Origin of the sequence: Thermomonas aquatica, from assembly GCF_006337105.1 — a bacterium.
GTDB classification, from domain to species: Bacteria; Pseudomonadota; Gammaproteobacteria; order Xanthomonadales; family Xanthomonadaceae; genus Thermomonas; species Thermomonas aquatica.
This window is the reverse complement of the sequence record NZ_CP040871.1, coordinates 1,790,189-1,846,049: the sequence shown is the minus strand read 5'-3', so window position 1 is coordinate 1,846,049 and position 55,861 is coordinate 1,790,189. Positions and strand designations below refer to the sequence as shown.

Below are 55,861 nucleotides of genomic sequence, written 5' to 3'. Positions count from 1 at the left end.
AAGCACAGCGCCTGCAGTTCATCGCTCATCGTCTCGCGACCGGCGGACAAGCGCACCATCGACGCCGGCATCAGGATGCGGGCGACGGCGATACTGCGCACGAACTCGAACGGATCCAGTTCGACCGTGCCGTGCAGCGGCGTGCCTTCGACCTGCACCAGCCGGTTGATCGGCACCGAGTCCGGATGCGCAGGCAAATTCGCCAGCGTCTGCAGCAGGCCGGCGCGCTGGCGGCGCGATTCGCCCATGCCGACGATGCCGCCGCAGCAGGTCTTCATGCCGGCATCGCGCACGTGCGAGAGCGTGTCGAAACGATCCTGCATTTCGCGGGTATGGATGATGTCGCCGTAGAACTCGGGATCGGTATCGAGGTTGTGGTTGTAGTAATCGAGGCCGGCCGCCTTCAGCGCCTGCGCCTGCTCGCCCGACAGCATGCCGAGGGTGGCGCAGGTCTCAAGGCCGAGCGCCTTCACCTCGCGGATCATCGCCGCCACCTTGGGCACGTCGCGGTCCTTCGGCGAACGCCAGGCCGCGCCCATGCAGAAGCGCGAGGCGCCGGCGGCCTTGGCCTGCCTGGCCTTCTCGACCACTGCTTCGGTTTCCATCAGCTTGGTCGCATCGACGCCGGTGTGGTAGCGCGCGGCCTGCGGGCAATACCCGCAATCCTCCGGGCAGCCGCCGGTCTTCACCGACAGCAGGGTGCTGACCTGCACCTCGGCCGGATCGAAATGCAGGCGGTGCGCGCTGCCGGCGCGATGCAGCAGCTCCGGCAGGGGCAGGTCGAACAGGGCTTCGACCTCGGCGCGCGACCAGTCGTGGCGGATAGGGAATTCAGTGATGGCAGGCATAGGGATTCCCCGACAGACGTGCGGCGACGAAGCCGGCAGTCTGGAATGCATGGCCGGCACCGTCAACCGATCTCTCCCCGGAAAAGTTGACGGCTGCCTGGCCGCTCCTTTGCCCTGGCTGTTCGCCCTGCGCTGCCTGGTCTGCGGCGAGCGCGGGTCGCGGGGCCTCGACCTGTGCGCGGCCTGCCACGCCGCCCTGCCCTGGCAAGGACCGGCCTGCCGGCGTTGCGCCCTGCCGTTGCCGCAGCCGGGCATCTGCGGGGACTGCCTGCAACGGCCTCCTCCGCTGGATCGGGCGCATGCCGCATTCGACTACGCCTTCCCGCTGGATCGCTTGCTGCCGCGGCTGAAATTCCACGGCGACTTCGCCGCCGGCCGGGTACTGGCGCAGGCCATGGCCGAACGTTGCGCATTGCTGCCGCGCCCCGAAGCCATCATCCCGCTGCCGCTGCACCGCGCGCGCCTGCGCCGGCGCGGCTACGACCAGGCGCTGGAGTTGGCGGTGCCGCTGGCGCGCGCATTGCGGCTGCCGCTGCTTGGCGGCGCGCTGCGCCGATCCAAGACCACCACCGCGCAATCGCGGCTGGATGCCGCAGCCCGGCAGCGCAACCTGCGCGACGCCTTCGTCGTCGCCGATCGCGCCACGCTGCCCGCGCATGTCGTGCTGGTGGACGACGTGATGACCACCGGCGCGACCCTGCATGCGGCCGCGCGGGCCTTGCGCGCGGCGGGCGTGCAGCGGGTGGATGCCTGGGTCTGCGCGCGGGTGGCGTGACGCTCAGCGGAAGGCGAAATCCGCGGCGATCCCGGCGAAGATCGCCATCCCCGTCCAGTTGTTGTGCAGGAAGGCGCGGAAGCAGGCATCGCGCCGGCGGGTGCGGGCGATGGCGAATTCGTAGCCCACCAATACCGCGGCAAGCGCCAGCCCCACCCAGTACCAGTACTGCATCTGCAGCTCGCGCCCGACCAGCGCCAGTGCGAAGAACATGCAGCCGTACAGCACGCCCTGCGCGACCAGGTCCATCTCGCCGAACAGGATCGCGGTGGATTTCGCGCCCATGCGGATGTCGTCGTCGCGGTCGACCATCGCGTACCAGGTGTCGTAGGCGGTGGCCCAGAAGATGTTGGCCAGGTACAGCACCCAGGCCACCGGCGGCACCGAGCCGGTGAGCGCGGCGAAGCCCATCGGGATGCCCCATCCGAACGCCATACCGAGGTAGACCTGCGGCAGGTAGGTATAGCGCTTGAGGTAGGGATAGCTGGCGGCGAGCAGCACGCCGACCACGCTCATCCAGATCGTCAGGCGGTTCAGCGTGAGCACCAGCGCGAACGCGAGCAGCATCAGCGCCGCGAACACGGCCAGCGCCTCGCGCCCCGATACGGCGCCGGTCGCCAGCGGCCGCGATTTGGTGCGCTCGACGTTCGGATCCAGCCAGCGGTCGGCGTAGTCGTTGATCACGCACCCGGCGGAACGGGTGAGCCACACGCCCAGCGAGAACACCAGCAGCGGCCAGATCGGCGGGACGCCCTTCGCCGCGGCCCACAGGCCCCACCAGGTCGGCCACAGCAGCAGCAGCCAGCCGATCGGCCGATCGGCGCGCACCAGTTTCCAGTACTGGCGCAAGCGTTCGCGCCAGCGCGGTTCGGGTGCGGGAATCGGCTGGGAATCGCGTTCGTAGGCCATGCGCCTAGCCTAGCAGCGGCGCGGCGGCAGGCAATCGTGCGAGAATGCGCGTCCGCGATGCAGGTCATCGCACGGCACGCGCCCGTAGCTCAGCCGGATAGAGTAGTGGCTTCCGAAGCCATTGGTCGGGGGTTCGAATCCCTCCGGGCGCGCCATCTTCGATGTCGCTTCGTCGTGATTGAACAGACATTCGTCTGTTGGAAGCGGGCCGGCCTTCGCGCACAGCGCTCAGGCGCTCACCGATGCGCGAACCTGCGGTTCGCATGCGCATCGACTCGCCCCTCCGGGCGCGTCGCCTTCGATGTCGCTTCGATCCAAACGAAACGGCCCGCTTGCGCGGGCCGTTCGCGTTCCTGCCGCGGGTCGGGTCAGTTGACGTTGACCGCGCTCCACGCCGCCTTGACCGCATTGGTCTGCGCCGAAGCGCCGCCGTACAGGTCGGTCGAGGCGCTGATGGTGGCCGCGCGGGCACCGGCGTAGTTGGTGCTGGAGGTCATGTACACGGTCAGCGCGCGGTACCAGATCTTCTGCGCCGCGGCGCGGCCGATGCCGGTGATCGCGGTGTTGCCGTTGCAGACCAGCGCCGCCGGGCTCAGGTTGGCCCAGCTGCCGGCGCCGAAGCCGGCCGGCACCACCGCGCCTTCGGCGAGCAGGTAGAAGAAGTGGTTGCCGATGCCGGAGCCGCCGTGCACTTCGAAGGTCGGCGTGGTCGCCGGGTCGTAGCAATCCTGCGAGTAGTTGTCCAGGGTCGGCTTGAACATGTAGCGGATCGCCTTGCTCATGTTCGCGTTGTTCGCGTACAGCTCTTCGCCGATCACGTAGTCGCCCGGATCGTTCGCGTTGTTGGCGTAGTACTCGACCATGGTGCCGAAGATGTCCGAGGTGGACTCGTTCAGCGAACCGGACTCGCCGCTGTAGATCAGGTCGGCGGAACGGCTGGTCACGCCGTGCGACATCTCGTGGCCGGCGATGTCCAGCGCGACCAGCGGCAGGATGGTGGCGCCGTTGTCGCCGTCGCCGAAGGTCATGCAGAAGCAGCTGTCGCTCCACGAGGCATTGGCGTAGTTGCGGCCGTAGTGGACGCGGCTGACCGCACCCTGGCCGTCGTTGGCGATGCCGGAGCGGCCGTGCACGTTCTTGTAGTAGTCCCAGGTGGTGGCCACGCCGTAGTGGGCGTCGGCGGCGGCGGTCTGCGCATTGCTGACCAGGTTGTTGCCCCAGATGTTGGTGGTGCCGGAGAACACGCTGCCCATGCCGGCGGTCTTCATCGCCATGTTGTTGGTGGCGCCGCCGCCGCGGGTCATGTCGACCATCTGGTAGGTGCTGCCGCACTTGGTGGTGTTCAGGACCACGTCGCCTTCGGTCAGCGACTTGCCGGTGCCGACCGCGGCCACGGCGCCAGAGCAAGCGTTGCCGCCCGGGCCCGGCTTCGCGGTCTGCACTTCGTCCCACTGGTCGAGCACGCTGCCGTTGCGCGCATCGACGAAATAATGCATTTCGGTTTCGGTCTGGTCGGCCTTGATGCCCTTGAACACGACTTCATGGGCGAGCACCGGGCTGGCGCCGCGGGCGTAGACCACCAGGCGCGAGCTCGGGGCGCCCTGGAAATGGCTGCCGAAGCGGCTGCCGGCTTCGACGATGGCCTGGTCGGAGGTCACCACCGGCTTCAGCGACGGGCGCGCTGCGCTGCGCAGGGTCTGGCTGATCTTGCCGACCTTGCCGTTGCGCGACTGCACCACGAAATCGCCGCCGATCACCGGCAGGCCGTTGTAGTTGCGCTGGTAGCGCACGTGCTCGGTGCCGTCGGCGTCGACCACCGCGTCGCGGGCGACGAAGCTGTCGGCATTGGCGCGATGCAGCGCCGCCGCGGCGGGTCCCGCGACCAGCGCATTGGCGCGGGCGATGGCGGCGGAGCGCTGGTTGCCGGCCGCATCCGCGGAACCCGACATGGCAAGCCCGGAAACGATGGCGAGGCTCAACAGGGACATCTGGACGTTCATGGCGCGATTCTCCGTGGGTGTTCCGTGGTGATCAGGACCGGACGTTGCCGCGCCGGCTTGCGGGTTGGATGCGGGATGGATCGTGTTGTTGCGCGCCGCGCACGGCCACTGCCGGGCCGCGCACCGGTGCCGGCGGCAGCAATTCGGCGCCGTCGAAATAGGACACGCGCAATTGCAGGCCGCGCGGCGAATAGCCGATGAAGGTGGCGTCGAACGACGGTTCGTGCGCGCGCCGGTAGGCGGCGGCGATCTTGCCGTTCTCGACTTCGAGCAGGATGCCGAGGCTCTCCGGCCGTTCGCGCGCGGCGTTGTAGTCCTGCAGGACCTGCTTGGCGCGCAGGTAGAACGGCAGTTCCTGGTGGTGGCCGCGCAGGCTCTTGGCGAAATACTGGCGGTAGTAGTGCATCGGCTGGCGCAGCCGCGGCAGCACCTTGACCACCGCGGTGCCGACGCCGCACAGCGTGCCGGCTTCGTCGCGGGCGATGCAGACCGCCTGCAAGGCGCGCGCGGCCGCGGCGGCATCGTCGCCGATGGCCTTGTTGTCGCGCCAGAACGCCATCAGTTCCTGCGCCAGTTCGGGCGTGACCTGCTTCCAGACCGGGACGATCTCGATCTTCACTTCGCGGCGCCCTTGGCTTCCTGCGGCGCCAGCGTCTGCACCAGCTTCACGTATTCGGGGAAGGCCAGCTTGCCGTCCTTGTTGGCATCGAACACCGACATCTGCGGCGCGCTCTTGCCGGCGTTCTTGACCAGCAACAGGCCGCCGTACTCGCCGGGGTCGATCGCGCCGTTCTTGTTGGCATCCACCGTGGCGAACTGGTGGCGCAGGCGCGCCTGCATCTCGGCGGTGCGCTGCACCTGCTGCCAGCCGGCGCGGAACTCCGGCAGGGACAGGCTGCCGTTGCGATCCTTGTCCCAGGCGCCGAACGCCTCGGCCGCCGGATCCGCCGCTGGCCTGGCCTGTGGCGCTGCCGCCGGCTTCGCCGCCTGCGCCCACGCCTGCGAGGCAGGCAAGGCAAGCAGCAGGCAGAACAGGATGCGGGCGTGGTTCATGCGGCGGGCGCCTCCGGCGGCAGGTCGGATTCGAAGGTGATCAGGTCGCGGATCTCGGGGGTGCGCAGGCCGATCATCATCGGGTTCTTCACGTTCGGCAGGAAGGCGATGTCGAAGATCTCGGTGATGTCGCCCTCGAAGCGGATCCAGTTGGTCACGTCGCCATTGGCCAGCGACACGATCTGCACCCCGCACCACGGCTCGGCATCCCGCTTCTTCAGTTCCTCGTCCAGCTGCAGGCCCTCGAAGCGCTGGTTGCGCGGCTTCGACAGGCCGACCGCGGCGACGTTGCCGATGATCGACAGGCCGCGGGCGAAGCCCGGCACGAAGGTATGCGGCACGAATTTCTTGGTGGCGAAGTCCACCCAACCCAAATGGCCGGTGCCGGCATTGAGCAGCCACAGCTTGCCGTTGTGCCAGCGCGGCGAGTGCGGCATCGACAGCCCTTCGCAGACGACCTCGTCGGTCTCGACGTCGATCACCACGCCGCCGTCCTGGCGGCGGTCGCGCCAGCCGTCGACGCTGTCGCTCCTGCAGACCGCGGTCACGTACTTGGCCTTGCCGTCGACCATCGCCAGCCCGTTGAGGTGGCAACGGTCTTCCGGCGCGAGCTTGCTGATGAACTTCGGCTTCCACACCGCCTTGAAGCTGTGGGTCTGGCTCAGCTCGGCCAGGCAGGAATACTTGGTGTTGACGAAGATGACCTTGCCGTTGGCCTGGATGCCGAGCTCGTGGATGTCCAGGTCGCCGATGGTCTGCGCGTTGCGCGGCACGTAGCACTTGTCGAACTGGCCGTGGATGACCTCGTTCGGGCGCAGCACGTTCTCGAACCGCCACAGCTGGTACAGGCCGCCCAGGTAGATCCGCTGCGCGTTGCCGACCACGCCCATCGCGCGCTCGAAGATGCGCTCGAAGAACGACACCCGGCCCTGCTTGTCGCTGCCGACCAGGTAGATGCGGCCCGACTGGTAGGAGGTGATCGCCAGCGACAGCTTGTGCTGGCCCAGCCATCCGGCCAGGCCGCGCGAGCAGCCCTTCTCGACCTTCAGCTTGGTCAGGTCGCGCGGCGGCTTGCCGGCATTGGCCGGCGCGGGCGCGGCGGCGGCGGCTTCAACACCGACCGCGTCCAGTCCCGTGTCCAGTTCGGGCTTGTCGTTGCCGTCCTGGGTCGGACCTGGGTCCGGGGTTTTCTCTGTCGACACTTAACCGGGTACTCCGACTACTTTGAACGGCGGACCCGGCGTTTTGGCCGGGCCCGCGCCCTGCTTTACCAGGCGAAGCGAATGACCGCCTGCCCGCCCACCGTGCTCTTGAATGCGCCGCCATCGACCCAGTTGGCGCCGAGGGTGAAGCCCCAGCCGCCGGTCTGCACGCCCAGGCCCAGTTCGGCCATGGTGCTGGTGCCTTCGGTGCTGGTGCTGCCGAAGAAGTTGTCGGCGACGGTGTAACCCATCTCGCCATCGAACTCGCGGATCGCGTTGATCGAGCCGTACGGGGTCCAGCGGACGTTGCCGGACTGGAAGGTCTTGCTGACCTCCACGCCCAGGCGGGCGCGCTCGGACGTGCCGCCATGGCCTTCGAAGACGGCGCGGTCGGCATGGATGGCGCGGACGTCCTGGACCTCGGTGCGGGTGTACTGCAACTGCGGCACCACCGACAGCCCGCCCAGCGTCCACTGGTAACCGGCTTCGAGGTTCCATGCGCCGGTGTGGGCGCGGGTTTCCTGCTGGCCGGCCGCCGAGGCCGAGCGCACGTCCACCGCCATCCAGCGGCCGGACACGTCGACGTAGAAGCCCTGCGGCGCGAACCAGGTGGCGTACAGGCCCCAGGTCATGCCGTCCATGCGATTGCTGCCGATGCCGGCACCGGTCAGGCGCTGGCGGCCATCGGCGGTGCCGACGGTGAGGCCGGCGTGGAAGTTGCCGAACAGGTTGGCATTGACCCCGACTTCACGGCCCCAGGTGCTGAGGTCGTAGTCGAAGTTGCCGCCCTGGCCGAAGTTGGCCGCCACGTGGTCCGGATTGACGTCGCCTTCGCTGGTGTAGGTGCGGAAGAACGCGCTCATCACCTTGCCGGCGTCGCCGTACGGGTTCACGCCCATGCGCTGCTTGAAGGTGCCGACCTGCGCGTTGAGCATGCCGGCCGCGCCGGACGCGACGTTCGCGGCGATGGTGCCGGTGTCGTTCAGCCCGACCACGTCCAGGTTGATCGAGAACACGTCGGCGGCGGTGTTGGCGGTATTGATCTGGCTGCTGACGGTGAGCGCGAGGTCGAGGAAATTGGCCTGCTCGTTGTAGCCGATCATCTGCCCGCCGACGAAATTGCCGGCCACCGAGGTCCCGCTCACCCGCGCGAACACCGCCGAGTGATGGGCGCTGGTCGGCATGCCGGCGAACACGACGTTGACCGACTGCACGGCGTTGGCGGCCACGTTGCCGTTCACCTGCAGCTGGTCGGCGCTGTTGTTCGCCAGGTTCAGGTCGAGGTTGAGGCCGCCGGTGCCGGCCAGGGTGCCGGCCAGGGTCAGCTTGTCGTCGGTCGCGCCGTCGAGGAAATCGACCAGGCCGGCATTGGTGAAGGTGCCGCCGCCCATGTCGATCGAGCTGTTGCCGAGCGCCTTGACCGTGTTGACGTTGTTGAACGTGTTGGTGCCGGCGCCCATGGTCACCGCGCCGCCGTTCAGGCGGAAGCTGCCGGCGTTGACGATGCCGTCGTTGCCGTCGCCGAACGCGATCACGCCGCCGGTGCCGATCGTGACCACGCCGCCGGCGAGGTTGGTGAGGGTGTCGTTGCCGTCGCCGAAGTCGCTGCTCAGGGTGCCGGCCACGTCCCACACGCCGCCGCTGCGGTTGTTGAAGACGTCGTTGCCGCCCAGCAGGGAGATCGCGCCGTAGAGATGGCCGCTGTTGTTGATGGTGTCGACCGCGTCGCTGCCGATCACGGCGAACGCATCGCCATCGCTGCCGTCGACGCTGATCGAGCCGGTCGCGGCGTTGTTCAGCGTGCTGTGCCCGTACAGCGATTCCATCAGCACCGCGGCCGCAATCCCGCCGTCGTCGGCGCTTGCCGAGACATGGCCCGCGTTGTTGACGGTCACGTCGCCGTAGGCGTGCGCGAAGATGCCGTAGGCGTGGCTGGGCGCCGCGGCATGGATGTCGCCGGTGCTGGTGTTGACGACCGTGACGTCTCCCAGGTACGACTGCGCCGCGATGCCATAGGCACCGTAGGCGCCGGTCGACTCGATCGAGCCGCCGTTGGAGACCGTGGTGTTGCCAGCGACCGAGTAGCCGGTCACGCCGATCGCGGTGCCGTAGGTCGAGCTGGCGACGATGTCGCCCGTGTTCGCGGCCACCACGTCGCCGAGGCCGCTGTAGGCCTGGATGCCGACGCCGCCGCCGTAGACGCCCTCCACGCTGATGCTGCCGGCATTGCTCACCGACACGTCGCCGTATTCCGAGCGTCCCTCGATGCCGATCGCGACCAGCAGCGCGGAGGCTTCGATGTCGCTGGTGGCCGAAGTGCTGACCGTGGTGCCGTAGAGCGAACGGGCGATGATGCCGGTCGCGTAGTAGTAGCCGTCCGCGAGGACGCTGCCGGAGTTGCCGACCTGGGCATACGCGCCGCGGGCGAGGATGCCGTAAGCCGCATCGCCCACGTAGGGGGTATCCGGGAAATCAGACGCCGTGATGTCGCCGGCGTTGACTACCGTGGCCGTGCCGTAGTCCGCGCGGGCGAAGATGCCCACTGCCGTGCCCGCAGACACCACGTCGATGCTGCCGCTGCTGCTATTGCTGATGCCGACGTCGCCGCCGTTCGAGCGCGCGAAGATGCCGACGCCCTGCGAATAGCCGTAGCCTTCGATGGCACCGGCGTTGCCGATGCCGACATCGCCGGTTTCGGACACGGCGAGGATGCCGGTGCCATAGCCGAGGTAGGAGTAGAAGCCGATCTCGCCGGTCGCGGTGTTGTTGACGTGCACGTCGCCGCCGGTCGAGACCGCGAACACGCCGTAGGCGTACTTGCCGTCGGCGTACAGCGAGCCGCTGTTGACCACGCCCACGCCCTGCTGGCCCTGCGCGTCCACCGCGCGCGCCGGCGCGGCCAGGATGCCTTCGTTGCTGACCGAGACCGAGCCGCTGTTGTTCACCGCCGCGTAGCCGTTGCCGGCGAACGCCAGCAGGCCGTAGCTGCCGTAGTACTTGCTGCCGGCGGTGCTGGCTTCGACGTTCACGTCGCCGGAGTTGATCACCATCGCGTCGCCCGCGAACGACAGGGCCGCCGCGCCGTAGCCGGTCCCGCCCGAGGTCACCGCGATCGTGCCGCTGGTGTTGATGCCCGCATCGCCGTCCGCCGACACCACGATGCCGAACGCGCCGTAGCCGTTGCCGACGTACTGGGAGGCGGTGATGTCGCCGGCATTGGTCACGCTGGCGGTGCCGTACAGGCCGCTCGCGGTCGCGGCGATGCCGCTGGCCCCGAAGATGCCGTCGGCGACGATGTCGCCGCTGTTGCTCACCCCGACGTGCGCGCCTTCGCCGTTGCTGGTCGCGTTGATGCCGGTCGCCACCTGGGTGCCGGTATAGACGTAGTAGGCGGTGTAGGTGTCGGGGTTGTAATAGGCCGCGCTGTGCAGGCCCGAGCCGGCGACGATGTCGCCGCTGTTGCTGATGCCGATGTCGCCGCCGGACTGCACCTCGATGCCGGTGACGTAGCCGCCCTGCACCTCGATGTCGCCGCTGTTGGCGACGGTCGCGCCGCCTTCGCCGCCGGTCGCGTAGATGCCGAAGGCATGCTCGCCCGGCGCGTAGGCGACGACGCCGCCCGCGTTGTCGGCGAACGAATAGGCGTAGACCTGGTAGAAGCCCGAGCTGCTGGCGCTGATGTCGCCGCTGTTGCTGACCGCCACCGAATCCGAGCCCTGCGCCTCGATGCCGGCCGACCACGCGTAGCCGTAGGTCTCGATCGCGCCCGAGTTCGCCACCTCGACGTCCGCGCCCGAGGCGAAGATGCCGTCGGCAAGGCCGTAGTAGGACACCGCGCTGATGGCGCCGCTGTTCTGGACGCCGGCGTCGCCCGCCACCGAATAGGCGTAGATGCCGATCGCATCGCCGTAGATGGAACCGGCGTAGACGTCGCCGCTGTTGTGGACCACGGCGTCGCCATAGGCGACGACCGCGCTGATGCCGGTGGCGCCGGCGTACAGGCCCACCGCCTCGATCCCGCTGGCGTTGTCGACCACCGCATAGCCGAACAGCGCCTGCGCGTCGATGCCGGTGGCTTCGCCCAGCGCCCAGGCGCTGATGCTGCCGCCGGTGTTGTGCACCACGGTGCCGTAGTACGAGCTCGCCGCGATGCCGGTGGCGTAGTACAAGCCGAGCGCGTCGATGCTGCCGGAATTGCTGACGCCGACATAGGCGCCGCGCGCGAGGATGCCGTAGGCGACGTCGCCGACGAAGCCGTTCACGCCCTCCACGCCCGCGTAGATGTCGCCGCTGTTGTCGACCAGGGCGGTGCCGTAGTCGGCGCGCGCGAACACGCCCACCGCGGCGTCGCCGCCGGTGATCGCCGAGATCGAGCCGCTGTTGGAGACGCTCACGTCGCCCGCATACGACAGCCCGAACACGCCTACCGACTGGCCGTAGGCATAGCCCGCGATCGTGCCGCCGGCATTGTCGATATCGGCATCGCCCTGGGCGATGCCCAGCACGCCGAAGCCGTTGCCAAGATAGGAATAGAACCCGATCTCGCCGCCGGCGTGGTTGGTCACCTCCACGTCGCCGCCGGAGGACTGCGCGAACACGCCGTAGGCGTACTTGCCGTTCGCGTACAGCGAACCGCTGTTGTCGACCGTCACACCCTGCTGGCCCTGCGCGTCCACCGCGCGGGTCGAGACGGCGAGGATGCCCGCCGAGTACGCGGACACGTTGCCGCTGTTGTCCACGTGCGCCTCGCCGTTGCCGGCGAAGGCCAGGATGCCGGTCGCGCCGTAGTAGCCGGTCGCGGTGGCGACCACGCCGACGTCGCCCGAATTCGTCACGCTGGCGTCGCCCGCGAACGACAGCGCCGCCAGGCCGTTGGCCACGCCGCCCGAGTAGACCTCGATGTCGCCGCTGTTGTCGATCGAGCCGTCGCCGTCCGCCGACACCACGATGCCGTACGCGCCGTAGCCGTACTTCTGGTTCTGCGAGACCGCGATGTCGCCGCTGTTCTCCACGCTCGCGGTGCCGCCCAGCCCGCTCGCGGTCGCGGCGATGCCGCTGGCCCCGAAGATGCCGTCGGCGCTGATGTCGCCGCTGTTGCTCACCCCGACGTGCGCGCCTTCGCCGTTGCTGGTCGCGTTGATGCCGGTCGCGACCTGGGTGCCGTAGTAGTAGGTGTAGTAGTTGGTGCCGTTGTAGTACGTGTTCAGGCCCGAGCCGGCGACGATGTCGCCGCTGTTGTCGATGCTGATGTCGCCGCCGGACTGCACCTCGATGCCGACGACGTAGCCGCCCTGCACCTCGATGTCGCCGCTGTTGGCGACGGTCGCGCCGCCTTCGCCGGCGGTCGCGTAGATGCCGAACGCCTGGCCGCCGGCCGAGTAGCCGACCACGTCGCCGTAGCCATCCACCGCCTGCACGAACGCGCCGGTGGTGGCATTGATGTCGCCGCTGTTGTCGACCGAGACCGAATCGCTGCCCTGCGCCTCGATGCCCGCCGACCAGGTGTAGCCGTAGCTTTCGATCGCGCCCGAGTTCGTCACCCCGACGTCCGCGCCCGAGGCGAAGATGCCGTCGGCGATGCCGACATAGGAATAGGCCGTGATCGCGCCTGCGTTGTCGATCGCGACATCGCCGCTCAGCGAGTAGCCGTAGATGCCGATCGCGCTGCCCAACACCGAGCCGGCATACAGCTCGCCGTCTGCGGTATTGGTGATCGTGACCGTGCCGTAATCGCTGTAGCCGCTGATCGCGCTGACGTCGTACTTGAAGTCGCTTTCGCTGATCGGGTCGGCGTTGTAGATGCTGATGTCGCCCGGATCGGATTCGTGGATCGCCAGCGCCGCGAACGAGGGCGGCGCGACCGCCAGGATGGCGCCGTCGCGGACCACGGTCAGGTCGGCGACCGGGGTGGCATCGACCACCATCGCGCCGTGGCTCATCTTGCCTTGGGCGGCGAATGCGGGGCTGGCGGCACCGAATGCCAGGGCTGCGACGGATGCGGCCAACGCCATGCGCACCGCGCGGGTCATTGGAGCGACCTTGATCTTGCGGCTGCCCCGCGTGCTGGCCGACCCGCCCGAATGCTTCATGCCGCTCATATAACCCCCAAGGTCCGAAACGTTAGAGATGCCTGGATCGATGCGGAAAACCCGTCCCACCAGTGCCAATGCACCGACACGACCCCATAGGTTTCCCCGAATGCAACGATGCCCGCCGTACCCCAGCGAAAATGCGGGCGAAGATTAGTGTTATCGCCATCACGGAACGGACTTGTCAACGGTCAATTTCAAATCGGCCGGGAAAACAAGGACTTGCCCCGGCGGTTGGTTTCACCTGCAAACAACGCACCGCGCATTCATGTTGCATCGCGGCGAAAACATACCGCACGGTATGTCCTCGCTTCGCCGAGCTTCGATATTCCGGGGATGCCGGGGGGTCGGACGACCCGGCCAAGCCCATCCCGGTGCCGGCCGGGTGGCGGCCACTGCCGGCCGGCCTGGTGGCCGCGATCTCGCGCCATTGCGCCGGTTCTGGAATAATCCGCGGTTTGACGGCTGCGGCCGGACGACTTTGCAGGGTGGCTCGTGCGTAATTACGACCTGGAATTCCTCAAGCATTTCTCGATGGTGATCGCCTTCCTGGCGGCGGTGACCCTGGGATTGATCCTGTTCGCGCACCATCTGAACGGCACCGTGCAGCACGCGCCCGACCCGGCCGCGAAGCAGCGCGTGCTCGACCGCATCGCCCCGACCGGCGAGGTCTATGCCGGCGCCACCGGCGCCGCGGCGCAGGCGGATGCGCTGAAAGCGGCCGCGGCGGCCGCGGCATCGCAGGTGGCCTACGGCGGCACCACCGACGGCAAGACCATCTTCGGCAACCTGTGCACCGGCTGCCACACCTCCGGCGCCGGCGGCGCGCCCAAGCTGGATGCGGCCGGGATCGGCGCGCGGGTGGCCGCACAGGGCGTGGACGAGCTGGTGAAGAAGGCGATTTCCGGCTTCACCGGCAGCACCGGCGTGATGCCGGCCAAGGGCGGCAACCCGGCGCTGACCGACGAACAGGTCAAGGCCACGGTCGAGTGGATGGTTTCGCAAAGCAAGTAAGCGCCCACCCATCGCCCCGCACCAACGCCGCCTGCGGGCGGCGTTGTCGTTTCCGCAGCCGGCATAACGCCAGCTGCGGCATCATGTGCCGATGACGACCGCCCCAGCCGTAGACTCGCCGCTGTTCCTGCCCGGCCCGGCCGGACGGATCGAAGCGGCGCTGGATCCGCCCGAAGCGGACGTCGAGGCGCGTCCGCTGCTGGCGATCGTCTGCCATCCGCTGCCGACCGAAGGCGGGACCATGCACAACAAGGTGGTGACGATGGCCGCGCGCGCCCTGCGCGAATGCGGCGCGACCACCCTGCGCTTCAATTTCCGCGGTGCCGGCCAGTCCGAGGGCCGCTTCGACGACGGCGACGGCGAGCTCGACGACCTGCGCGCGGTCGCCGCCTGGGCGCGCGAACGGCACCCCGGCAAGGCCGTCTGGCTGGCCGGCTTCAGTTTCGGCGCGTATGTGTCGCTGCGGCTGGCGGTCGAGCTGCGCGCCGCCGCATTGATCTCGATCGCCCCGCCGGTCGGCCGCAGCTGGGACTTCTCCGCCATCGCCGTCCCCACCATGCCGTGGCTGGTGATCCAGGGCGATGCCGACGAGATCGTCGACCCGCAGGCGGTATACGCCTGGATCGCCGCGCTGCCGCGGCAACCGCAACTGCTGCGGATGCCGGACACCAGCCACTTCTTCCACCGCAAGCTGATGGACCTGCGCGGCGCGCTGAGGCACGGCGTGCGCGACTGGCTGCCGGCGGCATGACCGAAGGCGGGCGTCCCTCGCAACGCTACGCCGGCGGCGTGGCGCATGGCGACTGGTTGCACGATCCGGCGCAGCAGCAGGCCCTGGGCGAGCTCGACCGCATCCACGACGCCCTGCTGCAACCGGCTCCGGCGCCGGGGCCGTTCGCCCGCCTGTTCGGCGCGCAGGCGCCGCCAGCGCCGCGCGGGCTGTACCTGTGGGGCGGGGTCGGCCGCGGCAAGACCTTCCTGATCGACCTGTTCTTCGACGGGCTGCCGCTGCGCGAGAAGCGCCGCACCCATTTCCATCGCTTCATGCGCGAGGTGCACGAACGCCTGCGCGAGCACGCCGGCGAACGCGATCCGCTGGCCGCGATCGCCAGGCAATGGCGCGAAACCCTGCGCGTCCTGGTGCTGGACGAATTCTTCGTCAGCGACATCGGCGACGCGATGCTGCTCGGCCGCCTGCTCGAGCGCCTGTTCGCCGAAGGCATCGTGCTGGTGACCAGTTCCAATGCCGCGCCTCCGGACCTGTACAAGGACGGCCTGCAGCGCGCGTGCTTCCTGCCCGCGATCGCGCTGCTGGAACGCCAGTGCGCCGTCGTCCATCTCGACGGCGACCACGATTACCGCCTGCGCGCGCTGACCCGTTCGCCGGTGTATCGCGCGCCGCTGGACGCGCAGTCCGAGGCCTGGTTGGGCGAACGCTGGCATGCGCTGGGCGGCGACGATGCGCATGTCGATGCCGGCATCGTCATCGATGGCCGCCGCATCCCGGTGCGCGCGCGCTGCAAGGGCCTGTGCTGGTTCGATTTCGCCGCGCTGTGCGAGGGCCCGCGCGGCAACGCCGACTACATCGAGATCGCGCGCGAATTCCACACCGTGCTGGTCGGCGGCATCCCGCGCATGGACGGCAACCGCGACGATGCCGCACGCCGCTTCGTGCACCTGGTCGACGAACTCTACGACCGCCACGTCAACCTGGTCTGCACCGCGGACGCCGCGCCCACCGCGCTGTATGCCGGCGAACGCCTGCTGGCCGCGTTCGAGCGCACCGCGTCGCGGCTGATCGAGATGCAGTCCGCGGACTACCTGGCGCTGGAGCACCGCGGCGGATGAGCGGTGGCGCTGAACGGCGACTGTCCGCCGGCCTGCGACGGCGATGGCCCTGAACTAGAATGCGCGACCACCCGGGCCGCAGCGATGGCCCCGATTTCCAGAGGATTGCGATGAACTCGACTTTGCGAATGCTGGCGACCGCCCTGGTCCTGCTGACGGTAGCGGGCTGCAATCGGCAGGGCCCGGACGTGCCGCACGCCGTGGACGACAACAAGACGGTCGACGAGTACGGCGATGGCGTGCAGCCGGTGACGGTCAATCCGGATGCGGCCAAGGCCGGCGCCGCGGTCGACGGACAGGGCGCGATCTCCACCCCGGCGCAGGAGTTCGCCGTCGGGCAGACGATCTACATCTCGGTGCCCACCAAGTTCGGCCGCAAGCAGGGCGAGCGGCTGGACGTGTTCTGGTTCCACGACGACGGCCGCACCCGCAAGGAAGACCGCAAGGTCATCGCCGGCGCGTACACCGTGTTCGAGATGATCGCCAAGGACCCCGGCCCGTACAACGTCGAGGTGGACGCCAACGACCGCCCGATCGCGCTGGTGCAGTTCACCATCAAGTAAGCGCCCCGGCGACCCGCACATGCCCGCCATCGAGCATTCGCCGCTCGGCCGCGAAGTCGCCTATCCGCAGCGCTTCGACGCCGGCCTGCTGTATCCGATCCCGCGCGCGCAGGGCCGCGCCGCGCTCGGCATCGCTGGCGCGGCCCTGCCCTTCGTCGGCAACGATCGCTGGCATGCCTACGAACTGTCGTGGCTGGATGCGCGCGGCAAGCCGCAGGTGGCGACCGCGACCTTCGAGGTGCCGGCGGATTCGCCGAACCTGATCGAATCGAAATCCTTCAAGCTGTACCTGAATTCCTGCAACGCCGCGCGTTTCCCCGGCGCCGATGCCTTGCGCATGCAGGTCGAAGCCGACCTCTCGGCCGCGGCCGGCGCGCCGGTGTCGATGGCGTTCGGGCTGCCGGCGATGCGCGCGGGCGAAGGCGACAGCATCGACGCGCTCGAAATCGACATCGACCGCTACGGCCCACCGGACGCCTCGCAGCTTGCGGCGGATGCGGCGGACGATGTCGCCGAAACCCTCGCCAGCGCCTTGCTGAAATCCAATTGCCCGGTCACCGGCCAGCCCGACTGGGCCGACCTCGCGATCGCCTATTCCGGCCCGCGCATCGACCGCGCCGGCCTGCTGCGCTACCTGGTCAGCTTCCGCGACCACGCCGAATTCCACGAGCAATGCGTGGAACGCATCTTCATCGACCTGATGGCGCGTTGCCGGCCGCGGTCGCTGTCCGTGCAGGCGCGCTATACCCGCCGCGGCGGGCTGGACATCAATCCCTGGCGGGCCACGCCGGGAGAGCCCGCGCCTGCGGCGAACCGCAGCGAACGCCAGTAGGCCGTTCAAGCCGTCGCAATGCGGCCTTAACACTCGGCGTGGCAGTGTCGCGCCGTGCGGACCGCCTGTCCGCGTCCACGAGACCTGCAATGAGCAACGGCAAACCCGATTTTTCCAATGTACAAGGCAGCGTGCAGAGTACCGGGGAAATCAAACCGGATTTCTCCAATGTCGAGTCGAAAGTCACCTCAACGGCCCAGATCAACGAGGGCGGTGGCGGCGGCGGCGGCGAGCAGACCTATACCGTGGCGAAGGGCGACACCCTGTCGCACATCGCCAAGGAGCTCTACGGCAAGGCCGGCAAATGGCACGCCATCTATGACGCAAACCGCGACGTGATCGGCGACAACCCCGACAAGATCTACCCCGGCCAGGTGTTGAAGATCCCGGCCATCGAAGACTGACGCGCCTGCGTCCATCACCCTCCGAATTCCAAGGAATGCACATGAAGATCAACCGTCTCCACCTGGCCGTGCTGGCCGCGATGCTGGGCAGTGCGGCGCTGGCCGGCTGCAAGAAGAAGGAAGAACCGGCACCGCTGCCGCCGGCCGCCGAAACCACGCCGGCCCCGGCACCGGCACCGGCGGCGATGCCGGCCACCACCTCGGTCAACAGCGTCGACCTGGGCAACGCGGTCGGCGCCGACATGCGGGTGACCGCGCCGATGACCAGCTTCACGCCGAAGGACACCATCATCGCCGCGGTGTCCACCGGCACCAGCGATCCGGCCGCCTCGGTCGCCGGCAAGCTCGGCGCGAAGTGGACCCACGTGGACAGTAACCAGACCGTGCACGAGGAAAGCAAGGACATCACCTTCGCCGGCGACAATGTCACCGACTTCCAGATCAGCAAGCCGGACGGCTGGCCGACCGGCAAGTACAAGGTCGAGATCTCGCTGGACGGCAACGTGGTGCAGACCCGCGAGTTCGAGGTCAAGTAAGACCTCGCCTTCCGCACGGACGCGGAGCATGGGGGCGCGGCGCGAGCCGCGCCCTTTTCATTGGCTAGGGCACCGGCGTGGCGGCCTTGCGGTACAGCCCGTCGAAGCTCACGCCCCAGGTCTTGCCGTCGTCGGTCGAGGTTTCCCACAGCTGGCGCACGCTGCCGTCGGCATTCGGCGTCCAGGTGATGCGTTCGCGCTGGGTCAGCCCGGTCTGCGCGTTCGGCTTGTCCTGCACGCCTTCCAGCACCATCGCCTTGTCGACCAGCCCTCCCTTCAGGTGCAGGCGGTTGCCGCCGTTGTCGACCCAGTACTGCTCCCACTGGCCGGTCTGCGCGTTGTAGAGGTTGAAGCTCTCGCCGATGCTGCCACCGGCGCCGAACCAGTGCTCGTGGATCACGCACTGGTTGAGCCGGGACTCGATGCGGCTGCGTCCCACCTGCTTGCCCTTCGGGCCGGCGACGTCCCATTCGCCGACCCAGAAATCGAATTGCCGGTGTTGCGTGTCCATGCAGGGCGGTGGCGGCTTGGCCGGTTGTTGGGCAATGGATGGCGCCGCGGCGAGCAGCAGCGCGGCGAGCAGCAGGCGCATCGGCATCGTAGTGGTTCCCCGTGGTCGTCGCGCCATCCTGCACCGATCCGCCCGGCGCCGCCATGCGGACTCCATCGGATCGGTGTGCCGGGTTTGTGCCCAATCTCGGCCGCCGCGGCCTGCTTTGCCCGAACCGCCGCGAAGCCCGACAATGGCGCTCTTTACGCCCGCGACCGAGCCCCCGCCATGTCCAAGATCCTCTACACGCTCACCGACGAAGCGCCGTTCCTGGCCACCGCGTCCTTCCTGCCGATCGTGCAGGCCTATGCCGGCACCGCCGGCGTCGACGTGCAGACCCGCGACATCTCGCTGGCGGCGCGCATCCTGGCCCAGTTCAACGACCTGCTGCCGGCGGAGCAGCGCGTGGCCGACGACCTGCGCGAACTCGGCGAACTGGCGAAGACGCCGGAAGCCAACATCATCAAGCTGCCCAACATCAGCGCCTCGGTGCCGCAGCTGAAGGCGGCGATCGCCGAACTGCAGGCCAAGGGTTACGCCCTGCCCGACTACGTGGACGAGCCGCAGGGCGAGCGCGAGAAGGACATCAAGGCGCGCTACGCCAAGGCGATGGGCAGCGCGGTCAACCCGGTGCTGCGCGAGGGCAATTCCGACCGCCGCGCGCCGAAGGCGGTGAAGGCCTATGCGCGCAAGCATCCGCACCGGATGGGCAAGTGGGAATACGGCTCCAAGTCGCACGTGGCGCACATGGAGGCGGGCGACTTCTACGGCAGCGAACAGTCGTACACGATGGTCAACCCGGGCATGCTGCGCATCGAATACACCAGCGTTACCGGCAGCAGCTTCCCGCTGCGCGCGCCGGTCAAGGTGCAGGCCGGCGAAGTGATCGACGCCGCGGTGATGGACGTGGCCGCGCTGGCCGCGTTCGTCGATGCGCAGATCGCCGATGCCAAGGCGCGCGGCGTGCTGTTCTCGCTACACCTGAAGGCGACCATGATGAAGGTCAGCGACCCGATCCTGTTCGGCATCGTGGTGTCGCGCTTCTACGCGCCGGTGCTGGAGAAGCACCCGCGCACGATGGCCGAAATCGGCTTCGATCCCAACAACGGCATCGGCGACCTGTACGCCAAGCTCGGCCAGCTGCCGGAAGCGCAGCGCATGGGCATCGAGGCCGACATCGCCGCGCTGTACGCGCAGCGCCCGCAGCTTGCGATGGTCAATTCCGACAAGGGCATCACCAACCTGCACGTGCCCAGCGACGTGATCGTCGATGCCTCCATGCCGGCGATGATCCGCGACAGCGGCAAGATGTGGAATGCCGCCGGCGAATTGCAGGACACCAAGGCGGTGATCCCGGACCGCAACTACGCCGGCATCTACCAGGCGGTGATCGACGACTGCCGCGAACACGGCGCGTTCGATCCGGCGACGATGGGCAGCGTGCCGAACGTGGGCCTGATGGCGCAGGCTGCCGAGGAATACGGCAGCCACGACAAGACCTTCAAGATCGCCGGCGACGGCACCGTGCGCGTGATCGACGAACACGGCACCGTGCTGCTGCAGCACCCGGTCAAGGCCGGCGACATCTGGCGCATGTGCCAGACCAAGGACGCGCCGATCCGCGACTGGGTGAAGCTGGCGGTGAGCCGCGCGCGCCTGTCCAACACGCCCGTCGTGTTCTGGCTGGATCCGCGCCGCGACCACGACCGCGGCCTGACCGCCAAGGTCGCGATGTACCTCAACGAGCACGACACCACCGGCCTCGACATCAGCATCATGAGCCCGATCCGCGCGATGCGGCATTCGCTCAAGCGCATCCGCGAAGGCCTGGACACCATCGCCGCCACCGGCAACGTGCTGCGCGACTACCTGACCGACCTGTTCCCGATCATGGAACTGGGCACCAGCGCGAAGATGCTCTCGATCGTGCCGCTGATGAACGGCGGCGGCCTGTTCGAGACCGGCGCCGGCGGCAGCGCGCCCAAGCACGTGCAGCAGTTCGTCGCCGAGGATTACCTGCGCTGGGATTCGCTGGGCGAATTCCTCGCGCTGGCCGCCTCGTTCGAACACCTGGCCAACACCACCGGCAATGCGCGCGCGCAGGTGCTGGCGGATGCGCTGGACGCGGCCAACGCCAAGTTCCTCGACGAAGACCGCTCGCCTGGCCGCAAGCTGGGCACCATCGACAACCGCGGCAGCCATTTCTACATCGCGCTGTACTGGGCGCAGGCGCTGGCCGAGCAGACCGCCGATGCCGAGCTTGCGGCGAAGTTCGCGCCGCTGGCGGAAGCGCTGGCGGGCAACGAGGCGAAGATCGTCGAGGAACTGATCGCGGTGCAGGGCAAGCCGGTGGACATCGGCGGTTACTACCAGCCCGAGATGGCGAAGCTGTCGGCGGCAATGCGCCCGAGCGCGACCCTCAACGCCGCGTTGGCCACGCTCGCCGGCTGATGCCCCGCGGTTTAGGCTGGCACTCCCGTTGATCGCGCGGAGTGCCGCCATGTCCCGTTTGCTCGCCCTCGCGCTGTGTGGCGCCCTGCTTGGCTGTGCCAGCGCGCCTGAACCCGCAGCCACCTCGCCCGCGCCCAAGCGCGCCCCCGGCGCCGCGCTGGATGCCGCGCTGGATGCCGCGCTGGATGCCGCGCTGGATGCCGCGCTGGCCGGCGACTGGCGGCGCCCGCAGGACGTCTTGCGCGACCGCTTCCGCCATCCCGGGCAGACCCTGGCGTTCTTCGGCGTGCAGCCGGACCAGACCGTCATCGAGATCACCCCGGGCGGCGGCTGGTACGCCGACATCCTCGCGCCCTACCTGCGCGCGCGCGGCCACTACGTCGGCGCGCAACCGGCGGCCGCAGCGGACAGCGCCGGCGGCACGCGCAACGCCGCGCTGCGCGAACAGTTCGCCGGCAACGCCGCGGTGTATGGCGGCGCCGAACTGCGCACGTTCGATCCTGCCGCGCCGGACTTCGGACCGGCGGCATCGGCGGACACCGTGCTGACCTTCCGCAACGTCCACAACTGGGTCTCCGCCGGCAATGCCGATGCGTACTTCCGCGCGTTCTTCGCCGTGCTCAAGCCCGGCGGCACGCTGGGCGTGGTCGACCATCGCGCCAAGGCCGGCGCCACGCTCGAGGCGATGAAGAAGAGCGGCTACCTGACCGAAGCGCTGGTGATCGCCCTGGCGCAGCGGGCCGGTTTCCAGCTGGTCGCCGGCAGCGAGGCCAACGCCAATCCGCTGGACGGCACCGACCACCCGAATGGCGTGTGGACCTTGCCGCCGACCAATCGCCACGACGCGTCCGACGATGCGAAATACCAGGCGATCGGCGAAAGCGACCGCATGACCCTGCGCTTCCGCAAGCCCGGCTGAGCCGCCGCGCGGGTTCAGCGGCGCACGCGGCCGTTGGCCATGGCATCGTCGTTGGCCGCCCCGCCCAGCGGCTCGAACGACTCGCCGCGGTCTAGGTTGTGGCCGGCGTGCATCGGCCGGCCGCCGAGCAAGGCGAGGCGCCCGATCGCACTCGAGTCTTCCGCGGCCGCGGCCTGGCCGGACCGGTGCTGGCCGCCATCCCCCGCGAATCCGCGCGCGGGCGGGCTCGCGGCGTCCTCGGGATGGACGAAATGGCCCTGCAGGAACATCAGGCCCTTGAACATGTCGTTGAGCTGGCGCATCGCGGTCTCCATCGGCGGCGGGATCCACGCTTGCAATCCCGTTTGAATGGAGCACAAGATAAAATCGACGATCCGGCTCAAAAAGCGACATTTCTGCACAACCGTGTTGAATTTCATTCAACCTGAGCCGTGGCCATGAGCCGCCCGCCGCTGCATGCGTTGCAGGGCTTCGTGGCCACCGCGCGGGCGCGCAACCTGTCGCGCGCGGCCGAGCAACTGCACCTGACCACCAGTGCGCTCAGCCACCAGATCAAGGGCCTGGAGGAGCGCATCGGCCAGCGCCTGTTCGTGCGCAATGCGCGCGGGGTGAGCCTGACCGCGGACGGCCAGCAGTTGTACGAGCGCATCGCCGCGCACCTGGACGGAATCGAGAACGCGCTGCGTCCGTACCGCAGCCGCCGCGGCGACGTGCTCAGCCTGACCCTGATGCCTTCGTTCGCCAACGGCTGGCTGGTGCCGCGCCTGCCGCGCTTCCTGGCCGCCCACCCGCAACTCGAGCTCAACCTGCAGTCGAGCATCGAACTGGTCGATTTCGACAGGGACGGCGCGCTCGATGCCGGCCTGCGCTACGGCCCCGGGCATTGGCCCGGTCTCGAAGCGGTGCATCTGTTCGACGACTGGATCGCACCCACGGCGAGCCCCGGATTGATCGCCCGCCTGGGTCGGCCGACGCTGCAGACGCTCGGCGATTACCCCCTGCTCGGCGCGCCCGGCGGCCGCTGGAGCGACTGGTTCGCGCAGTTCGGCGGCAGCGCGCCGCAGCGTTTCGTCGCCAATTTCGACGACACCGAGGCGCTGCATCGCGCGGCCGGCGAAGGCCTCGGCATCGCGCTCGGGCGGCTGACGATGGCGCGCCCGCTGATCGAGGCCGGCCGCCTGCAGCTGCTGTTCCCGCAACGGCTGAAATCCGACTACGCGCATTACCTGGTGCTGCCGCCGCGTTCGCGCGAACACGCGGGGCTCGCCGCGTTCCGCGCCTGGTTGCTGGAGGAAGCGCATGCCTACGCGCGCGAACTGGCGAAGCCGGCAGCGGCGAAACCCGCGAGGCCGCGGCCCGGGAAACGGTGACGCATGCTGATCGCCTTCAACAAACCGTATGGCGTGCTCTGCCAGTTCACCGACCGCAGCACGCCGCCGCGCCCGACGCTCGCGCAATTCGGCTTGCCGGCCGGCGTGTATCCCGCCGGCCGCCTCGATTTCGATTCCGAAGGCCTGCTGCTGCTCACCGACGACGGCGCGCTGGCCCATCGGCTGACCGATCCGAAGCACAAGCAGCCCAAGACCTACTGGGTGCAAGTCGAGGGCGAGCCGCGCGACGAGCAACTGCGTGCGCTGCGCGATGGGGTGATGCTCAACGATGGCCCGACGCTGCCCGCGCAGGCCTCGCGCATCGATGCGCCCGCGCTGTGGCCGCGCGATCCGCCGGTGCGCTTCCGCAAGACGGTGCCGGATGCCTGGCTCGAACTGGCCATGCGCGAAGGCCGCAACCGGCAGGTGCGGCGCATGACCGCCGCGGTCGGATTGCCGACGCTGCGGCTGGTGCGCGTCGCGATCGGCGCGCATCGGCTCGATGGGCTGACGCCAGGCCATTGGCGCGAGTGCGGCTGAGCCGCGTAGCTGAACGCAGCAGCTGAACGCTTCAGCTTGTAGGCGTTTTCCTCCCCGTCGCCGCGGCGGATTCGGGTTGTGGCCAACGCGCGATCCATCGACACTGCAGGACGCTGTCGATGCAGGCGCCGGGGGAGGCGCCATCCATGTCGCAATCGGGTAATAGCGCAACCGCCAGCAGCGGAAGGATCCTCGCCGTCGACGACCAGGCCGCAAACCTGCGGGTGGTCGGCATCCTGCTCGGCCGCAACGGCTATGAGGTGGTTCCCGCGGCCAGCGGGCCCGAGGCATTGGCCGCGGCGCAGGCGCAAACGCCGGACCTGATCCTGCTCGACATGATGATGCCGGGCATGGACGGCTTCGAACTGCTCGCCGCGCTGCGCGCGTTGCCGGCGCTGCGCGATGTGCCGGTGGTGTTCCTGACCGCCGCGCACGACCGGGACCTGTTGCTGCGCGCATTCGACGCCGGCGCGGTGGACTACGTGACGAAACCGTTCATGCCGGAGGAATTGCTGGCACGGGTGAGTGCGCACGTCGGCCTGAAACAGGCGCGCGACCGCCTCGAACGGGTCGCGCGCGAACGCCAGGAACTGGTGAACCTGGTCGCGCACGACCTCAAGAACCCGCTGGGCAGCGTGCTGTTCGCCAGCGACATGCTGCGCCAGCCGGACTGCAGGGCGGAACGCGTGCCGCGCTACCTGGAGGTGATCCGCGAGAGCGCGCGGGATGCCGTGGACTACATCCGCCGCTACCTGGAAAGCCAGGCCCGCGCGCTGGACTCGGCGACGCGCAATGCGCCCGCGCAATCGGCCGGCCTGCGCGAAACCGCGGACTGGTTGCTGCAGCGCTATGAACTGCAGTTCGAAGCCCGCGGCATGCGCCTCGCGGTGCTGGCGCCGGAGCGCTGCGGCCGGGTCGCGATCGAACCGCTGGTGCTGCGCCAGGTCGCCGAGAACCTGGTCAGCAACGCGATGAAATACGCGCAGGCCGGCGGCGAACTGGAACTGGTGGTGCGCGCCTCGTCGCCGGGTTACTGGCAACTGCTGGCGCAGGATCGCGGCCCGGGGATCCCGGCCGCGCGGCAGCGCGAATTGTTCCAGCCCTTCCGGCGATTGGGCGAACACGACCCCGCCGACGGCCTGTCCAGCGGGCTCGGGCTGTCGCTGGCCAGGCAGATCGTCGCCGATGCCGGCGGCCAGCTCTGGTACGAGGATCGCGAAGGCGGCGGTGCGCGCTTCCTGATCGAATTGCCCGCGGCCGACTGAACGGGCCGCGCGCGCCGTCAGCCGGCGGCGGTTCGACGGCGCTTGCGCACGCTCGCCTTGCCGCTGCCCGCGCCGTCAGCGGGTGAGCTCGCGTCGACGCGGGTCGCGCTGCCTTCGATCGGCCCGGCTTCCGCCTGTCTCGCCCGCCGCCGCGCGGCATACCAGAGCAGGCCCGCGCCGGCGATCGCGGCGGTGGCCAACACCGGGTTGCGGCGCACGAACTTGCTCGCCACCTTGGCCCCGGTCCGGACCGCACCGATCGCCGCGCCGGTCTCCACCCATTGCATCGCCTTGCCCGGCACCGCCTTGCGGAGGCCGTCGCCGATCTCGCCGATCAGTTCCAGCGCGCGATCCTGCGCATTGTCCAGCTTGCCCATGCTCCACCTCGACGCCAGGAAACGTTGCAGGCAGTGTCGGCATCCGCGCGTTCAATCGACGTGAGCGTTGTCGCTTCGCTCGACGATGGCGTCGCCATCCATGGCCGAACACTTCCGCTGCGCGCCGCCCGGCCCGGTCATCCCTGCCCGGCCGGCCTCACCCGCGCGGCTTGGCACGATGGGTGGCGGTCGCGTTCCACGGATCGTCCGGCCACGGGTGCCGGGGATAGCGCCCCTTCATTTCCTTCTTCACTTCCGGATAGGTGCGTTCCCAGAACCCGCGCAGGTCCTGGGTCACCTGCAAGGGCCGGCCGCCCGGCGACAGCAGGTGGATGGTCAGCGGTATCCGGCCCTCGGCGACCCGCGGGGTCTCGTTCATGCCGAACAGTTCCTGCAGCTTCACCGCCAGCACCGGCGATGCCGGCTCGCCGTGGTCGTCCAGCGCATAGTCGATGCGCCGCTCCATGCCCGAGGGCACCAGGATCCGGGTCGGCGCGAGTTGGTCGATGCGCTGGCGCTGGCTCCAGTCGACGCCGGCCTTCAGCGCTTCGCCGAGTTCCGCTTCGTCCAGCGCATCCAGCCGGGTCTTGCCGTCGAAGGCGGGGGTCAGCCAGCGGTCCAGCGATGCGAGCAGGGCGGCGTCCGACAGGTCCGGCAAGCCCAGCCCGGGCATCCATCCGCGCAGGCATTGCACGCGCACGCGCCACTGCGCCAGCGCCTCGCTCCACGGCAGGGCGCCGACGCCGAGTTCGCGCACCGCATCGACCAGCGCCTGCGCGGCCAGCGCCGGATCGACGCGACCGGCCGACTTGCTGGACAGCACGATGCCGTCGAAGCGCTCGATGCGTTCGCTGGCCAGCGCGCGCCGGTTCGCATCCCAACGCACTTCGTCGCCCTCGCGGAAATGCGCGGCGAACGCCTGCCGCAGATACGCCTCGTCCAGCGGAGCGCCGCGCAGCAGCAGCGCATCCTTCGCCTCGAAGCGCAATTCGCTCGCCACCAGCCAGGGTTCGCCGTACAGCGCGGAGTCGTCGAACAGCCTGGCCATGCGTCCGTTCGCCAACGCGTAGCGCTTCGGATCCTGCGGATGCTGCCTGCCGATGCGGTCCGGGAACGCGTGCGCGAGCAGGTCGCCCACGGCGTGCGCCGGCGCATCGGCCGGCGGCGGGGCATCGCAACGCAGGCGCCGCCGCCATTGCTTCGCGGCCGCATCGATCGCGGCCAGTGCCGAGCGGCTGGCATCGGCGCCGACGCGGCCGTTGCGGAACGCGGCCAGCGCCTGCCGGCGTTCGGCCACGGCATCGCTGCGCGTGCGCAACGGGTCGCGCGCCTCGACCAACGCGGCGATGTCGCAGGCCAATGCCATCCGGCTGGGGTCGTCCGATGCCAGCAGCATCGCCGCCAGCCGCGGATGCGTGCCCAATGCCAGCATGCGCCGGCCGCGCGCGGTGATCGCATGCCGCGCATCCAGCGCATCGAGCCGTCGCAGCAGGTCGCGCGCGGAGGCCATCGCGCCCGCCGGCGGCGGATCGACGAAACGCAGCGCCGCGCTGCCCCAGGCGGCCAGCTCCAGCGCGAGCGAGGCCAGTTCGACCTGGGCGATTTCCGGCCGCCGTTGCGGCTCCAGCCGTTGCGATTGCGGCCACAACCGGTACGCCCAACCCTCGGCCACGCGTCCCGCGCGGCCCGCCCGCTGGTCGGCGCTCGCCTGCGAAATCGCCACCACATCGAGCCGGGCGAACCCGCTGTTGGGATCGAAGCGCGGTTCGCGCGCCTGCCCGCTGTCGATCACCACGCGCACGCCCGGCAGGGTCACGCTGGACTCGGCGACATTGGTCGCCAGCACCACCCGGCGACGGCCGTCGGCCGCCGGCTGCAGCACGCGGCCCTGCTGTTCGACCGGCAATTCGCCGTGCAAGGCGAGCACGTCGGCATCGATCCCGGCCGCGGCCAGCACCGCGTCCACCCGCGCGATCTCGCGCTGCCCGGGCAGGAACACCAGCAGGTCGCCGGGATGCGCGGCCAACGCATGTTCGATCGCGCGCTTCGCCTGGTGTTCGATGGCTTCCTCGCGGCGCGCCGGGAAATGCGCGACCTCGACCGGGAAGCTGCGGCCCGCGCTGCTCAATCGCGGCGCATCGAGGAAGCCGGCGATTTTTTCGCCATCCAGGGTGGCCGACATCAGCACGATGCGCAGGTCCTCGCGCAGGCCGGCCTGCACGTCGAGCGCGAGCGCGAGCCCGAGGTCGCCAGCCAGGTGGCGTTCGTGGAATTCGTCGAACAGCAGCGCGCCGACGCCATCCAGCAAGGGGTCGTCCTGCAGCATGCGGGTGAGGATGCCTTCGGTGACGACCTCGATCCGCGTGTGCGCGCCGACCTTGTTCTCGAAGCGGATGCGGTAGCCGACGGTTTCGCCCACCGTTTCGCCCAGCTGCTTCGCCATGAAGCCCGCGGCGGCGCGCGCCGCCACCCGCCGCGGTTCCAGCATCACGATCTTCCGATCGCCCAACCACGCCGCATCCAGCAGCGCCAGCGGCAGCTGGGTGGTCTTGCCCGCGCCCGGCGGCGCTTCCAGCACCAGCCGCGGATGCGCGGCCAGCGACGCGGCGATCTCCGGCAGCAGCGATGCGATCGGGAATTGCATGCGCGCATTGTAGGAGCGCGGCGCGGCGTCCCCGTAAACTGCGCGCATGCAGCTCATCGACATCGGCGCCAACCTCACCCACGACAGCTTCGACCACGACCGCGACGCGGTGCTGCAGCGCGCGCGCGCCGCCGGCGTGGCGCGCATGGTGGTCACCGGCGCCTCGCGCGAGCATTCGCCGAAGGCGCTGGCGCTGGCGCTGGCGCATCCCGGCGAACTGTTCGCCACCGCCGGCGTGCATCCGCACCACGCGACCGAGTACACCGACGAATGCGATGCCGAGATGCGCGCATTGCACGCGCATCCGCAAGTGGTCGCGGTGGGCGAATGCGGGCTGGACTACTTCCGCGACTTCTCGCCGCGGCCGGCGCAGCGCAAGGCGTTCGAGCGCCAGTTGCAGATCGCCGTCGACACCGGCAAGCCGCTGTTCCTGCACCAGCGCGACGCCCATGCCGATTTCATGGCGATGATGAAGGACTTCGACGGCAGGCTAGGACCGGCGGTGGTGCATTGCTTCACCGGCAGCCGCGAGGAACTGTTCGACTACCTCGACCAGGACTGGCACATCGGCATCACCGGCTGGCTGTGCGACGAACGCCGCGGCCTGCACCTGCGCGAACTGGTGAAGCACATCCCCGCCGACCGGCTGATGGTCGAGACCGACGCGCCCTATCTCTTGCCGCGCACGGTGAAGCCGCAGCCGTCGCACCGGCGCAACGAGCCGATGTACCTGGCGCACATCGTCGAGGAGCTGGCGCGCGACCGCGGCGAGCCCGCGGCGCTTGCCGCGGCGCGCACGTCCGCGGCCGCCTCCGCGTTTTTCCGGCTTCCGCCCGCCTGAGCCGGCGGCCGCGGACGCCCGGCCGAAGCCGGGCATCGCGTTGCGCAGCCGAGCGGGCGTTTCAGTTCGCCGGCGCGGCCGGCAACGGACTTTCGGCGACCAGGATGCCGCCGCCGTCGTTGCCGGTCTGCAGCACCACCCACACCGCCTTGTCCGCGCGGCGGATCACCCAGGTATCGGCGTCGCTGCCGTACCAGTAGGCGTCGCGGATGCGGTCGAACTCCTGGCGGAAATCGTCCAGCGCCTTCTCGTTGGCCTTGTAGGTGGCCTCGTCGTAGCTGGTTTCGCTGAGGCGCACGCCGCCCAGCGACTCGATCGCCTGCTGCAGGTTCTTGCGCACCTCGAACTTCGAATAGGTCTTGCCGTCGTCGCTGCGGATCGCATCGCTGAAGGTCCTGCCTTCCAGCCACAGCAGCTGGCCGCCGGTCCACACCGGCACGCGCGCCAGGTCCTTGCTCTGGCCGGCCATGTCTTCGGCACGGTAGTAGTGGTAGCCGGTCGGCAGCACGACATACGGCCATGCCGGCAGCGGCTTGTCGCTGGCCGGGATCTTGCCGATGTCGAAGGCGGCGGCGGCCGGTGCGGCGACCGCGGCCTCCGCCGGCGGCGCGGCGGCCGGAACTTCCGCCGCGACCTGCGCATCGGCGGCCGGCGGCGGCGCGGCCGCAGGCGCTTCCGCGTCCTTGGGCTTGCAACCGGCCAGCAGGGCCATCGCCACGCACAACGCCAACACGCTCTTGTTCGACATCACGCTCGCATACTCCGGGTTCGGGGGAGCGCGGAGTGTAGCGAATGCGCGGGGCAGGTCAGCTGCGCAGGCCGACGCCGCGCTTGAGCAGCCACAGCCCGAGCGCGGCCAGCGCGAACACGAAGCCGAGCATCAATGCATAGGCCACCCACAGCGGCACGTCGCTGACCCCGAGCAGGCCGTAGCGGAACGCGTTGACCATGTAGAAGATCGGGTTCAGGTGGGTGGCCGCCTCGGCCCAGCCGGGCAGCAGCTTCACCGAATAGAACACGCCGCCGAGATAGGTCAGCGGGGTGAGGATGAAGGTCGGGACGATGGCGATGTCGTCGAACTTCTTGGCGTACACCGCGTTGACGAAGCCGGCCAGCGAGAAGATCGTCGCGCCCAGCAGCACCGAGCTGACCGTCACCAGCGGATGCGGCAGCCGCACCCTGGTGAACAGCATCGCCACGCACAGCACGATCGCGCCGACCATCATCCCGCGCAGCACCGCGCCGGCCACGTAGCCGGTCAGGATCACCCAGTTCGGCATCGGGCTGACCAGCAGTTCCTCGATGTGGCGGCCGAACTTGGCGCCGAAGAACGAGCTGCTGATGTTGCCGTAGCTGTTCTGGATGACGCTCATCATCACCAGCCCGGGGACGATGAAGTCCATGTACCTGATCCCGTCCATGCTGCCCACGCGCGAGCCGATCAGGCCGCCGAAGATCAGGAAGTACAGGGTCATGGTGATCGCCGGCGGCATCAGGGTCTGGCCCCAGATGCGCAGGATGCGCATCACCTCGCGGCGGATGATGGTGCCCAGCGCGACCAGGTTCGGGTTGGCGGCGGTCTCGCTCATGCGGCGGCTCCTTCCTTGCTGGTCAGGCGCACGAACAGTTCCTCCAGCCGGTTGGCCTTGGTGCGCATCGAGCGCACCCGGATGCCGGCGGCGTTGAACGCGGCGAACACCCGGTTGAGGTCCATCGCGCGCGGCATGTCGAGGTCGAGGGTATGGTCGTCGGCAACGGTGAGCGTGGCGCCTTCGATCGCCGGCAGCGCCGCGGGGATGCCGCCGTCGATGTCGAACAGGAAGCCTTCGACGTCGAGCTTGGCCAGCAGCGACTTCATCGGCCCCTGCTCGACGATCGCGCCGCGGTCGATGATCGCGAGGTTGCGGCACAGGCTCTCCGCTTCCTCCAGGTAATGGGTGGTGAGGATGATCGTGGTGCCGGCGGCGTTGATCTCCTTCAGCGTCTTCCACATGCCGCGGCGGATCTCGATGTCGACGCCGGCGGTGGGCTCGTCGAGGATCAGCAGGCGCGGCTTGGTCATCATCGCGCGGGCGATCATCAGCCGCCGCTTCATGCCGCCGGACAGGGTGCGGCTCATCTTGTCCGCCTTGTCCCACAGCAGCGCTTCCTTCAGCACCTCCTCCGCGCGGGCCAGCGCCTGCGCGCGCGGGATGCCGTAGAAGCCCGCGTAGTTCACGCAGATGTCCAGCGGCTTCTCGAACATGTTGAAGTTGAGTTCCTGCGGCACCAGCCCGATCCGGCGCATCGCGGCGTCGCGGTCGGCGTCGATGTCGATGCCGAACACCTCGACCTTGCCGCTGCTCTTGTTGACCAGCGAGCTGACGATGCCGATCAGGGTGCTCTTGCCGGCGCCGTTCGGCCCCAGCAGGGCGTAGAAATCGCCGGGGGCGACATCCAGGCTGACGCCCTTCAGGGCCTCGACGCCGTTGTCGTAGGTCTTGCGCAGGTCGCCGACGCGCAGCGCGGGCGCTTGGGTTTCGCTCATTCGGAAGGCTCCGCGGCCGCGGCAGGCGGCCTGGCAGGACATGCCGGGAAATACCGGTTTCAGGGTGCGGGTTAGTATAGGCGGCCGCGTGCGCACGCCCCCGCCACGCTGTGTTGCATCCATCGAACAGGGTTCCGCGTGGCCATCGTGCATTTCCCCTTGAAGCTGACCGCGCGGCGGATGATCGCGCCGACCGTGGCGCACCTGTCGTTCCTGCGCGACGACGGCCAGCCGCTGGACTACATCCCCGGCCAGTTCATCCAGGTCCATTTCACTTATGCGGATGGCGCGCCGGCGCGGCGCAGCTATTCGCTGGCGACCCAGCACGACCACGCGCTGGGCGCGGGCGAGGCGGTGGAGATCGCGGTGAGCTACGTGGCCGGCGGCGCCGCCACCGCGCTGTTCGAGGGCATGGAACTCGGCGGCAGCGTCGATGCCAGCGGGCCGTACGGGCGCTTCTGCCTGATGCCGGCCGACGCCAACCAGCGCTACCTGCTGATCGGCACCGGCACCGGCATCACCCCGTACCGGGCGATGCTGCCGCAGCTCGGGCAGCTGATCGCCGGCCGCGGGGTCGAGGTCGTGCTGCTGCAGGGCGCGCGCACCCCGGAGGAGCTGCTGTACGGCGACGAGTTCCGCGCCTTCGCCGACGCCCATCCCGGCTTCCGCTACCTGCCCTGCCTCTCGCGCGCATTGCCGCAGGCCGGTTCCCCGCTCGCCCATGCCGACGTCCGCCACGGCTATGTGCAGGACGCGCTGGCCGAATTCGCGCCGAATGCGGAGGGCGACATCGCCTACCTGTGCGGCAACCCGAACATGGTCGATGCCTGCTTCGAGGCGCTGAAGGAATGCGGCCTGCCGATCCCGCAGATCCGCCGCGAGAAGTACGTCAGCAACAAATAGCGACGGCCTGTAAAGGACGCTTGACAAGCCGTTCGCGATGCCCGTATCGTTATGTCAAGCATCCTTGACACATGGTGGCGGCATGAACGAGCAGGATCCGAAAAGCCTGAAAGGCGCCGGCATTGCGTTCCTCGGCGCGGGCACGGCTTTTTCCGCCGCCGCGGTGGCGGCCGGGCAAACCGCCTTCGTCGGCGTCGCGACGGCGTTCATCGCGTTGGGCGTGGTGTTCCTGGCCAAGTCGCGCAAGGCAGGTTGAGCCATGTCCGCCCGCCCCGCGCTCCCGACCCCGCACCCTGCCCTGCTGGCTGCTGCCGGCCTGGCGGCGGTCGGCATGGCTTGGTTGGGTTATGCGCCGGACAGCCCCTTGTCGGGCGACCAGCGCGATTTCCCCGGCGGGGTCGCCATCGGCATGGCGATCGGCTTCGTGCTGATGTTCGCGATCCGCAGCATTCCGTCCCTGCGCGCGCGGGTCGCGCAGGCGAATTACGACACCGTCGTCCCGGCGGTGCGCCAACGCTACCTGCGCGAATTCCTGCCGGCGATGGGCGCCTACGTGCTGGCGGTGTTCGCCTCGCTGCTGCTGCTCAAGCGCATCGATGCCCCCGCGCTGCGCGCGCTGGCGGCGCTGTTGCCGGCGCTGCCGATCGGCTTCGCATTGCGCGCGATCATGCGTTACATGCGCAACGTGGACGAAATGCAGCAGCGGATCGAACTGGAATCGATCGCCTTCGCCGCTGCGCTGGTCAGTCTGCTTTACCTCGCCGGCGGCTTCCTGCAGCTGGCCCGGGTGATCGACCTGTCCGCCAGCATCGCGATGGCGATGGTGTTCCCGCTGACGTGCGGGGTGTATGGCGTCGCCAAGCTGGTGGTCGCGGGGCGTTTCCGGTGAGCGCCGGATCCGACGCCCCCGGCATGACCCTGCGCCGCTGGATGTGGAGCTTCGTGGCCATCGGCCTGGCCTCGTTGGCGCTGGCCGCGGCCGGCCGCTGGCTGTTGGCCTGGCCGGACGACGCGGTCGGCCTGTGGACCGGGATCGGCGCCGGCTACCTGCTGGGCGCGTTGCTGTTCCTGCTGGTGCCGCGCTGGTGGCGCACGCATTGCGACGAGATGTACGCGCAGCCCGCCGGCCGGCGCTACCTGCGCGCGCTGTGGCCGATCATGCTCGGCTACTCGCTGTCGCTGTTCCTGTCGATCTTCCTGATCAGGCGCGGGATCGAATCGGTGCCGCTGCGGGCGCTGGTGGCGGTGCTGCCGGTATTGGCGATCGTGCTGCTGATGCGCGCCGCGCTGCGCTACCTGCGCGAGATCGACGAACTGCAGCGGCGGATCGAGACCGAGGCGATCGGCATCGCCAGCCTGCTGGTCTCGGTGCTGTATTTCGCCGGCGGCCTGCTGCAGAAGGCCAAGGTCATCGACATCGACAGCGCCGCCGCGATGATCTGGGTGTTCCCGCTGCTGTGCATGACTTACGGGATCGCCAAGATGATCCTGACCAGGCGTTACCTGTGAACGCGCTGCTGGCTCGCTACCGGGACAGCCTGAGCCCGGCGCTGCGCCGCTATTACCGCGCCTCGCTGTGGCCCAGCCTGCTGTTCATCGCCCTGGCCGTGCTGCACAAATGGGCAATCCGCCTACCCGGGCTGACGCTGCCGGTGCGCCTGGCCCTGGTGCTGGCGCCGGTGCTGTGCATGGCCTGGCTGTTCGCCTGCTACCTGCGCTTCCTGCGCGACTGCGACGAACTGGAACGCCGCATCGAACTGGATGCGCTGGCCTGGGCCGCGGGCAGCGGGCTGCTGGCTTCGCTGGTGGCGGTGTTCCTGCTCGATGCCGGCGTGGTCGCGTGGCCGGCCAGGCAGGTGGCGGGCGTGTCCGGCCTGCTGCTGGTCGGCGGCTACGGCCTGGCGCGCATGCTGCTGCGCCGCAGGTACCCATGAACAACCGCCTGCGCGAATTGCGCGATGCGCGCGGCTGGTCGCAGGGCGAGCTGGCCGAACGGCTGGAGGTCTCGCGGCAGACCATCAATGCGCTGGAGACCGGCAAGTACGACCCGTCGCTGCCGCTGGCGTTCCGCATCGCGCGCCTGTTCGACGGCCGCATCGAGGACATCTTCCTGCCGGACGGCGCATGAACGCCGCGCCGCCCGCCGCCCGCCCGTTCCGTTCCTCCATCGCCTCCACGCACCACCACAAGGGGTCCGTTCGATGATGTCCCGCAAGACCAGAACCATCCTCGCGCTGGCGATCGCCGCCGCATTCCTCGGCTACAGGTTCCTCAAGCCGAAGCCCGACGCGGACGCTGGCGAAACCGCCGCCAACGCCGCCGCCCCGCTCCATGCCGAACCGGTCAAGCCGCGCATGCTCGGCCGGATCGCCTTCAAGCCCTGCAGCCTGCGCTCGGCCTTCAGCAAGGACAGCCTGGAAGCGCAGTGCGCCCGCTTCGAGGTGCCCGAGGACCGCCGCCGGCCCGCTGGCCGCAAGATCGCGCTGAACATGGCCTGGTTGCCGCCGAGCGGCGACGGCGAGACCGCACCGGACCCGGTGTTCTTCCTGGCCGGCGGCCCCGGGCAATCCGCGGTCGACACCTATCCGAGCCTGGATCCGGTGTTCGAGGAAGTGCGCAAGCAGCGCGACGTGATCCTGGTCGACCAGCGCGGCACCGGCAAGTCCAACCTGCTGTCCTGCGATGGCGACGCCGCCGATGCCGACAAGCCGGACATCTCGCCCGAAGCGATGCAGGCCGGCGCGGCGAAGTGCGTGGAGGCGCTGTCGAAGAAGGCCGACCTGCGCCACTACACCACCACCGACGCGATCGCCGACCTCGACGAGGTGCGCAAGGCGATCGGCGCCGCCCAGGTCAACCTGGTCGGGGTCAGCTACGGCACCCGCGTCGCCCAGCAGTACGCGATGCGCCACCCGCAGGCGACCCGCAGCATCGTGCTGGATTCGGTGGTGCCCAATACCCTGCAGCTGGGCAACATCTTCGCCCGCAACCTGGACGATGCGCTGGCCCTGCAGTTCGCGCTGTGCAGCAAGGCGCCGGCCTGCAAGGGCAAGCTGGGCGACCCGCGCGCCGAGCTCGACCAGCTGCTGGCCAAGCTGCGCGCCGCGCCGGTCGCGGTGAAATACCGCGACGCCACCACCGGCGAGGCCGCCGAAGGCGTGCTGCACGCGGAAACCGTGGCCGGTCTGGTGCGGATGTACGCCTACATGCCGCTGGCCGGCGCGCTGCTGCCCAAGCTGATCCACGAAGCCAACGCCGGCCGCTACGACAACCTGATGGCGCTGACCCGGATGCTGACCGGCGAGATGAAGGACGCGATGGCGATGGGCATGCAGATGTCGGTGGTCTGCAGCGAGGACGGCGAGAGCATGGTGGTGCGCGCCGAGGACGCCGATACCGTGCTCGGCAACCAGATGCCGGTGGGCATGGCCGCGATGTGCAAGGCCTGGCCGAAGGGCGAGGTGCCCGCCGATTTCCACAAGGCGCTGGCGACCAAGGTGCCGGCGCTGGTGCTGGAGGGCGAGTTCGACCCGGTCACCCCGCCGCGCTACGGCGAGGAAGTGGTGAAGACCTTGCCGAACGGCCGCCTGTTCGTGCTGCGCGGCCAGGGCCACAACGTGATCGGCGCCGGCTGCATGCCGAAGCTGTTCACCCAGTTCATCGAGAAGGCCGACGCCAAGGCGCTCGACGGCAAATGCCTGGACACCCTCAATTACGCCGCGCCGTTCACCAGCTTCAACGGCTCCGAGCCGTGACCGCCGCGACCAGCCAAGGAATGACCCGATGATCGTTGCAGAACATCTCCGCAAGACCTTCCCCGGGCGGGGCAAGGACAAGAACCCCGTGATCGCGGTGGACGACGTGGGCTTCACCGCGCACGACGGCCAGATCACCGGCCTGCTCGGCCCCAACGGCGCCGGCAAGACCACCACCCTGCGCATGCTCTACACCCTGATGGCCCCGGAAAGCGGGCGGGTGGTGGTGGACGGGATCGACGTCGCCGCCGATCCCGAGCGCGTGCGCCGCAACCTCGGCGTGCTGCCGGATGCGCGCGGCGTGTACAAGCGCCTGACCGCGCGCGAGAACATCGACTACTTCGGCGAACTGCACGGCATGCCGGCCGACGCCATCGCCCAGCGCACCGCCAAGCTGGCGGCCGCGCTGCAGATGGAGGATTTCCTCGACCGCGCCACCGAAGGCTTCAGCCAGGGCCAGCGCACCAAGACCGCGATCGCCCGCGCGCTGATCCACGACCCGCGCAACGTGATCCTGGACGAACCCACCAACGGCCTGGACGTGATGACCACCCGCGGCCTGCGCGGCTTCCTCAAGGAACTGCGCGACGAGGGCCGTTGCGTGATCTTCTCCAGCCACATCATGCAGGAGGTCGCCGCGCTGTGCGATCGCATCGTGGTGATCGCGCACGGCAAGGTGGTGGCGCAAGGCAGCACCGACGAGCTGCGCGAACAAGCGGGCGAAACCAACCTGGAAGACGCATTCGTGAAACTGATCGGCAGCGAAGAGGGCCTGCACGCATGAACAAGCTCTCGTATTCCGCCACCCTGCTCGCGGTGATGCGCAAGGAAGTGCGCGATTTCTTCCGCGACCGCCGCACCTTCTTCCTGACCCTGTTCATTTCGCCGCTGCTGTATCCGCTGATCTTCCTCGGCATCGGCAAGCTCAGCGAGATGCGCAAGGAAACCCAGCTCGAGAAGCCGCTGGAGTTGCCGGTGGTCGGCATCGAACGCGCGCCCAACCTGGTCGCCTTCCTCGCCAGCTACGGCATCAACGGCAAGGCCGCGCCGGCCGACATCGAGGACCGCATCCGCGCCCAGCAGGTCGACGTGGCGCTGGTGATCGACCGGGACTACGCCGAGGACTGGCGGGCCGGGCGCCCGGCCAAGCTGGAGCTGGTCACCGACTCCACCCGCCGCAACGCCGACGTGCCCACCGCGCGCGTGCGCGAAGCGCTCAAGGTGTTCAGCCAGTCGGTCGGCGCGCTGCGCCTGCTCGCCCGCGGGATCAATCCGTCGGTGGCGTCGCCGGTCAATACCGCCACCCGCGACCTGGCCAACGAGGAGGCCAAGCGCGGTGCGTTCATGACCATGCTGCTGCCGCTGATCCTGACCCTGTCCGCCTTCATCGGCGGCGCCCACCTGGCGATGGACACCACCGCCGGCGAACGCGAGCGGCAATCGCTGGAGCCGTTGCTGGCCACGCCCGCGGCGCGCGGCGCGCTGGTCAGCGGCAAGATGCTGGCCGCGGTGCTGCTGGGCCTGGCGTCGATGCTGCTGATCCTGCTTTCGTTCAAGGCCAGCGCCAGCCTGGCCGGCGGCTCGGCAAAGATGATGGACGTCAGCTTCCTGGCGATGGGCAAGCTGCTGCTGGTGCTGCTGCCGCTGGTGCTGATCGGCACCGCCCTGCTGACCAGCCTGGCCGCCGCGGCCAAGAGCATGAAGGAGGCGCAAAGCCACATCGTCTGGTTGATGATGCTGCCGATGCTGCCGGCCTATGCGTTGATGGCCTATCCGGTCAAGGACACCGCGCTGTGGCAGTACGCCGTGCCGTTCCTGTCGCAGAACCAGATGATCCAGAAGATCACCCGCGGCGAAAGCGCGACGGCCGGACAATGGGGCATCTACCTGGCCGCTTCGCTGGGTCTGGCGCTGCTGCTGTGGTTCACCGCGGTGTGGCGCTACAAGCAGGAAAAGCTGGCGATCTCGGCCTGACCCGCCGATCGCGGCAAAGAAAAAGCCCGGCGAAAGCCGGGCTTTTTCATGACCGCGTCGCCGCCGCTTATTGCTGGAACGCGATGGTGCGGCGGGTCGTGGTCGCCTCGGCCACCGGCTGGAAGCGCCAGCGCTTCACCGCGGCCAGCGCTTCGCGCTCGAACTCGCGCTGGAACTGGCGCGGACCGTCGCTGCTGACCGCACGCACGTTGCCGACGCTGCCGTCCGAATTGACCGTGAATTCGACCTGCACCGACCCGGCTGCGCCGGCGCGTTGCGCGGCCTGCGGATACCGCGGGCCCGGGTTGCTGATCGCGCGCAACTCGCTCGAGGCCGCACGCGCCGGCGCCGGTGCCGCCGGCTGCGCGGCGGCCTGCTGCTGGCGCTGCTGCTCGGCGGCGGCGGCGGCCTGGCGCTGGCGTTCGGCTTCGGCCGCGGCGGCGCGCTGGCGCTCGGCTTCGGCCGCGGCGGCCGTCTGTTGCGCCGGGGTCGGCTGCGCGGGCGTCTGCTGGGCCAGTTGCTGCTTGGCGGCTTCCTGCTGCTTCTTCTGGTCTTCCTCGCGCTTCTTCGCCAGTTCTTCCTGGCGCTTGGCCTCTTCCTCGGCGGTCAGCTTCTGGTTTTCCGCGCGCGCCAGCGCCGCCGTCTCGCTGCTGGCGATGGCCGCCTTCAGGCGCGACAGCGCCGGGTGCTGGCCATCGGCCTTCTCGATCAGCGCGGCCAGGCGCTTGGCGTCGGCGAAATCCTCGCGGGCGATGCCCTGCTCGGTCGCGATCACCGTCATCGGTAGCAGGTCGGTCAAGGCGCTGGACGCGCCGGCATCGGCCGGCTGCTTGTCGCGCAGGGCGAGGTAGTACTCCATCGCGTTGTTGCCCGCCGGTGCGTACAGGCGGTTCTCGCCGTAGGCCTTGGACGCCTCGGTGCGCAGCTGGTCCGGACTCATCGCCGTCACCGTGGCCGACACCACCGATTCCGGCGTCGGTGCCGGCGCCTGTTGCGCGGCGGCCGGGCCCGCATCCGCGGCGGCCTCGTCCTTCTTGCATGCGCCCAGCGCGCACGCCACCGCCACGGCAAGCGCCAGCGGCGCAAGGCCCCGACGCATGTTGTTGATAGCAGACATGATTCAAATCCCCATTTGATGCAAAGGCACCCGCCGATAGCACGCGACAGCGGCGGCGATTTGTCAAGCGGAAGTGAAGGATCCGGCCTATTTACCGATGCAGAAACTGCTGAAAATGTGACCCAGTAGGCCGTCGGCACTCAGCCGGCCGCCGATTTCGCCCAGCGCTGAATGCGCCAGCGCCAGTGCTTCCGCGGCGAGTTCCAGCCGTTCGCGGGCCAGTTCCGCGCGCGCCGCCTGCAGTTGCCCGGCGGCACGCGCCAATGCCTGCACATGCCGCGCACGCGCGCTGAACGCACCCTCGCCGGCATCGCCCGCGCCGGACAGCGCCAGCAGGCGACGGTGCAATTCGTCCAGGCCAAGGCCGGTCTTCGCCGAAACCCGCACCTGCTCGATCCCGCCGGCGTCCGGCGCTGCCGCCAGCAAGTCGGCCTTGTTGTGCAGCCACAGCACCCGCGGCACCCCGGCGATCCCGTCGGCCACCGCGGCGCGCCCGGCCTCCGGATCGCGCGCATCCAGCACCACCAGCGCCAGGTCGGCGCGCGCGACCTCGCTGCGCGCGCGACGGATGCCTTCGGCCTCGATCGCATCGCCGGCCTCGCGCAGGCCCGCGGTATCGACCAGGGTCAGTTCCACCCCGTCGATGCGGATGGTCTCGCGCAACAGGTCGCGGGTGGTGCCGGCCAGGTCGGTGACGATGGCGCGTTCGCTGCCGGCGAGCGCGTTGAGCAGCGAGCTCTTGCCGGCGTTCGGCGGGCCGAGCAGCACCACGTGCAGGCCGTCGCGCAGCCTGCGCCCGCGTTCGGCTTCGCCCTGCAGGCCCGCGAGCTGTCCGATCGCGGCATCCAGCCGTTCGCGCAGCGCCCGGCCACCCAGCGTGTCCAGCGGTTCGTCGGCGAAATCGATCGCGGCTTCGACATGCACGCGGATCGCGAGCACGGCCGCCATCAGCGCGTCGACGCGCTGCGAGAACACGCCGTCCAGCGAACGCCGCGCCGCGCGCGCGGCCTGCGCATCGGCGGCGGCGACCAGGTCGGCGATCGCCTCGGCCTGGGCCAGGTCGAGCTTGCCGTTGAGGAAGGCCCGCTCGCTGAACTCGCCCGGCCGTGCCTGGCGCGCACCCAGCGCGATCGCGCGCGCCACCAGCTGGCGCAACAGCACCGGGCTGCCATGCGCCTGCAGTTCGACCACGTCCTCGCCGGTGAAGCTGGCGGGCGCCTTGAAGTACAGCGCGATGCCGTCGTCGATGGTCTCGCCGTCGGCATCGCGGAAGGTCGCGTAGCGCGCAGTGCGCGGGGCTAGCGTTTTCCCGCCGACGGTTTCGGCGATCGCCCTGGCCCGCGGCCCGGACAGGCGCACGATGCCGACCCCGCCGGCGCCCGCGGCGGTGGCGATCGCGACGATGGTGTCGGCGGCGGCGGTCATGCGCGGATGATTGCAGAAAGTCCCGGCCCGGAAACGACGAAGCCCGCCGGGCGGCGGGCTTCGTCCGGCGCGCGCGCGGTCAGGCCTTCGCCGGCGCGTCCGCGTAGCGCTTGGTGTTCCACCACTGCTGGAGCATGCCCAGCGCGCCGTTGGTCACCCAGTACAGCACCAGGCCGGCGGGGAAGAAGGCGAACATCACGCCCATCACCAGCGGCATCATCTGCATCATCTTCTTCTGCATCGGATCCATGCCGACCATCGGCGTCATCTTCTGCGTGAGGAACATGATCCCGGCGTTGAGCACCGGCAGGATGAAGAACGGATCGCGCGCGGTGAGGTCGTTGACCCAGCCCATGATCCACGGCGCCTGGCGCAATTCCACCGCTTCCAGCAGCACGTAGTACAGGGCCAGGAACACCGGCATCTGGATCAGGATCGGCAGGCAGCCGCCGGCCGGGTTGATCTTCTCCTTCTTGTACAGCTCCAGCATCGCCATCTGGAACTTCTGCTTGTCGTCGCCGTAGCGTTCCTTGAGCTGCTCGATGCGCGGCTGGAACCTGCGCATCTTCGCCATCGACTTGTACTGCGCGGCGGACAGCGGATAGAGCAGCGACTTGATCAGCACCACCAGCAGCACGATCGCCCAGCCCCAGTTGCGGGTGATCTTGTGCAGCTTGGTCAGCAGCCAGTGGATCGGCTGCGACAGCACGGTGAAATAGCCGTAGTCCATCGCGCGCTCGAGGCCGGGCGCGGTCGGTTCCAGCTGTTCGGCCAGCTTCGGGCCAACCCAGAGGATGGCGTCGCTGACATAACGCTGGCCGGGCGCCAGGTTGATCTTCTCCCCGCGCGCGGCGATCGAATGGATCGCCCCCTGCACGCCCAGCGAATACAGCTCGGGTTGGTTCTTCGGCGGCACCCAGGCGGTCAGGAAATAATGCTGCGAGAGCGCGATCCAGCCGCCCGTCACCTGCTGGTCGAGCGGACCGTCATCGACGAAATTGGTGTACTTGCGCTTCTTGTACTTGTCTTCCGGGCTCCACCACGCCGCGCCGCTCAGGCTGAAGGCTTCCGGATTGGTCATGCCGCGCTTGGCCACCGGCGGGTTGCGCAACAGCTGGCGGTCGACCTGGCCCGACCAGGGCGCGGCGCCGGCATTGACCAGCTCGTCGCGCACCTTCAGCGCATAGCTGCCGCGCGCCAGGGTGTAGGTGCGGCGCAGCTGCAGGCCTTCGGCGGTGGTGGCGATGAAGCGCTGGCTGACCTCGGCGGCGCCGGCGGCGAGCACCGCGTCGTGCGCGCCGGCCTCGGCCTGCAAAGCGACTTCGCCGCCGTTGGCCGCCACCCAGCCGCTGCGCGCGACGAAGTAACGCGACGGATCGGCATCGAACAGCACCACCGGCGGGCTGCCGGCGGCGCGGGTCTGCGGATACTTGAGCAATTGCGCGCCGGTGATGCTGCGGCCGTCCAGCTGCAGGGCGAGCACGTCGTTCTTCAGCTGCACGCTCGGCGCGGCGGCGGCGGGCGCGGCGCTGGCCATCGGCGACGGCGCGCTCCCCGGCACGGTCGCGGTCGGCACCGCCCCGCTCGCCGAGGGCACCGCCGCTTGCGTGGTCGCCGGGGCGGCGTCCGCCTGCGGCTGCCGCTCCTTGTTCCACTCCATCCACAACAGGGCCGCCACCATCAACCAGGCGAACAACAGGAAAGTACGGGTCTGGGTCATTGGACAGGCGGTCTCAACCGGAAATGCGTGTTCGGGAGCAAGCTCATGGCGAGCAGGCATCCGGCATGGATGGGGACGAGGGGGATGGCGGGCAAGCCGCGCGCATTGTGCCGGCCGCCGCTGGCGCGGGCAACGCGCCGGCGCGCTGCAGAACCTGCCGGAAGGCGCTGCGCAGGGCCGCATTGTCCGCATGCGCCGCGGCCGGGCGGGCCACGACCACGTAGGCGCCGTCGGCCAACTCGCCGCGCAGGTGGCGGAACGCGTCGCGCAGCACCCGCTTGATGCGGTTGCGGCCGATCGCATGCGGGTCGACCTTGCGCGAGACCGCCAGCCCCAGCCGCGGCGGCATGCCGTCATCGAGGCGGTGCAGTGCCAGCATCGGAGCCGCGGTGCGCTTGCCGGCCTCGAACACGCGGTCGAACTCGACCTTCGCGCGCACCCGCGCCGACGGCGGGAATCGCATGCGCGCGGACACGCCGATGCCGGCATCCTGGACGGACGCCGGCATCGAAGTTTGCGACTTGGAGCTCACGCGCGGATCCGGCGCCACGGCCGGACGCGGGTCAGACGGTCAGGCGGCTGCGGCCCTTCGCACGACGGCGCGCGAGGATCTTGCGGCCATCGGCGGTCGCCATGCGGGCACGGAAACCGTGATCGCGCTTGCGCTTCAAGTTGCTGGGTTGGTAGGTGCGCTTGGTCGCCATGGCTGGCCTGCGTATTTACGGCGGAAAAGATTCGGAAGCATAGCGGCTAAAGGATTTCCGGTCAAGCGCCCCCGTTGCGATGAAACATCCGGACGTCCGCCTCCGGCAATGATGGTCGCCTGTCGAGGGCGGTGATACGCTGCCGCGTCCCCGATGTTATCCACAGGCGGCCGGTCGGCGCCGGTGGCCCCGTCGATCGCGCCCGTCCGAGAGTATCCGCCTGCCATGGAAGTCTGGCCCCGCTGCCTGCAACGCCTCGAAGCCGAACTGCCGCTGGAGGATGTCCGCACCTGGCTGAAGCCGCTGCAGGCCGATCGTCGCGACCGCCAGCTGGTGCTGTATGCGCCGAACGCCTTCGTGATGGAGGAAGTGCGCAGCCATTACCTGCCGCGCATCCGCGAGCTGGCCGCGCATTTCGGCGAAGCCGAGGTCAGCCTGGACATCGGCACCCTGCGCCGGGTCGAGCCGGTCGCCGGCAGCACCGCCGCCGCCGCACGCCCGGCAAACCCGGCCGAGGCGTTCCAGGGCAATCTCGATACCCACTACACCTTCGACAATTTCGTCGAGGGCCGCAGCAACCAGCTCGGCCGCGCCGCCGCCTGGCAGGCCGCGCTCAAGCCCGGCGACCGCGCCCACAATCCATTGCTGCTGTACGGCGGCACCGGCCTCGGCAAGACCCACCTGATGTTCGCCGCCGGCAACCAGATGCGTGTCGCCAACCCGGCGGCCAGGGTCATGTACCTGCGTTCCGAGCAGTTCATGAACGCCTTCACCAAGGCCCTGTACGACAAGACCAGCGGCGGCATGGAGGCGTTCAAGCGCCAGTTCCAGGGCATCGACGCCCTGCTGATCGACGACATCCAGTTCTTCGCCGGCAAGGACCGTACCCAGGAGGAGTTCTTCCATACCTTCAACGCGCTGTTCGACGGCCGCCAGCAGATCATCCTGACCTGCGACCGCTACCCGCGCGAAGTGGAAGGCCTGGAGCCGCGGCTGAAATCGCGGCTGGGCTGGGGCCTGTCGGTGGCGATCGACCCGCCCGACTTCGAGACCCGCGCGCAGATCGTGCTGGCCAAGGCGCGCGAGCGCGGCACCGAGGTCCCGGCCGACGTCGCCCAGCTGATCGCCAAGAAGATGCGCAGCAACGTGCGCGAACTGGAGGGCGCGATCAACAAGCTGGTCGCCGAAGCCGGTTTCGCCGGCCGCGCGCTGAGCCTGGAATTCGCCCAGGAAACCCTGCGCGACCTGCTCCGCGCGCAGCAGCAGGCGATCAGCATCGCCAACATCCAGAAGGTCGTGGCAGACTACTACGGCCTGCAATTGAGGGAGATGCTGGGGAAGAAACGGACCCGCTCGCTGGCCCGTCCGCGGCAGATGGCGATGGCCCTGGCCAAGGAACTGACCGAACACAGCCTGCCGGAAATCGGCGATGCGTTCGATGGCCGCGACCACACCACCGTGCTGCATGCCTGCCGCCAGATCCGCCACCTGATGGAGAGCGACGGCAAGCTGCACGAGGACTGGGAGAAGCTGATCCGGAAGTTGAGCGAATGATGGGTTCCATCGTTTCCGCGCGACCAGGGGAACCACGGCAAAGCCGATCCGCAAACTCGGTGAATGACCACGGGACAAGCTGTGGATAACACCGCAAGCTGGATCGGCCGCCGCAGTTATCCACACGTTATCCGCAAGCTGCAGGACAGTTTTCCACGCGCTTTCATTTGAATAAAATCGTTTGAAAACAAGTATTTGAGTGTGTTTTCCCGCGTTTTCGGCGGCACTATCTCCACCAGGTTTTTAGATTTATCCATTTCTTCAAGAGCCGGACAGCACGCCCAGACCGGCCTCCACGCATCGGAACTTAGGGGTCAACATGCGGTTCTCCCTGCAACGCGAAGTCCTGCTGAAGCCGCTTGCGCAAGTGGTCAATGTCGTCGAGCGCCGGCAGACCTTGCCGGTCCTGGCCAACTTGCTGGTCAAGGTGCGCGATGGCCAGCTCTCGCTGACCGGCACCGATCTGGAAGTGGAGATGGTCGCGCGTACCGCGGTGGACGACGCCCAGGACGGCGAAACCACGATCCCGGCGCGCAAGCTGTTCGAAATCGTGCGGGCCCTGCCCGACGGCAGCAAGGTCACCATCAGCCAGACCGGCGACAAGGTCGGGGTGCAGGCCGGCCGCAGCCGCTTCAGCCTGGCCAGCCTCCCGGCCAACGATTTCCCCTCGGTGGACGAAGTCGAAGCCACCGAGCATGTTTCGGTGCCGGAGGCCTCTCTCAAGGAACTGATCGAACGCACCGCGTTCGCGATGGCCCAGCAGGACGTGCGCTATTACCTCAATGGCCTGCTGTTCGACCTGCGCGACGCCACCTTGCGTTGCGTCGCCACCGACGGCCACCGCCTGGCCCTGTGCGAGGCGGCGCTGGACGGCCCCAGCGGCAGCAAGCGCCAGATCATCGTCCCGCGCAAGGGCGTGCAGGAACTGCAGCGCCTGCTGGAAGGCGGCGATCGCACCCTGGAACTGGAACTCGGCCGCAACCACATCCGGGTCAAGCGCGACGATGTGACCTTCACCAGCAAGCTGATCGACGGCAAGTTCCCGGATTACGAAGCGGTGATCCCGATCGGCGCCGACCGCGAGGTCAAGATCGACCGCGAGGTACTGCGCGCCGCCCTGCAGCGCGCCTCGATCCTGTCCAACGAGAAGTACCGCGGCGTGCGCGTCGAGGTATCGCCGGGCCAGCTCAGGATCAGCGCGCACAACCCGGAGCAGGAAGAGGCGCAGGAAGAGGTCGAGGCCGACACCCATGTGGATGCGCTGGCGATCGGCTTCAACGTCAATTACCTGCTGGATGCACTCTCCGCATTGCGTGACGAGCATGTGGTCCTGCAATTGCGCGACGCCAACTCCTCCGCGCTGGTGCGTGGCGCCAGCAGCCTGCATGCCCGTCACGTGGTGATGCCGCTGCGGCTCTGACGGCGTTGCTGTTCCACGTGGAACATGAGGTCCAGCGCCCGGCTCCGGCCGGGCGTTGCCGTTTGGCGCGCGGCATCCCAGAATTCGCCCGATGATCGTCCAGCGCCTGCGCGTGCAATCGTTCCGTCGCTTCGCCGAGGCCGAGCTGGAACCCCGGCCCGGTTTCAACCTGGTGACCGGCGACAACGGCAGCGGCAAGACCAGCCTGCTGGAGGCCCTGCATCTGCTGGCGCACGGGCGCAGCTTCCGTGGCCGGGTGCGCGATGGCCTGGTCCGGCAGGGAGAGCAGGCGCTCAGCGTCTATGTCGAATGGCAGGCTGGTTCCGGCCCGGCGCATCGCGCGGGCTTGCGCCACTCGGGTGGCGACTGGGATGCCCGCCTCGATGGCGCCGCCGTCGGCCACCTGGGCGAGCTGTGCGAAGCGCTGGCGGTGGTCAGTTTCGAACCCGGCAGCCATGCCTTGATCGATGGATCCAGCGAAGGTCGGCGGCGTTACCTGGACTGGGGGCTGTTCCACGTGGAACGCGCGGATCGTGGCGGCGACTTCCTGCTGCAGTGGCGCCGGCACGCGCGCGCGTTGAAGCAGCGCAATGCCTTGCTGCGGCAGCGCCGGGTGGATGCGCAGCTGGACGCTTGGGAACACGAGCTGGCGCAGGCCGGTGAAGCCCTCTGTGCGCAGCGCGAGGCCCATGTCGCGCGGCTGCAGCCGCATCTCGAGGCGATGATCGCGGCCCTGCTGCCGGGGGCAGGCAGTGCGCGGCTGGAACTGCTGCCTGGCTGGCGACGCCAGGAGTTGTCGCTTGCGGATGCCCTGCTGTTGGCCCGCGACCGCGATCTGGTCCAAGGCCACACCTCGGTCGGACCGCATCGCGCCGACCTGCGCCTGGAATTGCGCGACTTGCCGGGGCGCGACGGCCTGTCGCGCGGGCAGGCCAAACTGGCCGCATTGGCCTTGTTGCTGGCGCAGGCGGCATACTTGGCCGGGCAGGACGGTCATTGGCCGGTGCTGCAGCTGGATGACCTGGCGTCCGAGCTCGATCGCCCTCATCAACGCCGCGTCCTGCAAGCCTTGCATGCCAGCGGTGCGCAGGTGTTCGTGACCGGAACCGAACCGCCGGCGGTCCTGCGGGAACTGGATCTGCCGGTGGCCATGTTCCACGTGGAACATGGGAGCGTGGCGCGGCTATGCGCCTAGGCGCGGGCGCCTGCAGGCGTCGATTGCTATACTCTGGGTTCCTATAGCTAATGTGTCTCGGCGCGCATCGACGCCTGTCTGCGTGCCGCGGGAGCCGAACGCGTCGATGTCGAACAACGAGTCCACCCCGGGCCAGGCGCCCGAATCCGCCGCTGCGAACAAGACCGCCGGCAACTACGACGCCAACAGCATCACCGCGCTGGAAGGCCTGGAAGCCGTCCGCAAGCGCCCGGGCATGTACATCGGCAACGTCAACGACGGTTCCGGCCTGCATCACATGGTGTTCGAGGTCGTCGACAACGGCGTGGACGAAGCCCTGGCCGGGCATGCCGATGCGGTGCGGGTGACCATCCACGACGATGGTTCGGTCTCGGTCTGGGACAACGGCCGCGGCATCCCGGTCGGCCGGCACGCCAAGGAAAGCGAGAAGCAGGGCCGCGACATCTCCGCTGCCGAGGTGGTGATGACCGTGCTGCACGCCGGCGGCAAGTTCGACGACAACAGTTACAAGGTGTCCGGCGGCCTGCACGGCGTCGGCGTGTCGGTGGTCAATGCGCTGTCGGAGAAGCTGTTGCTCGACATCTGGCGCGACGGCCACCACTACCAGCAGGAATACCGCCACGGCGAACCGGTGTATCCGCTCAAGCAGCTGGAGCCGTCGGACAAGCGCGGTACCGAGGTGCGCTTCTGGCCGTCGGCGGTGGCGTTCAACGACAACGTCGAATTCCACTACGACATCCTGGCCCGGCGCCTGCGCGAGCTGTCCTTCCTCAATTCGGGCGTCAAGATCGAGCTGATCGACGAGCGCCTGGATGGCAAGCACGACATCTTCCAGTACGAGGGCGGCATCCGCAGCTTCGTCGAGCACCTGGCCCAGCTGAAGACCCCGCTGCACCCCAATGTGATCTCAATCTCCGGCGAACAGGACGACATCGTCGTCGATTGTGCCGTCCAGTGGAGCGATTCCTACCAGGAAACGATGTACTGCTTCACCAACAACATCCCGCAGAAGGACGGCGGCACCCACCTGACCGGCTTCCGCGCCGCGCTGACCCGCACCCTGACCCGTTACATCGAGCAGAGCGGCATCGCCAAGCAGGCCAAGGTGGCGCTGTCGGGCGACGACATGCGCGAAGGCATGATCGCGGTGCTGTCGGTGAAGGTGCCGGATCCGGGCTTCTCCTCGCAGACCAAGGAAAAGCTGGTCACCGAGCCGGTGCGCGCGGTGGTGGATTCGGTGTTCGCCGCCAAGCTCGAGGAATTCCTGCAGGAAAACCCGAATGAGGCGAGGGCGATCGCCGGCAAGATCGTCGACGCCGCCCGCGCCCGCGAAGCCGCGCGCAAGGCCCGCGACCTGACCCGCCGCAAGGGCGCGCTGGATATCGCAGGGCTGCCTGGCAAGCTCGCCGACTGTCAGGAAAAGGATCCGGCGCTGTCGGAACTGTTCATCGTCGAGGGCGACTCGGCGGGCGGTTCGGCCAAGCAGGGCCGCAACCGCAAGACCCAGGCGATCCTGCCGCTGAAGGGCAAGATCCTCAACGTCGAGCGCGCGCGCTTCGACCGCATGCTGGCCAGTGCCGAAGTCGGCACCCTGATCACCGCCCTCGGTACCGGCATCGGCAAGGACGAGTACAACCCGGACAAGCTGCGCTACCACCGCATCATCCTGATGACCGACGCCGACGTCGACGGTTCGCACATCCGCACCCTGCTGCTGACCTTCTTCTACCGGCAGATGCCGGAGCTGATCGAGCGCGGCCACGTCTACATCGGCCTGCCGCCGCTGTACAAGATCAAGCAGGGCAAGAACGAGCTGTACCTGAAGGACGACGCGGCGCTGGATGCCTACCTGGCCAACAATGCGGTCGATGGTGCGCAACTGATTCCTGCCGCCGGCGAACCCGGGATCGAAGGCGCTGCGCTGGAATCCCTGTTGTTGGCCTTCGCCAATGCCCGCGCCGCGATCGCCCGCAACGCGCACCGCTTCGATCCGATCGTGCTGGAATCGCTGATCGACTTCACCCCGCTGGACGCGGCCTCGCTGGCCGAGCACACCGACGAGGCGCGCGAACTGGAAGCACTGGCGGCCAAGCTCAACCGCACCGGCCTGGGCAAGCCGCGTTACACGCTGCGGCTGCAGGCGGCGAACGAATCCCGCCACGCCGCGCTGTTGATCACCCGCCTGCACATGGGCGAGGAGCTGACCCAGGTATTGCCGCTGTCGATCTTCGAGCATGGCGAGCTGAAGCCCTTGCGCGAAGCCGCCGCTGTGCTGCACGGCCTGGTCCGCGACGGTGCGCAGATCGTGCGCGGCAATCGCGCCGCGCCGGTGGCGAGCTTCGCCGATGCGCAGGCGTGGTTGCTGGAGGAGGCCAAGAAGGGCCGCCAGATCCAGCGCTTCAAGGGCCTCGGCGAGATGAACCCGGAACAGCTGTGGGATACCACGGTGAACCCGGATACCCGCCGCCTGCTGCAGGTGCGGATCGAGGACGCGGTCGCCGCCGACGCGATCTTCAGCACCCTGATGGGCGACGTGGTGGAACCGCGCCGCGAGTTCATCGAGGACAATGCGCTGAAGGTGGCCAACCTCGACGTCTGAGCGCGCCGGCTTGCCGCAACGCAGCTTGACGCGGGCTTGAGGCGGGGCGCATTTAACATGCGCAATCCCCGTCAAGGAATGTCGCGATGAAAGCCAGGGCCCTGTTGCTGTGCATGGCGATTGCCGCCGCCGTATCCGCCTGCGCCACCACGACCTCGCCGACCGGGCGCACCCAGGTGGTGGGCGGCGTTTCCGAGGCGCAACTGGCGCAGCTGGGCGAACAGGCCTTCGCCCAGGTCAGGCAGCAGAAGCCGCAGTCGAAGGACAGCCGGCAAACCGCCTACGTGCGCTGCGTGGTGGCCAGCCTGGTCCGCCAGTTGCCGCCCGACTGGCAGCGGCTGAACTGGGAAGTCGCCCTGTTCGAGGATCCGGAAACCAACGCCTTCGCCCTGCCGGGCGGCAAGGTCGGCGTCTACACCGGCATCTTCAAGGTGGCGAAGAACCAGGACGAGCTGGCGGGGGTGGTTTCGCACGAGATCGGCCACGTGATCGCGCACCACCACAACGAACGCATCACCCGCCAGATGGGCGCAGCGGGGGCGCTGCAGATCCTGTCCGGGCTCGCCGGCGCCCGTTATGGCGAAGGCGTCGGCAACGCGGTGGCGCAGGGTGGGGGCATGGCGGCGCAGGCCGGCCTGCTGCTGCCGAATTCGCGCGTGCAGGAGTCCGAGGCCGATGTCGTCGGCCAGCAGTTGATGGCGAAGGCGGGCTACGACCCGCGCGGCGCCGTGGCGCTGTGGCAGAACATGGCCGCGGCCGGCGGCGCCAGGCCGCCGCAGTGGCTGTCCACCCATCCGGACCCGGCTTCGCGCCTGCGCGAACTGCAGGCCCGCGCCGATGGCTTGCTGCCGGCGATGGAGGCGTCGCGCAAGGCCGGCAACAGCCCGCGTTGCCAGTAGCTTAACGACAGGGGCCGGCATCGTTCCGGCACAGTTCAAGCGCCGCGCTTTCTGCTACGGTGCGACCCCCGCCAAGTGATGGCGGAACCGATTACAACGCTTCGAGGTGACTCCAATGACCCGCTTCGCTCATCGCCCCCTGTTCGTTGCCCTGGCTGGCGCCCTGGCCCTCGCCACGGTGGCGCCCGTCGCCCATGCGCAGCAGGACAAGGGAACACCCACCATGCGTGAACAGCGCGCCAAGCGGATGGCCGAGCTGGGCAAGGGCAAGGAAGAAGCGAAGCAGCCCGAGCAGAAGCCGGCGCAATATCCGAATGCGACCCGGGTTTCCCCGGATGCCAAGGCTAGCGGCAAGACCGTGAAGCAGCTGGAAGCGTTGCAGGATCTCTACGTGAAGCAGGACATGGCCGGCGTGATCGCCAAGGCCGAGCAGGTAGCGGCGTTGCCGGCTGCCGGCGCCTACGAGAAGTCCTTCGCCTATTCGATGGCGGGCAATGCCGCGGCAGACCTCGACGACCAGGTCAAGGCCGCGGATTATTTCAAGAAGGCAGTCGACGCCAACGGGCTGGACAACGACAGCCACTTCAACACCCTGTTCAACCTTGCGGTGATCCAGTTCGGCAATGAGAAATATGCCGATGCGCTGGCGACGATCGATCGCTTCCTGGCCGAAACCAAGTCGGAAGACCCGAAGCACGCCGCTTTCCGCGCCGGCATCCTTGCCAACCTTGGCCGCAACGAGGAAGCGGCGGTGATCTACAAGGACCTGGTCGCCAAGAACCCGGCCGACAAGCGCATCCTGATGAACGCGGTCGCCGCGCTGCAGGGCGCAGACAAGTTCGACCAGGCCAACGTGCTGCTCGAGGACGCCTACAAGCGCGGCATGCTGAGCGAAAGCCGGGAGTTGCGCGCGTTGTACGTCGGCTACATGAACGCACAGCGTTGGGACGATGCGAAGAAGGTGATCGAGGAGGGCTTGGGCAAGGGCATCCTGCAGGCAGGCCCCGACCTTGCGCGCGACTATCAGGTGCTGGCGCAGAACGCCTACGTCGACGACAAGATCGCGCTTGCCATCGAGCTGTACGGCAAGGCCGCCCCGATGGCCGCCGATGGCGAGGCTTACCTCAACCTGGCGAAAGTGCTGGAATACAGCGGCAAGAAAGCGGATGCCAAGGCCGCGGCGCAGAAGGCGCTGGACAAGGGCGTCAAGAAGCCGGACGAAGCGAAGAACATCCTTTCGCGTTGAGACGTACTGCCCGAAACACGTGTTGAAACGCCCTGTACCAAATCCCGGGCTTGGAACAAGCGCAGGGGATTGGTATAGACTACGAGGTTCCTGCGGCCCCCGGGCCGCATGTTGCCGCCCCGGCGCATCGCGTACGGGGCTTCCCACACCAGAGCCGTGCGCATGACGCAAGATCTCGCCCAAACCGAGAATAACGACGACCGCGAAGGCGGCTTGAGCTGGCCGCGCATCGCCGGCATCAGCTTCGCCCTCGCCCTGCACGCCGCGGCCCTGTTGCTGCTGTTGGCGCCGATTTCGCCACCCGCGCAGGAAACCGACGAAGAGGACGTGGTCAACGTCACCTTCATCGAACCGCCGCCGCCGCCGCCGCCACCGCCGCCGCCGCCGCCACCGACCGACAAGCCGCCGCCGCCGATCAAGACGCTGGCGCCGCCGACCAAGACCCCGTTGCCGCCGCCGCCGGACGAGCCGCCGGTGGTGCTGGACACCCCGCGCGCCGTCGACGTGCAGGCGCCGCCGCCGTCGCCGCCCGCTCCGCCGTCCTCGGTTCCGGACATGAGTTCGGGAGTCGATGCCTCCTCGCGTGCGATGAATCCGCCGAAGTACCCGCCGGAGGAACAGCGTCGCGGCATCCAGGGCCAGACCGTGTTGATCGTCAGCATCGACGCCTCGGGCGGCGTGCTCGACGTCGAGGTCGAAAGGTCCAGCGGCAACCGCAACCTCGATCGCGCCGCGGTCCAGGCAGCACGCCGCTGGAAGTTCAACCCGGAAGTGCGCGACGGCAAGAAGATCGCCAGCCGCGTGCGCGTCCCGGTCGACTTCACCTTGCGCGGATAATCGTTCGCTCCAATCGTTCCACCCGTTCGCTTTTGTTCCGCTTAATAAACCTCATCCACGACACCCAAAGGTAAGCGTATGTTGCAAGAAACGACTGCTGCCGCCCCTGCCGCCGCCGGAGGCAACAACGCCGCCGCGCTGCAGCAGATGGGCTTCGACCATCTGATCCAGAACTTCGACGTAGTCGGCTGGGCCGTGTTCATCACGCTCTCGGTCATGTCGGTGATGTCCTGGTACTGGATCATCATCAATTTCATCAAGAACATGCGCCTGCGTGGCCGTGGCGACAAGGTGATCGGCACGTTCTGGGAAACCCCGAACGCGCAGGACGCGATCCGCTACATGGAAGAGCAGCCGGCCTCCGAGCCGTTCTCCAAGATCGCCCTGGACGCCGCCCAGGCCGCCGCCCACCACCAGCGCCACGACGGTTCGCGCCTGGCCGAGTCGCTGAACCGCTCCGAGTTCGTCGACCGCGCCCTGCGCCAGGCCGTGACCCGCGAATCCTCGCGCCTCGAGAACGGCCTGACCGTGCTCGCGACCACCGGTTCGACCGCGCCGTTCGTCGGCCTGCTCGGCACCGTGTGGGGCATCTACCACGCGCTGATCAAGATCGGTTCGTCGGGCGACGCCTCGATCTCGGCGGTGGCGGGTCCGGTGGGCGAAGCCCTGATCATGACCGCGATCGGTCTGTTCGTGGCGATCCCGGCGGTGCTGGCGTACAACTTCTTCGTCCGCCTGAACCGCGTCACCAACAACCAGTTCGACACCTTCGCGCACGACCTGCACGACTTCTTCGCCACCGGCTCGCGCGTCGGCGAAGTGGCCGGCAAGCGCTGATCGCCCGAACAGCCTGACGGAGCATCACCATGGCCTTCAGTTCCGGTAACGACAGCGGCGGCCCGATGGCCGAGATCAACGTCACGCCCCTCGTGGACGTGATGTTGGTGCTGCTGATCATCTTCATGATCACCACTCCGCTGATGAACCATAAGGTCAAGGTGAAGCTGCCGGAGGCTGTGCTCGAAAAGAAGCCCGAAGACAAAGCCAAGATCCCGCCGATCACCATCTCGGTGACCGAGGCTGGCGCGCTCTTCCTCAACGACGAGCCGACCACCAAGCAGGCGATCGAAAGCCGGCTTTCGGTCGAGGCGCAGAAGACCCCGCAGCCGCCGGTGCAGATCCGCGGCGACAAGACCACGCCTTACCGCATGGTCAGCGAGATCGTGAAGATCGCGCAGCAGCAGGGCGTGGCCAAGGTCGGCTTCATCACCACCCCGCCGAAGAAAGGCTGAGGAGAACCGTCATGGCGTTTTCTAGCAATTCCGGTGGCGGTGCGATGGCCGACATCAACGTCACGCCGCTGGTGGACGTGATGCTGGTGCTGCTGATCATCTTCATGGTGACCATGCCGATCCAGTCGATCCCGGTCGATGTCGACCTGCCGCAGAAGACCGACAAGCCACCGGAGAATCCGAAGGATCCGCCGGAGCCGATCAGCCTGCGCATCGATGCGTCCGGCCAGGTGTTCTGGAACGATACCCCGACCCCGGTCGGCTCGCTCGAGAAGATGATGGCGACCGAGGTCGAGCGCGATCCGAGCAACCAGCCGGAACTGCAGATCGAAACCAACGACAGCGCCGAATACGGCATCCTGGCCAAGGTGCTGGTTGCCGCCAAGAACGCGGAAATGGTCAAGATCGGCTTCGTCCAGAACTGATAACCAACTATCCGGCTCCGGATTCCGGAGCCCGTCGTGGATGACGGCGCCGCCCCGCAAGGGCGGCGTTTTTTTTTGCGCGCGGTCTGCGTCGCCGGCGCCAGGCGCTTGACGGCGCGCGTCGACGGGCGCAGCGTGAAGGCGGGCATCGGGCCCGCACAGGAGGTCGCATGGCTGCTTCCGTCTTCTCCGCACCCCGCCAGGCGCAGGGCGCCATCGCCGGGATCAACATCACCCCGCTGGTCGACGTCATGCTCGTGCTGCTGGTGATCTTCATGGTCACCATGCCCATCCGCAGCGCTGCGCTGACACTCGACTTGCCGCGCGCTACCCCGGAACGCCCGCTTCCCAGGCCGGAGCCGGTGGTCGTCCAGGTCCAGGCCGACGGCAGCGTCCTGCTCGATGGCGTGCGGGTCGAACTGCCGGCGCTGGCGGCCGAACTGCGTGCCCAGCATGCGCAGGCGCCGCAGGCGACGCTGTCCCTGGACAGCAATGGCGATGCCGAATACCGCGCGTTCGCGGTGGCCCTGGCCGCCGCGCGCAATGCCGGTTACCGCGACATCGCGATCAGGCGTTGAACTTCAATCGCGCGCCGCCGCATCCACGATGCGGCGGTAGCCGCGTACCGTCGCCTCGAGGCCGGCGTACAGGGCTTCGCCGATCAGGGCGTGGCCGATCGACACTTCGCGCACGTCCGGCACCCTGCGCAGGAAGCCGGCAAGGTTGGCCTGGTTGAGGTCGTGGCCGGCGTTCACCGCGAGCCCCGCGGCTTGCGCGCGGCGGGCGGTCTCGCCGGCCGCCGCAAGCGCGGATTCGGGATCGCCGGCGGCGAAGGCCTCGGCATAGGGCCCGGTATATAGCTCGACTCGGTCCGCGCCGCATGCCGCCGCCCGCGCGACTTCGGGGTCGCCGACATCGACGAACACGCTGACCCGGCAGCCCAGCGCCTTGAAGGCCGCGACCAACGGCAGCAGCGCCGCGCCATCGCGGACGAAGTCGAACCCGTGGTCGGAGGTCAGTTGGCCGTCGCCGTCCGGGACCAGGGTGACCTGGGCCGGCCGTGCCGCATCGCAGAGCGCCAGCAGGCCCGGATAGCCGGGCCGGGGCGGGGCGAACGGGTTGCCTTCGATGTTGAACTCGACCGCGCGCGCCCGGCACAGCGCCGCCAGCGCATGCACGTCGTCTTCGCGGATATGCCGCGCATCCGGACGCGGGTGCACGGTCAGGCCGTGCGCGCCG

54 protein-coding genes and 1 tRNA gene (2 of these 55 cut by a window edge) are annotated in these 55,861 nt (G+C 68.7%); 35 read left to right on the top strand and 20 right to left on the bottom strand.

All coding sequences use genetic code 11. The annotated features are described in order from the left end of the window. Positions 1-848, bottom strand: partial view of a biotin synthase BioB gene (bioB, locus tag FHQ07_RS08790; protein ID WP_139716451.1) — the 5' portion only. 187 nt of this gene lie to the left of the window's left edge; the window shows 848 of its 1,035 coding nt (coding positions 1-848); the start codon lies at positions 846-848; its stop codon lies beyond the left edge, outside the window. Between the two features lie 49 nt (positions 849-897). Here bioB and FHQ07_RS08785 point away from each other — a divergent pair, with 49 nt between their 5' ends. Then, entirely contained in the window at positions 898-1,623 is a 726-nt protein-coding gene (locus FHQ07_RS08785) for a ComFC family protein (RefSeq protein ID WP_139716450.1), read from the top strand. Between the two features lie 3 nt (positions 1,624-1,626). On the opposite strand, the gene ubiA is transcribed toward FHQ07_RS08785, so the two are convergent. After that, positions 1,627-2,532, bottom strand: a complete 906-nt coding sequence (ubiA, locus tag FHQ07_RS08780) for a 4-hydroxybenzoate octaprenyltransferase (protein WP_139716449.1) — start codon at positions 2,530-2,532, stop codon at positions 1,627-1,629. Positions 2,533-2,610: 78 nt separating this feature from the next. On the opposite strand from ubiA, the gene FHQ07_RS08775 reads away from it, so the two are divergent. Then, positions 2,611-2,687: transfer RNA gene (locus FHQ07_RS08775), tRNA-Arg, on the top strand. 213 nt (positions 2,688-2,900) lie between these two features. On the opposite strand, the gene FHQ07_RS08770 is transcribed toward FHQ07_RS08775, so the two are convergent. From FHQ07_RS08770 to FHQ07_RS08750, 5 genes are all read right to left on the bottom strand, one after another. After that, on the bottom strand, positions 2,901-4,532 hold the full coding sequence (locus tag FHQ07_RS08770) for a M4 family metallopeptidase (RefSeq protein ID WP_240703454.1): 1,632 nt from the start codon (positions 4,530-4,532) through the stop codon (positions 2,901-2,903). Positions 4,533-4,563: 31 nt separating this feature from the next. Continuing rightward, positions 4,564-5,151, bottom strand: coding sequence for a hypothetical protein (locus FHQ07_RS08765; protein WP_139716448.1), 588 nt, complete (start codon positions 5,149-5,151; stop codon positions 4,564-4,566). Next, positions 5,148-5,585, bottom strand: coding sequence for an EF-hand domain-containing protein (locus FHQ07_RS08760; protein ID WP_139716447.1), 438 nt, complete (start codon positions 5,583-5,585; stop codon positions 5,148-5,150). The genes FHQ07_RS08765 and FHQ07_RS08760 overlap by 4 nt, the downstream gene beginning before the upstream one ends. Further along, positions 5,582-6,787: a TIGR03032 family protein gene (locus FHQ07_RS08755; protein ID WP_139716446.1), complete on the bottom strand. Its 1,206-nt coding sequence runs from the start codon at positions 6,785-6,787 to the stop codon at positions 5,582-5,584. The genes FHQ07_RS08760 and FHQ07_RS08755 overlap by 4 nt, the downstream gene beginning before the upstream one ends. A gap of 65 nt (positions 6,788-6,852) precedes the next feature. Beyond that, complete coding sequence (locus tag FHQ07_RS08750) at positions 6,853-12,885, bottom strand: hypothetical protein (RefSeq protein ID WP_206202309.1); 6,033 nt, start codon at positions 12,883-12,885, stop codon at positions 6,853-6,855. 486 nt (positions 12,886-13,371) lie between these two features. On the opposite strand from FHQ07_RS08750, the gene FHQ07_RS08745 reads away from it, so the two are divergent. The 7 genes from FHQ07_RS08745 (at position 13,372) to FHQ07_RS08715 (ending at position 18,073) form a co-directional block, all read left to right on the top strand. Then, positions 13,372-13,890, top strand: coding sequence for a c-type cytochrome (locus FHQ07_RS08745; protein ID WP_139716444.1), 519 nt, complete (start codon positions 13,372-13,374; stop codon positions 13,888-13,890). 91 nt (positions 13,891-13,981) lie between these two features. Beyond that, positions 13,982-14,641, top strand: coding sequence for an alpha/beta hydrolase (locus tag FHQ07_RS08740; protein WP_139716443.1), 660 nt, complete (start codon positions 13,982-13,984; stop codon positions 14,639-14,641). After that, entirely contained in the window at positions 14,638-15,738 is a 1,101-nt protein-coding gene (zapE, locus tag FHQ07_RS08735) for a cell division protein ZapE (RefSeq protein ID WP_139716442.1), read from the top strand. Before FHQ07_RS08740 ends, zapE begins: the two co-directional genes overlap by 4 nt. A gap of 128 nt (positions 15,739-15,866) precedes the next feature. Continuing rightward, on the top strand, positions 15,867-16,301 hold the full coding sequence (locus FHQ07_RS08730) for a hypothetical protein (protein WP_139716441.1): 435 nt from the start codon (positions 15,867-15,869) through the stop codon (positions 16,299-16,301). Between the two features lie 19 nt (positions 16,302-16,320). Beyond that, a complete protein-coding gene (gene queF, locus FHQ07_RS08725) occupies positions 16,321-17,133 on the top strand; it encodes an NADPH-dependent 7-cyano-7-deazaguanine reductase QueF (RefSeq protein WP_139716440.1) in 813 nt (270 codons plus the stop codon). An 89-nt stretch (positions 17,134-17,222) separates the two neighbouring features. Further along, complete coding sequence (locus FHQ07_RS08720) at positions 17,223-17,537, top strand: LysM peptidoglycan-binding domain-containing protein (protein ID WP_139716439.1); 315 nt, start codon at positions 17,223-17,225, stop codon at positions 17,535-17,537. A 41-nt stretch (positions 17,538-17,578) separates the two neighbouring features. Then, positions 17,579-18,073: a hypothetical protein gene (locus FHQ07_RS08715; RefSeq protein ID WP_139716438.1), complete on the top strand. Its 495-nt coding sequence runs from the start codon at positions 17,579-17,581 to the stop codon at positions 18,071-18,073. A 64-nt stretch (positions 18,074-18,137) separates the two neighbouring features. Here the strand turns inward: FHQ07_RS08715 and FHQ07_RS08710 are convergent, their stop codons facing one another. Beyond that, the gene (locus FHQ07_RS08710) at positions 18,138-18,671 is read right to left on the bottom strand and encodes a hypothetical protein (RefSeq protein WP_139716437.1); all 534 of its coding nucleotides are present in this window, start codon (positions 18,669-18,671) and stop codon (positions 18,138-18,140) included. Between the two features lie 180 nt (positions 18,672-18,851). Between FHQ07_RS08710 and FHQ07_RS08705 the strand changes: the two genes are divergently transcribed. Together FHQ07_RS08705 and FHQ07_RS08700 are read left to right on the top strand one after the other, a co-directional pair. After that, on the top strand, positions 18,852-21,074 hold the full coding sequence (locus FHQ07_RS08705) for an NADP-dependent isocitrate dehydrogenase (protein ID WP_139716436.1): 2,223 nt from the start codon (positions 18,852-18,854) through the stop codon (positions 21,072-21,074). A 49-nt stretch (positions 21,075-21,123) separates the two neighbouring features. Next, positions 21,124-21,993 carry a class I SAM-dependent methyltransferase gene (locus FHQ07_RS08700; RefSeq protein WP_139716435.1) on the top strand — a complete coding sequence of 290 codons (870 nt, stop codon included), beginning with the start codon at positions 21,124-21,126 and terminating at the stop codon, positions 21,991-21,993. A gap of 14 nt (positions 21,994-22,007) precedes the next feature. Here FHQ07_RS08700 and FHQ07_RS08695 read toward each other — a convergent pair whose 3' ends face one another. Beyond that, positions 22,008-22,412, bottom strand: coding sequence for a hypothetical protein (locus FHQ07_RS08695; protein ID WP_139716434.1), 405 nt, complete (start codon positions 22,410-22,412; stop codon positions 22,008-22,010). A gap of 18 nt (positions 22,413-22,430) precedes the next feature. On the opposite strand from FHQ07_RS08695, the gene FHQ07_RS08690 reads away from it, so the two are divergent. The 3 genes from FHQ07_RS08690 to FHQ07_RS08680 all read left to right on the top strand — a co-directional run bounded on the left by FHQ07_RS08690 (position 22,431) and on the right by FHQ07_RS08680 (position 25,168). Continuing rightward, entirely contained in the window at positions 22,431-23,363 is a 933-nt protein-coding gene (locus tag FHQ07_RS08690; RefSeq protein ID WP_139716433.1) for a LysR substrate-binding domain-containing protein, read from the top strand. A gap of 3 nt (positions 23,364-23,366) precedes the next feature. Beyond that, entirely contained in the window at positions 23,367-23,903 is a 537-nt protein-coding gene (locus FHQ07_RS08685; RefSeq protein WP_139716432.1) for a pseudouridine synthase, read from the top strand. A 119-nt stretch (positions 23,904-24,022) separates the two neighbouring features. Then, positions 24,023-25,168 carry a hybrid sensor histidine kinase/response regulator gene (locus tag FHQ07_RS08680; RefSeq protein ID WP_139716431.1) on the top strand — a complete coding sequence of 382 codons (1,146 nt, stop codon included), beginning with the start codon at positions 24,023-24,025 and terminating at the stop codon, positions 25,166-25,168. A gap of 17 nt (positions 25,169-25,185) precedes the next feature. On the opposite strand, the gene FHQ07_RS08675 is transcribed toward FHQ07_RS08680, so the two are convergent. Together FHQ07_RS08675 and hrpB are read right to left on the bottom strand one after the other, a co-directional pair. Beyond that, entirely contained in the window at positions 25,186-25,545 is a 360-nt protein-coding gene (locus FHQ07_RS08675; RefSeq protein WP_139716430.1) for a hypothetical protein, read from the bottom strand. Positions 25,546-25,702: 157 nt separating this feature from the next. Then, the gene (hrpB, locus tag FHQ07_RS08670) at positions 25,703-28,189 is read right to left on the bottom strand and encodes an ATP-dependent helicase HrpB (RefSeq protein WP_139716429.1); all 2,487 of its coding nucleotides are present in this window, start codon (positions 28,187-28,189) and stop codon (positions 25,703-25,705) included. A 46-nt stretch (positions 28,190-28,235) separates the two neighbouring features. Between hrpB and FHQ07_RS08665 the strand changes: the two genes are divergently transcribed. Continuing rightward, complete coding sequence (locus FHQ07_RS08665; RefSeq protein ID WP_139716428.1) at positions 28,236-29,030, top strand: TatD family hydrolase; 795 nt, start codon at positions 28,236-28,238, stop codon at positions 29,028-29,030. Positions 29,031-29,091: 61 nt separating this feature from the next. Here FHQ07_RS08665 and FHQ07_RS14390 read toward each other — a convergent pair whose 3' ends face one another. From FHQ07_RS14390 to FHQ07_RS08650, 3 genes are read right to left on the bottom strand one after another with little or no spacing between them, the layout of a single operon-like run. Next, positions 29,092-29,778: a hypothetical protein gene (locus tag FHQ07_RS14390; RefSeq protein WP_168191523.1), complete on the bottom strand. Its 687-nt coding sequence runs from the start codon at positions 29,776-29,778 to the stop codon at positions 29,092-29,094. A 58-nt stretch (positions 29,779-29,836) separates the two neighbouring features. After that, entirely contained in the window at positions 29,837-30,619 is a 783-nt protein-coding gene (locus FHQ07_RS08655) for an ABC transporter permease (RefSeq protein WP_139716427.1), read from the bottom strand. Continuing rightward, positions 30,616-31,557, bottom strand: a complete 942-nt coding sequence (locus FHQ07_RS08650) for an ABC transporter ATP-binding protein (RefSeq protein WP_139716426.1) — start codon at positions 31,555-31,557, stop codon at positions 30,616-30,618. Before FHQ07_RS08650 ends, FHQ07_RS08655 begins: the two co-directional genes overlap by 4 nt. 180 nt (positions 31,558-31,737) lie before the next feature. On the opposite strand from FHQ07_RS08650, the gene FHQ07_RS08645 reads away from it, so the two are divergent. From FHQ07_RS08645 to FHQ07_RS08610, 9 genes are all read left to right on the top strand, one after another. Next, the gene (locus FHQ07_RS08645) at positions 31,738-32,460 is read left to right on the top strand and encodes an FAD-binding oxidoreductase (RefSeq protein WP_139717977.1); all 723 of its coding nucleotides are present in this window, start codon (positions 31,738-31,740) and stop codon (positions 32,458-32,460) included. A gap of 82 nt (positions 32,461-32,542) precedes the next feature. Continuing rightward, on the top strand, positions 32,543-32,716 hold the full coding sequence (locus FHQ07_RS14385) for a hypothetical protein (RefSeq protein ID WP_168191522.1): 174 nt from the start codon (positions 32,543-32,545) through the stop codon (positions 32,714-32,716). A 3-nt stretch (positions 32,717-32,719) separates the two neighbouring features. Continuing rightward, positions 32,720-33,349: a hypothetical protein gene (locus FHQ07_RS08640; RefSeq protein WP_139716425.1), complete on the top strand. Its 630-nt coding sequence runs from the start codon at positions 32,720-32,722 to the stop codon at positions 33,347-33,349. Next, positions 33,346-33,969, top strand: a complete 624-nt coding sequence (locus FHQ07_RS08635; protein WP_139716424.1) for a hypothetical protein — start codon at positions 33,346-33,348, stop codon at positions 33,967-33,969. The genes FHQ07_RS08640 and FHQ07_RS08635 overlap by 4 nt, the downstream gene beginning before the upstream one ends. Further along, complete coding sequence (locus FHQ07_RS08630; RefSeq protein WP_139716423.1) at positions 33,966-34,394, top strand: hypothetical protein; 429 nt, start codon at positions 33,966-33,968, stop codon at positions 34,392-34,394. Before FHQ07_RS08635 ends, FHQ07_RS08630 begins: the two co-directional genes overlap by 4 nt. Then, positions 34,391-34,588: a helix-turn-helix transcriptional regulator gene (locus FHQ07_RS08625; RefSeq protein ID WP_139716422.1), complete on the top strand. Its 198-nt coding sequence runs from the start codon at positions 34,391-34,393 to the stop codon at positions 34,586-34,588. The genes FHQ07_RS08630 and FHQ07_RS08625 overlap by 4 nt, the downstream gene beginning before the upstream one ends. A 76-nt stretch (positions 34,589-34,664) precedes the next feature. Next, positions 34,665-36,215, top strand: a complete 1,551-nt coding sequence (locus FHQ07_RS08620; RefSeq protein WP_168191521.1) for an alpha/beta hydrolase — start codon at positions 34,665-34,667, stop codon at positions 36,213-36,215. A 28-nt stretch (positions 36,216-36,243) separates the two neighbouring features. Then, complete coding sequence (locus FHQ07_RS08615) at positions 36,244-36,999, top strand: ABC transporter ATP-binding protein (RefSeq protein WP_139716420.1); 756 nt, start codon at positions 36,244-36,246, stop codon at positions 36,997-36,999. Beyond that, on the top strand, positions 36,996-38,189 hold the full coding sequence (locus FHQ07_RS08610) for an ABC transporter permease (RefSeq protein WP_139716419.1): 1,194 nt from the start codon (positions 36,996-36,998) through the stop codon (positions 38,187-38,189). Before FHQ07_RS08615 ends, FHQ07_RS08610 begins: the two co-directional genes overlap by 4 nt. Positions 38,190-38,256: 67 nt before the next feature. Here FHQ07_RS08610 and FHQ07_RS08605 read toward each other — a convergent pair whose 3' ends face one another. The 5 genes from FHQ07_RS08605 to rpmH all read right to left on the bottom strand — a co-directional run bounded on the left by FHQ07_RS08605 (position 38,257) and on the right by rpmH (position 43,155). Next, entirely contained in the window at positions 38,257-39,306 is a 1,050-nt protein-coding gene (locus FHQ07_RS08605) for an energy transducer TonB (protein ID WP_240703453.1), read from the bottom strand. Between the two features lie 87 nt (positions 39,307-39,393). Continuing rightward, positions 39,394-40,731, bottom strand: a complete 1,338-nt coding sequence (gene mnmE / locus FHQ07_RS08600) for a tRNA uridine-5-carboxymethylaminomethyl(34) synthesis GTPase MnmE (RefSeq protein WP_139716418.1) — start codon at positions 40,729-40,731, stop codon at positions 39,394-39,396. Positions 40,732-40,810: 79 nt separating this feature from the next. Continuing rightward, on the bottom strand, positions 40,811-42,451 hold the full coding sequence (gene yidC, locus FHQ07_RS08595; RefSeq protein ID WP_139716417.1) for a membrane protein insertase YidC: 1,641 nt from the start codon (positions 42,449-42,451) through the stop codon (positions 40,811-40,813). 43 nt (positions 42,452-42,494) lie between these two features. After that, a complete protein-coding gene (gene rnpA, locus FHQ07_RS08590) occupies positions 42,495-42,959 on the bottom strand; it encodes a ribonuclease P protein component (protein WP_240703452.1) in 465 nt (154 codons plus the stop codon). A 55-nt stretch (positions 42,960-43,014) separates the two neighbouring features. Then, the gene (gene rpmH, locus FHQ07_RS08585; protein ID WP_139716416.1) at positions 43,015-43,155 is read right to left on the bottom strand and encodes a 50S ribosomal protein L34; all 141 of its coding nucleotides are present in this window, start codon (positions 43,153-43,155) and stop codon (positions 43,015-43,017) included. A gap of 225 nt (positions 43,156-43,380) precedes the next feature. Here rpmH and dnaA point away from each other — a divergent pair, with 225 nt between their 5' ends. The 11 genes from dnaA (at position 43,381) to FHQ07_RS08530 (ending at position 55,200) form a co-directional block, all read left to right on the top strand. Then, complete coding sequence (gene dnaA / locus FHQ07_RS08580; protein WP_139716415.1) at positions 43,381-44,709, top strand: chromosomal replication initiator protein DnaA; 1,329 nt, start codon at positions 43,381-43,383, stop codon at positions 44,707-44,709. Positions 44,710-45,028: 319 nt separating this feature from the next. Continuing rightward, the gene (dnaN, locus tag FHQ07_RS08575) at positions 45,029-46,129 is read left to right on the top strand and encodes a DNA polymerase III subunit beta (RefSeq protein ID WP_139716414.1); all 1,101 of its coding nucleotides are present in this window, start codon (positions 45,029-45,031) and stop codon (positions 46,127-46,129) included. Between the two features lie 91 nt (positions 46,130-46,220). Next, on the top strand, positions 46,221-47,324 hold the full coding sequence (gene recF, locus FHQ07_RS08570; RefSeq protein WP_139716413.1) for a DNA replication/repair protein RecF: 1,104 nt from the start codon (positions 46,221-46,223) through the stop codon (positions 47,322-47,324). 106 nt (positions 47,325-47,430) lie between these two features. Continuing rightward, positions 47,431-49,923, top strand: coding sequence for a DNA topoisomerase (ATP-hydrolyzing) subunit B (gene gyrB, locus FHQ07_RS08565; RefSeq protein WP_139716412.1), 2,493 nt, complete (start codon positions 47,431-47,433; stop codon positions 49,921-49,923). An 86-nt stretch (positions 49,924-50,009) separates the two neighbouring features. After that, positions 50,010-50,822 carry a M48 family metallopeptidase gene (locus FHQ07_RS08560; RefSeq protein ID WP_139716411.1) on the top strand — a complete coding sequence of 271 codons (813 nt, stop codon included), beginning with the start codon at positions 50,010-50,012 and terminating at the stop codon, positions 50,820-50,822. 115 nt (positions 50,823-50,937) lie between these two features. After that, positions 50,938-52,068, top strand: coding sequence for a tetratricopeptide repeat protein (locus FHQ07_RS08555; RefSeq protein ID WP_139716410.1), 1,131 nt, complete (start codon positions 50,938-50,940; stop codon positions 52,066-52,068). 162 nt (positions 52,069-52,230) lie between these two features. Beyond that, positions 52,231-52,905, top strand: coding sequence for an energy transducer TonB (locus tag FHQ07_RS08550; protein ID WP_139717970.1), 675 nt, complete (start codon positions 52,231-52,233; stop codon positions 52,903-52,905). A gap of 78 nt (positions 52,906-52,983) precedes the next feature. Beyond that, complete coding sequence (locus FHQ07_RS08545) at positions 52,984-53,742, top strand: MotA/TolQ/ExbB proton channel family protein (protein WP_139716409.1); 759 nt, start codon at positions 52,984-52,986, stop codon at positions 53,740-53,742. A 29-nt stretch (positions 53,743-53,771) separates the two neighbouring features. After that, on the top strand, positions 53,772-54,197 hold the full coding sequence (locus tag FHQ07_RS08540) for an ExbD/TolR family protein (protein WP_139716408.1): 426 nt from the start codon (positions 53,772-53,774) through the stop codon (positions 54,195-54,197). Positions 54,198-54,208: 11 nt separating this feature from the next. Then, positions 54,209-54,622, top strand: coding sequence for an ExbD/TolR family protein (locus FHQ07_RS08535; protein WP_139716407.1), 414 nt, complete (start codon positions 54,209-54,211; stop codon positions 54,620-54,622). Between the two features lie 170 nt (positions 54,623-54,792). After that, positions 54,793-55,200 carry an ExbD/TolR family protein gene (locus FHQ07_RS08530; protein WP_139716406.1) on the top strand — a complete coding sequence of 136 codons (408 nt, stop codon included), beginning with the start codon at positions 54,793-54,795 and terminating at the stop codon, positions 55,198-55,200. Between the two features lie 3 nt (positions 55,201-55,203). On the opposite strand, the gene FHQ07_RS08525 is transcribed toward FHQ07_RS08530, so the two are convergent. Further along, positions 55,204-55,861 carry the 3' portion of a pyridoxine 5'-phosphate synthase gene (locus tag FHQ07_RS08525; RefSeq protein WP_139716405.1) on the bottom strand. It continues 107 nt past the right edge of the window, so the window shows 658 of its 765 coding nt (coding positions 108-765); the start codon falls outside the window, past its right edge — the gene reads right to left on this strand; it ends in the stop codon at positions 55,204-55,206.

Coding starts and splice junctions, on each gene's coding strand:
- FHQ07_RS08650 (WP_139716426.1), bottom strand. CDS start 31,557: ATGAGCGAAACCCAAGCGCCCGCGCTGCGCGTCGGCGACCTGCGCAAG.
- FHQ07_RS08760 (WP_139716447.1), bottom strand. CDS start 5,585: ATGAACCACGCCCGCATCCTGTTCTGCCTGCTGCTTGCCTTGCCTGCC.
- FHQ07_RS08625 (WP_139716422.1), top strand. CDS start 34,391: ATGAACAACCGCCTGCGCGAATTGCGCGATGCGCGCGGCTGGTCGCAG.
- FHQ07_RS08785 (WP_139716450.1), top strand. CDS start 898: ATGGCCGGCACCGTCAACCGATCTCTCCCCGGAAAAGTTGACGGCTGC.
- FHQ07_RS08710 (WP_139716437.1), bottom strand. CDS start 18,671: ATGCCGATGCGCCTGCTGCTCGCCGCGCTGCTGCTCGCCGCGGCGCCA.
- FHQ07_RS08530 (WP_139716406.1), top strand. CDS start 54,793: ATGGCTGCTTCCGTCTTCTCCGCACCCCGCCAGGCGCAGGGCGCCATC.
- FHQ07_RS08545 (WP_139716409.1), top strand. CDS start 52,984: ATGTTGCAAGAAACGACTGCTGCCGCCCCTGCCGCCGCCGGAGGCAAC.
- queF (WP_139716440.1), top strand. CDS start 16,321: ATGCCCGCCATCGAGCATTCGCCGCTCGGCCGCGAAGTCGCCTATCCG.
- zapE (WP_139716442.1), top strand. CDS start 14,638: ATGACCGAAGGCGGGCGTCCCTCGCAACGCTACGCCGGCGGCGTGGCG.
- FHQ07_RS08540 (WP_139716408.1), top strand. CDS start 53,772: ATGGCCTTCAGTTCCGGTAACGACAGCGGCGGCCCGATGGCCGAGATC.
- FHQ07_RS08615 (WP_139716420.1), top strand. CDS start 36,244: ATGATCGTTGCAGAACATCTCCGCAAGACCTTCCCCGGGCGGGGCAAG.
- rpmH (WP_139716416.1), bottom strand. CDS start 43,155: ATGGCGACCAAGCGCACCTACCAACCCAGCAACTTGAAGCGCAAGCGC.
- hrpB (WP_139716429.1), bottom strand. CDS start 28,189: ATGCAATTCCCGATCGCATCGCTGCTGCCGGAGATCGCCGCGTCGCTG.
- FHQ07_RS08700 (WP_139716435.1), top strand. CDS start 21,124: ATGTCCCGTTTGCTCGCCCTCGCGCTGTGTGGCGCCCTGCTTGGCTGT.
- FHQ07_RS08665 (WP_139716428.1), top strand. CDS start 28,236: ATGCAGCTCATCGACATCGGCGCCAACCTCACCCACGACAGCTTCGAC.
- FHQ07_RS08740 (WP_139716443.1), top strand. CDS start 13,982: ATGACGACCGCCCCAGCCGTAGACTCGCCGCTGTTCCTGCCCGGCCCG.
- FHQ07_RS14390 (WP_168191523.1), bottom strand. CDS start 29,778: ATGTCGAACAAGAGCGTGTTGGCGTTGTGCGTGGCGATGGCCCTGCTG.
- FHQ07_RS08610 (WP_139716419.1), top strand. CDS start 36,996: ATGAACAAGCTCTCGTATTCCGCCACCCTGCTCGCGGTGATGCGCAAG.
- FHQ07_RS08695 (WP_139716434.1), bottom strand. CDS start 22,412: ATGAAATTCAACACGGTTGTGCAGAAATGTCGCTTTTTGAGCCGGATC.
- mnmE (WP_139716418.1), bottom strand. CDS start 40,731: ATGACCGCCGCCGCCGACACCATCGTCGCGATCGCCACCGCCGCGGGC.
- FHQ07_RS08535 (WP_139716407.1), top strand. CDS start 54,209: ATGGCGTTTTCTAGCAATTCCGGTGGCGGTGCGATGGCCGACATCAAC.
- FHQ07_RS08675 (WP_139716430.1), bottom strand. CDS start 25,545: ATGGGCAAGCTGGACAATGCGCAGGATCGCGCGCTGGAACTGATCGGC.
- FHQ07_RS08640 (WP_139716425.1), top strand. CDS start 32,720: ATGTCCGCCCGCCCCGCGCTCCCGACCCCGCACCCTGCCCTGCTGGCT.
- FHQ07_RS08620 (WP_168191521.1), top strand. CDS start 34,665: ATGTCCCGCAAGACCAGAACCATCCTCGCGCTGGCGATCGCCGCCGCA.
- gyrB (WP_139716412.1), top strand. CDS start 47,431: ATGTCGAACAACGAGTCCACCCCGGGCCAGGCGCCCGAATCCGCCGCT.
- recF (WP_139716413.1), top strand. CDS start 46,221: ATGATCGTCCAGCGCCTGCGCGTGCAATCGTTCCGTCGCTTCGCCGAG.
- FHQ07_RS08560 (WP_139716411.1), top strand. CDS start 50,010: ATGAAAGCCAGGGCCCTGTTGCTGTGCATGGCGATTGCCGCCGCCGTA.
- rnpA (WP_240703452.1), bottom strand. CDS start 42,959: ATGCCGGCGTCCGTCCAGGATGCCGGCATCGGCGTGTCCGCGCGCATG.
- FHQ07_RS14385 (WP_168191522.1), top strand. CDS start 32,543: ATGAACGAGCAGGATCCGAAAAGCCTGAAAGGCGCCGGCATTGCGTTC.
- FHQ07_RS08645 (WP_139717977.1), top strand. CDS start 31,738: ATGATCGCGCCGACCGTGGCGCACCTGTCGTTCCTGCGCGACGACGGC.
- FHQ07_RS08655 (WP_139716427.1), bottom strand. CDS start 30,619: ATGAGCGAGACCGCCGCCAACCCGAACCTGGTCGCGCTGGGCACCATC.
- dnaN (WP_139716414.1), top strand. CDS start 45,029: ATGCGGTTCTCCCTGCAACGCGAAGTCCTGCTGAAGCCGCTTGCGCAA.
- dnaA (WP_139716415.1), top strand. CDS start 43,381: ATGGAAGTCTGGCCCCGCTGCCTGCAACGCCTCGAAGCCGAACTGCCG.
- FHQ07_RS08605 (WP_240703453.1), bottom strand. CDS start 39,306: ATGTCTGCTATCAACAACATGCGTCGGGGCCTTGCGCCGCTGGCGCTT.
- FHQ07_RS08715 (WP_139716438.1), top strand. CDS start 17,579: ATGAAGATCAACCGTCTCCACCTGGCCGTGCTGGCCGCGATGCTGGGC.
- FHQ07_RS08680 (WP_139716431.1), top strand. CDS start 24,023: ATGCAGGCGCCGGGGGAGGCGCCATCCATGTCGCAATCGGGTAATAGC.
- FHQ07_RS08770 (WP_240703454.1), bottom strand. CDS start 4,532: ATGAACGTCCAGATGTCCCTGTTGAGCCTCGCCATCGTTTCCGGGCTT.
- FHQ07_RS08730 (WP_139716441.1), top strand. CDS start 15,867: ATGCTGGCGACCGCCCTGGTCCTGCTGACGGTAGCGGGCTGCAATCGG.
- FHQ07_RS08685 (WP_139716432.1), top strand. CDS start 23,367: ATGCTGATCGCCTTCAACAAACCGTATGGCGTGCTCTGCCAGTTCACC.
- FHQ07_RS08720 (WP_139716439.1), top strand. CDS start 17,223: ATGAGCAACGGCAAACCCGATTTTTCCAATGTACAAGGCAGCGTGCAG.
- FHQ07_RS08705 (WP_139716436.1), top strand. CDS start 18,852: ATGTCCAAGATCCTCTACACGCTCACCGACGAAGCGCCGTTCCTGGCC.
- FHQ07_RS08690 (WP_139716433.1), top strand. CDS start 22,431: ATGAGCCGCCCGCCGCTGCATGCGTTGCAGGGCTTCGTGGCCACCGCG.
- FHQ07_RS08555 (WP_139716410.1), top strand. CDS start 50,938: ATGACCCGCTTCGCTCATCGCCCCCTGTTCGTTGCCCTGGCTGGCGCC.
- FHQ07_RS08550 (WP_139717970.1), top strand. CDS start 52,231: ATGACGCAAGATCTCGCCCAAACCGAGAATAACGACGACCGCGAAGGC.
- ubiA (WP_139716449.1), bottom strand. CDS start 2,532: ATGGCCTACGAACGCGATTCCCAGCCGATTCCCGCACCCGAACCGCGC.
- FHQ07_RS08750 (WP_206202309.1), bottom strand. CDS start 12,885: ATGAGCGGCATGAAGCATTCGGGCGGGTCGGCCAGCACGCGGGGCAGC.
- yidC (WP_139716417.1), bottom strand. CDS start 42,451: ATGACCCAGACCCGTACTTTCCTGTTGTTCGCCTGGTTGATGGTGGCG.